This window comes from Mesorhizobium sp. ES1-3 (assembly GCF_020164795.1).
GTDB lineage: Bacteria > Pseudomonadota > Alphaproteobacteria > Rhizobiales > Rhizobiaceae > Mesorhizobium.
Genome location: NZ_JAIUGW010000014.1, coordinates 111,054 through 159,407, shown reverse-complemented (window position 1 = coordinate 159,407; position 48,354 = coordinate 111,054). Strand labels below are relative to the sequence as shown.

Annotated in this window: 45 protein-coding genes and 1 pseudogene (1 of these 46 cut by a window edge); 10 read left to right on the top strand and 36 right to left on the bottom strand. The window is 61.8% G+C overall.

The genetic code is table 11. The features are described 5' to 3' along the window. The 11 genes from LB536_RS19925 to LB536_RS31140 form a co-directional block, all read right to left on the bottom strand. A partial coding sequence (locus LB536_RS19925) for a biotin/lipoyl-containing protein (protein ID WP_224595608.1) occupies positions 1-695 on the bottom strand: 695 nt, incomplete at its 3' end. Positions 696-713: 18 nt separating this feature from the next. Further along, positions 714-2,111 (bottom strand): pyruvate dehydrogenase complex E1 component subunit beta, encoded by a 1,398-nt coding sequence (locus tag LB536_RS19920; protein ID WP_224595605.1) that lies wholly within the window; start codon positions 2,109-2,111, stop codon positions 714-716. Positions 2,112-2,126: 15 nt separating this feature from the next. Then, entirely contained in the window at positions 2,127-3,164 is a 1,038-nt protein-coding gene (gene pdhA / locus LB536_RS19915; protein WP_127869335.1) for a pyruvate dehydrogenase (acetyl-transferring) E1 component subunit alpha, read from the bottom strand. A 191-nt stretch (positions 3,165-3,355) separates the two neighbouring features. Beyond that, positions 3,356-3,679: an FtsB family cell division protein gene (locus LB536_RS19910; protein ID WP_140758634.1), complete on the bottom strand. Its 324-nt coding sequence runs from the start codon at positions 3,677-3,679 to the stop codon at positions 3,356-3,358. 153 nt (positions 3,680-3,832) lie between these two features. Then, complete coding sequence (gene eno / locus LB536_RS19905) at positions 3,833-5,107, bottom strand: phosphopyruvate hydratase (RefSeq protein ID WP_224595602.1); 1,275 nt, start codon at positions 5,105-5,107, stop codon at positions 3,833-3,835. A 384-nt stretch (positions 5,108-5,491) separates the two neighbouring features. Continuing rightward, positions 5,492-5,857 carry a PRC-barrel domain-containing protein gene (locus tag LB536_RS19900; RefSeq protein WP_140811869.1) on the bottom strand — a complete coding sequence of 122 codons (366 nt, stop codon included), beginning with the start codon at positions 5,855-5,857 and terminating at the stop codon, positions 5,492-5,494. 84 nt (positions 5,858-5,941) lie between these two features. Further along, positions 5,942-6,145: a dodecin family protein gene (locus LB536_RS19895; RefSeq protein ID WP_140758630.1), complete on the bottom strand. Its 204-nt coding sequence runs from the start codon at positions 6,143-6,145 to the stop codon at positions 5,942-5,944. 75 nt (positions 6,146-6,220) lie between these two features. Then, a complete protein-coding gene (kdsA, locus tag LB536_RS19890) occupies positions 6,221-7,063 on the bottom strand; it encodes a 3-deoxy-8-phosphooctulonate synthase (RefSeq protein ID WP_224595600.1) in 843 nt (280 codons plus the stop codon). After that, on the bottom strand, positions 7,060-7,941 hold the full coding sequence (locus tag LB536_RS19885) for a VOC family protein (RefSeq protein WP_224595598.1): 882 nt from the start codon (positions 7,939-7,941) through the stop codon (positions 7,060-7,062). Before LB536_RS19885 ends, kdsA begins: the two co-directional genes overlap by 4 nt. A 199-nt stretch (positions 7,942-8,140) precedes the next feature. Continuing rightward, a complete protein-coding gene (locus tag LB536_RS19880) occupies positions 8,141-8,431 on the bottom strand; it encodes a Dabb family protein (RefSeq protein WP_023812050.1) in 291 nt (96 codons plus the stop codon). A gap of 135 nt (positions 8,432-8,566) precedes the next feature. After that, a complete protein-coding gene (locus tag LB536_RS31140; RefSeq protein WP_263489212.1) occupies positions 8,567-8,701 on the bottom strand; it encodes a hypothetical protein in 135 nt (44 codons plus the stop codon). 334 nt (positions 8,702-9,035) lie between these two features. Here LB536_RS31140 and LB536_RS19875 point away from each other — a divergent pair, with 334 nt between their 5' ends. Next, entirely contained in the window at positions 9,036-10,292 is a 1,257-nt protein-coding gene (locus LB536_RS19875; RefSeq protein ID WP_224595596.1) for an SAM-dependent methyltransferase, read from the top strand. A gap of 136 nt (positions 10,293-10,428) precedes the next feature. On the opposite strand, the gene LB536_RS19870 is transcribed toward LB536_RS19875, so the two are convergent. Both LB536_RS19870 and LB536_RS19865 read right to left on the bottom strand, forming a co-directional pair. Next, positions 10,429-12,408, bottom strand: coding sequence for a bifunctional 2',3'-cyclic-nucleotide 2'-phosphodiesterase/3'-nucleotidase (locus tag LB536_RS19870; protein WP_224595594.1), 1,980 nt, complete (start codon positions 12,406-12,408; stop codon positions 10,429-10,431). A gap of 150 nt (positions 12,409-12,558) precedes the next feature. After that, on the bottom strand, positions 12,559-13,824 hold the full coding sequence (locus LB536_RS19865) for an NAD(P)/FAD-dependent oxidoreductase (RefSeq protein WP_224595592.1): 1,266 nt from the start codon (positions 13,822-13,824) through the stop codon (positions 12,559-12,561). A gap of 164 nt (positions 13,825-13,988) precedes the next feature. On the opposite strand from LB536_RS19865, the gene LB536_RS19860 reads away from it, so the two are divergent. Further along, positions 13,989-14,648, top strand: a complete 660-nt coding sequence (locus tag LB536_RS19860; protein ID WP_224595590.1) for a 5-formyltetrahydrofolate cyclo-ligase — start codon at positions 13,989-13,991, stop codon at positions 14,646-14,648. Between the two features lie 145 nt (positions 14,649-14,793). Here the strand turns inward: LB536_RS19860 and LB536_RS19855 are convergent, their stop codons facing one another. Next, positions 14,794-15,267 (bottom strand): Lrp/AsnC family transcriptional regulator, encoded by a 474-nt coding sequence (locus LB536_RS19855; RefSeq protein WP_140758622.1) that lies wholly within the window; start codon positions 15,265-15,267, stop codon positions 14,794-14,796. Positions 15,268-15,424: 157 nt separating this feature from the next. On the opposite strand from LB536_RS19855, the gene ald reads away from it, so the two are divergent. Both ald and LB536_RS19845 read left to right on the top strand, forming a co-directional pair. Next, positions 15,425-16,540, top strand: coding sequence for an alanine dehydrogenase (gene ald, locus LB536_RS19850; protein WP_140758621.1), 1,116 nt, complete (start codon positions 15,425-15,427; stop codon positions 16,538-16,540). Positions 16,541-16,814: 274 nt separating this feature from the next. Next, positions 16,815-18,047 carry an outer membrane beta-barrel protein gene (locus LB536_RS19845; protein WP_263489211.1) on the top strand — a complete coding sequence of 411 codons (1,233 nt, stop codon included), beginning with the start codon at positions 16,815-16,817 and terminating at the stop codon, positions 18,045-18,047. Positions 18,048-18,276: 229 nt separating this feature from the next. On the opposite strand, the gene LB536_RS19840 is transcribed toward LB536_RS19845, so the two are convergent. The 5 genes from LB536_RS19840 to LB536_RS19820 form a co-directional block, all read right to left on the bottom strand. Then, a complete protein-coding gene (locus LB536_RS19840) occupies positions 18,277-18,744 on the bottom strand; it encodes a DUF1203 domain-containing protein (protein ID WP_224595588.1) in 468 nt (155 codons plus the stop codon). A 195-nt stretch (positions 18,745-18,939) separates the two neighbouring features. Then, a complete protein-coding gene (locus LB536_RS19835) occupies positions 18,940-19,503 on the bottom strand; it encodes a GNAT family N-acetyltransferase (RefSeq protein WP_140811879.1) in 564 nt (187 codons plus the stop codon). 4 nt (positions 19,504-19,507) lie between these two features. Beyond that, complete coding sequence (sseA, locus tag LB536_RS19830) at positions 19,508-20,368, bottom strand: 3-mercaptopyruvate sulfurtransferase (protein WP_140758617.1); 861 nt, start codon at positions 20,366-20,368, stop codon at positions 19,508-19,510. A gap of 40 nt (positions 20,369-20,408) precedes the next feature. After that, complete coding sequence (locus tag LB536_RS19825; RefSeq protein WP_224595586.1) at positions 20,409-21,152, bottom strand: alanyl-tRNA editing protein; 744 nt, start codon at positions 21,150-21,152, stop codon at positions 20,409-20,411. Further along, positions 21,152-22,186, bottom strand: coding sequence for a cysteine synthase A (locus tag LB536_RS19820; RefSeq protein ID WP_224595584.1), 1,035 nt, complete (start codon positions 22,184-22,186; stop codon positions 21,152-21,154). Before LB536_RS19820 ends, LB536_RS19825 begins: the two co-directional genes overlap by 1 nt. Positions 22,187-22,412: 226 nt before the next feature. Here LB536_RS19820 and LB536_RS19815 point away from each other — a divergent pair, with 226 nt between their 5' ends. Further along, positions 22,413-23,234 (top strand): SDR family oxidoreductase, encoded by an 822-nt coding sequence (locus LB536_RS19815; RefSeq protein WP_224595583.1) that lies wholly within the window; start codon positions 22,413-22,415, stop codon positions 23,232-23,234. 86 nt (positions 23,235-23,320) lie between these two features. After that, positions 23,321-24,295, top strand: coding sequence for an alpha/beta hydrolase (locus LB536_RS19810; RefSeq protein ID WP_224595581.1), 975 nt, complete (start codon positions 23,321-23,323; stop codon positions 24,293-24,295). Between the two features lie 105 nt (positions 24,296-24,400). Here the strand turns inward: LB536_RS19810 and LB536_RS19805 are convergent, their stop codons facing one another. Beyond that, entirely contained in the window at positions 24,401-25,825 is a 1,425-nt protein-coding gene (locus tag LB536_RS19805) for a DEAD/DEAH box helicase (protein WP_224595579.1), read from the bottom strand. Between the two features lie 410 nt (positions 25,826-26,235). On the opposite strand from LB536_RS19805, the gene LB536_RS19800 reads away from it, so the two are divergent. Next, positions 26,236-27,768, top strand: a complete 1,533-nt coding sequence (locus tag LB536_RS19800; RefSeq protein WP_140811886.1) for an acyl-CoA carboxylase subunit beta — start codon at positions 26,236-26,238, stop codon at positions 27,766-27,768. 26 nt (positions 27,769-27,794) lie between these two features. Here the strand turns inward: LB536_RS19800 and LB536_RS19795 are convergent, their stop codons facing one another. Continuing rightward, positions 27,795-29,324, bottom strand: a complete 1,530-nt coding sequence (locus LB536_RS19795) for an NAD(P)H-hydrate dehydratase (protein ID WP_224595577.1) — start codon at positions 29,322-29,324, stop codon at positions 27,795-27,797. Positions 29,325-29,681: 357 nt separating this feature from the next. Here LB536_RS19795 and LB536_RS19790 point away from each other — a divergent pair, with 357 nt between their 5' ends. Together LB536_RS19790 and glnA are read left to right on the top strand one after the other, a co-directional pair. Next, positions 29,682-30,020: a P-II family nitrogen regulator gene (locus tag LB536_RS19790; protein ID WP_006205430.1), complete on the top strand. Its 339-nt coding sequence runs from the start codon at positions 29,682-29,684 to the stop codon at positions 30,018-30,020. Positions 30,021-30,086: 66 nt separating this feature from the next. Further along, positions 30,087-31,496, top strand: coding sequence for a type I glutamate--ammonia ligase (gene glnA / locus LB536_RS19785; RefSeq protein ID WP_015317961.1), 1,410 nt, complete (start codon positions 30,087-30,089; stop codon positions 31,494-31,496). Between the two features lie 744 nt (positions 31,497-32,240). On the opposite strand, the gene LB536_RS19780 is transcribed toward glnA, so the two are convergent. Then, positions 32,241-33,281 (bottom strand): glutamine synthetase beta-grasp domain-containing protein, encoded by a 1,041-nt coding sequence (locus tag LB536_RS19780; protein WP_140758610.1) that lies wholly within the window; start codon positions 33,279-33,281, stop codon positions 32,241-32,243. A 312-nt stretch (positions 33,282-33,593) separates the two neighbouring features. Between LB536_RS19780 and LB536_RS19775 the strand changes: the two genes are divergently transcribed. Beyond that, positions 33,594-33,788: a DUF2735 domain-containing protein gene (locus tag LB536_RS19775; protein WP_140758609.1), complete on the top strand. Its 195-nt coding sequence runs from the start codon at positions 33,594-33,596 to the stop codon at positions 33,786-33,788. 81 nt (positions 33,789-33,869) lie between these two features. Here the strand turns inward: LB536_RS19775 and LB536_RS19770 are convergent, their stop codons facing one another. From LB536_RS19770 to rpsM, 14 genes and pseudogenes are all read right to left on the bottom strand, one after another. Further along, the gene (locus tag LB536_RS19770) at positions 33,870-35,759 is read right to left on the bottom strand and encodes an MFS transporter (RefSeq protein WP_224595575.1); all 1,890 of its coding nucleotides are present in this window, start codon (positions 35,757-35,759) and stop codon (positions 33,870-33,872) included. A gap of 184 nt (positions 35,760-35,943) precedes the next feature. Continuing rightward, positions 35,944-36,735, bottom strand: a complete 792-nt coding sequence (locus tag LB536_RS19765; RefSeq protein ID WP_224595571.1) for an ATP12 family chaperone protein — start codon at positions 36,733-36,735, stop codon at positions 35,944-35,946. Between the two features lie 12 nt (positions 36,736-36,747). Further along, a complete protein-coding gene (locus LB536_RS19760; RefSeq protein WP_224595616.1) occupies positions 36,748-37,620 on the bottom strand; it encodes a DMT family transporter in 873 nt (290 codons plus the stop codon). A 47-nt stretch (positions 37,621-37,667) separates the two neighbouring features. Then, a complete protein-coding gene (locus LB536_RS19755) occupies positions 37,668-38,648 on the bottom strand; it encodes an RluA family pseudouridine synthase (protein ID WP_140758605.1) in 981 nt (326 codons plus the stop codon). Positions 38,649-38,754: 106 nt separating this feature from the next. Continuing rightward, positions 38,755-39,005 (bottom strand): annotated as a pseudogene (locus LB536_RS19750) (hypothetical protein). Positions 39,006-39,175: 170 nt separating this feature from the next. Beyond that, complete coding sequence (locus LB536_RS19745) at positions 39,176-40,915, bottom strand: hypothetical protein (RefSeq protein WP_224595568.1); 1,740 nt, start codon at positions 40,913-40,915, stop codon at positions 39,176-39,178. Between the two features lie 252 nt (positions 40,916-41,167). After that, positions 41,168-41,998: an aspartyl/asparaginyl beta-hydroxylase domain-containing protein gene (locus LB536_RS19740; protein ID WP_140758603.1), complete on the bottom strand. Its 831-nt coding sequence runs from the start codon at positions 41,996-41,998 to the stop codon at positions 41,168-41,170. Positions 41,999-42,155: 157 nt separating this feature from the next. After that, positions 42,156-42,731: a DUF930 domain-containing protein gene (locus tag LB536_RS19735; protein ID WP_224595565.1), complete on the bottom strand. Its 576-nt coding sequence runs from the start codon at positions 42,729-42,731 to the stop codon at positions 42,156-42,158. A gap of 107 nt (positions 42,732-42,838) precedes the next feature. Beyond that, positions 42,839-44,146, bottom strand: a complete 1,308-nt coding sequence (locus LB536_RS19730) for a replication-associated recombination protein A (protein ID WP_140811892.1) — start codon at positions 44,144-44,146, stop codon at positions 42,839-42,841. Between the two features lie 44 nt (positions 44,147-44,190). Further along, the gene (locus tag LB536_RS19725; RefSeq protein WP_140758601.1) at positions 44,191-45,684 is read right to left on the bottom strand and encodes a DegQ family serine endoprotease; all 1,494 of its coding nucleotides are present in this window, start codon (positions 45,682-45,684) and stop codon (positions 44,191-44,193) included. Positions 45,685-45,863: 179 nt separating this feature from the next. Then, the gene (gene rplQ / locus LB536_RS19720) at positions 45,864-46,292 is read right to left on the bottom strand and encodes a 50S ribosomal protein L17 (protein WP_127279754.1); all 429 of its coding nucleotides are present in this window, start codon (positions 46,290-46,292) and stop codon (positions 45,864-45,866) included. A 103-nt stretch (positions 46,293-46,395) separates the two neighbouring features. Beyond that, positions 46,396-47,406: a DNA-directed RNA polymerase subunit alpha gene (locus LB536_RS19715; RefSeq protein ID WP_006205443.1), complete on the bottom strand. Its 1,011-nt coding sequence runs from the start codon at positions 47,404-47,406 to the stop codon at positions 46,396-46,398. 102 nt (positions 47,407-47,508) lie between these two features. Then, positions 47,509-47,898, bottom strand: a complete 390-nt coding sequence (rpsK, locus tag LB536_RS19710; protein ID WP_006205444.1) for a 30S ribosomal protein S11 — start codon at positions 47,896-47,898, stop codon at positions 47,509-47,511. A 137-nt stretch (positions 47,899-48,035) separates the two neighbouring features. Further along, positions 48,036-48,354, bottom strand: the 3' portion of a protein-coding gene (gene rpsM, locus LB536_RS19705; RefSeq protein WP_006205445.1) for a 30S ribosomal protein S13. 50 nt of this gene lie beyond the right edge of the window; 319 of the gene's 369 nt are visible here — the last part of the coding sequence; its start codon lies beyond the right edge, outside the window; its stop codon occupies positions 48,036-48,038.

The window sequence follows — 48,354 nt, the reverse complement described above, 5'->3', positions numbered from 1 at the left end:
GTCTTGCGCATGGCGTCATGCGGGACGAGGTCATAAGAGCCCTGCTCGAACAGCTTCAGCACCTGGTCGTCCGACATTGCCTTTACTGCCGGCGCGACGGCTGGTGCGCCAGCCGGAGCCTTGGCGGCGGGCGCTGCCTTGATACCACTGCCGGCGATAGCGGCATCGACGTCTGCTTTCACCACCCGGCCATGCGGGCCGGTGCCGGTCACGGCCGACACATCGACCCCCGCCTCCTTGGCGATGCGGCGCGCGAGCGGCGATGCAAAGGTGCGGTCGCCAGCCGCATGACCGTTGGCGGCCGGAGCTGCCGAGGCGGGCCCGGGCTTCGATGTCTCGGTCTTTGGCGCCTCGGGCTGCGGCGCTTCAGCCTTGGCAGCTTCAGCCTTCGGTGCCTCGGCTTTCGCCGGCGCGGCATCGCCACCGCTCTTGGCGGCGGCGCCCGCATCCTCGCCTTCGGCGGCAAGCACGGCGATCAGCGCGTTGACCTTGACCCCTTCGGTTCCGGCCGGCACGACCAGCTTGGCAACCGTACCCTCATCGACGGCCTCGACCTCCATCGTCGCCTTGTCGGTCTCGATCTCGGCGATCACATCGCCCGGCGAAACCTTGTCGCCTTCCTTGACCAGCCACTTGGAGAGATTGCCCTCTTCCATCGTGGGCGAGAGCGCCGGCATGGTGATGTTGATTGGCATTTTGTCCTCCCGCCCGGTTCAGCGATATGCGACGGCTTTTACGGCCTCGATGACCTCGCCGACGTTCGGCAATGCCAGCTTTTCGAGGTTGGCCGCATAGGGCATCGGCACGTCCTTGCCGGCAATGGTGATGACCGGCGCGTCGAGAAAATCGAAGGCGCGCTGCGAGACCTGGTTGGCGATATGGTCGCCGACCGAATTCTGCGGGTAGCCTTCTTCGACCACGACCAGCCGGTTGGTCTTCTTGACCGAGGCGATGACGGTGTCGAGATCGAGCGGACGGATGGTCCTGAGGTCGATGATCTCGGCGTCGATGCCCATGCCGCGCAGCTCGGCTTCAGCCTTGACGGCATAGGTCATGCCGATGCCGAAGGAGACGATGGTGACGTCCTTGCCTGCCTTGTGGATGCGCGCCTTGCCGATCGGCAGCACGAAGTCGTCCAGCTTCGGCACGTCGAAGGACTGGCCGTAGAGGATCTCGTTCTCGAGGAAGATGATCGGGTTCGGATCGCGGATCGCCGCCTTGAGCAAACCCTTGGCGTCGGCGGCCGTATACGGCATCACGACCTTCAGGCCCGGAATGTGGCTGTACCAGGCGGCATAGCACTGCGAGTGCTGGGCGGCGACGCGGGCCGCAGCGCCGTTCGGCCCACGGAACACGATCGGCGCGCCCATCTGGCCGCCCGACATATAGAGCGTCTTGGCGGCGGAGTTGATGATCTGGTCGATCGCCTGCATGGCGAAGTTGAAGGTCATGAACTCGACGATCGGTTTCAGGCCGGCCATCGCCGCACCGACGCCAACGCCGGCAAAACCATGTTCGGTGATCGGCGTGTCGACGACGCGGCGCGGTCCGAATTCCTGCAGCAGGCCTTGCGTGATCTTGTAGGCGCCCTGGTATTCGGCGACTTCCTCGCCCATGACGAAGACATCGCCGTCGCGGCGCATTTCCTCGGCCATGGCATCGCGCAGCGCTTCACGCACGGTGGTCGAGACCATCTCGGTACCGGCCGGAATGTCCGGATCGGCGGCAATTTCCGTTTTCGGGGCAGCCGCGACGGGTGCGGCGGCTGGCTTTGCCACCTCCGCCTTGTCCTGGGCCGGCGCTTCCGCCTTTGCCGGCGCTTCCGCCTTGGCAGGAGCCGCGGACTTGGCGACATCGGCGGCGCTCTCGCCGTCCTGCAGCAGAACGGCGATCACCGCGTTGACCTTGACGCCTTCGGTGCCGGCGGGAACCACGATCTTGCCCAGCGTACCTTCGTCGACGGCTTCGACCTCCATCGTCGCCTTGTCGGTTTCGATCTCGGCGAGTACGTCACCGGCGACGACCTTGTCGCCCTCGTTCTTCAACCATTTGGAAAGATTGCCCTCTTCCATGGTCGGCGAGAGAGCGGGCATGAGAATTTCGATCGGCATGTCCTGGCCCTCCCCTTACAATACGATATCGGTCCAGAGCTCGGACGGATCCGGCTCTGCATCGTTCTGGGCAAATTCGGCGGCATCGGCGACGATGTCGCGAACCTCCTTGTCGATGGTCTTGAGCTCGTCCTCGGTCGCCCACTTCTTCTCGATCAGCCGCGCCTTGACCTGCTCGATCGGGTCGTGCTCGGAGCGCATCTTCTGCACTTCTTCCTTCGACCGGTATTTTGCGGGATCGGACATCGAGTGGCCGCGATAACGGTAGGTCTGCATTTCGAGGATCAGCGGGCCATTGCCGGCGCGGCACCATTCGGTGGCGAGATCGCCGGCGGCCTTGACCGCGCGTACGTCCATGCCGTCGACCTGAATGCCGGGAATCTTGAAGGAAGCGCCGCGATGCGAGAAGTCTGTCTCCGCTGAAGAGCGCGAAACCGAGGTGCCCATGGCGTAGCGGTTGTTCTCGATGATGTAGATCACCGGCAGCTTCCACAGCGAGGCCATGTTGAAGCTTTCGTAGACCTGGCCCTGGTTGGCGGCGCCGTCGCCGAAATAGGTCAGCGAGACATTGTTGTTGTCGCGGTAGCGGTTGGCGAAGGCCAGACCCGTGCCGAGCGACACCTGCGCACCGACAATGCCGTGACCGCCATAAAAATGCTTCTCCTTGGAGAACATGTGCATGGAGCCGCCCTTGCCCCTGGACAAGCCGCCGCGGCGTCCGGTCAACTCGGCCATCACGCCACGCGGCGACAACTCCATCGCCAGCATGTGACCGTGGTCGCGATAGGCCGTGATCATCTGGTCGCCGTCGATCAGCGCCATCTTCATGCCGGTGACGACGGCTTCCTGGCCGATATAGAGGTGGCAGAAGCCACCGATGAAGCCCATGCCGTAGAGCTGGCCGGCCTTTTCCTCGAAGCGGCGGATGAGCAGCATGTGCCGGTAGGCGGCAAGCTCTTCGTCCTTGGTGAAGTCAGCAGGCTTGGGTGCCGACAGACCGGATTTGCCGTCGGATTTCGATTTGGCAGGCGCTTTTCTGGCTGCGGTGGCCATGCATCACTCCCTGTTGGCGTCTCTTTACGGACACTGGAGCAAGATGAACCTGCTCCGGGGAGATCGCCCTCCCCTTCGATTTATGGGAGGCTAACACGTAGAAAGGCGTTCCGCCATGTCGAAATTGCATAGCTGGCATGCACCTAAGCAATTAAAATCATTGAAAATATTGGTGATTAACCTGATATCGGTTATTTTGTCGGAGCCGGCAGCATGATGGTGATCTCATCGGCCTGGGACAGATTGAGCGCCTTACGCGCCTGCTCGTCGAGCATGTCCTTCTCCAGCGTGCCATCGTGCATGAGCTTGACGCGCCGCTCAAGCTCCATCCTGCGCGCCTTGATCGCATCGAGCTGACCCTGCAGCGCGGCCGTCTCGGCCTCCAGCTTGTATTTCGAATTGATGCCGAATTCGCCGTGATAGGCGTGGAAGCCGAAATAGGCCAGGAACACCACGCACAGCGAGGGAATGATCAGGCGCCCGGTGTTTCTCTGCTTGTGCTGACGCGTCCACATGACCGATTCCCCGTGGCCGCGAACTCAAACGGCTCGAAGCCTTTTTCACCTGATTGTGCTTAACGGACGGTTACGGGGGCCGCCCCAGGCCGGGCCTGAAATAAAAAAGGGCGGGATGTCCCGCCCTCTTCGTATCGACGATGTCCGGCCGGATCAGCTCTTGATCACCGATCTGCCGGCGTAACGCGCCTGCTTGCCGAGTTCTTCCTCGATGCGGATCAGCTGGTTGTATTTGGCCATGCGGTCCGACCGCGACAGCGAGCCGGTCTTGATCTGTCCGCAATTGGTGGCGACGGCGAGATCGGCGATGGTCGAATCCTCGGTCTCGCCCGAACGGTGCGACATGACGGCGGTGTAGGCAGCCTTGTGCGCGGTCTCGACCGCGTCGAGCGTCTCGGTCAGCGAGCCGATCTGGTTGACCTTGACCAGGATCGAATTGGCGACGCCCATGCGAATGCCGTCGCGCAGGCGCGCCGTGTTGGTGACGAAGAGATCGTCGCCGACAAGCTGCGTCTTCTTGCCGATCAGGTCGGTCAGATATTTCCAGCCTTCCCAGTCATCCTCGGCAAGGCCGTCCTCGATCGAGATGATCGGGTAGTCGGCGGCGAGCTTGGCGAGGTACTTGGCCTGCGCCTTGGGGTCACGCGTCTTCTTCTCGCCCTCATAGACATAGTTGCCGTCCTTGAAGAACTCGGTCGCGGCGCAATCGAGGCCGAGCGCGATCTCTTCGCCCGGCTTGAATCCGGCCTTCTCGATCGATTCCATGATGAAGTCGAGCGCCACCGGCGCGCTCTTCAGGTTCGGCGCGAAGCCACCCTCGTCGCCGACATTGGTGTTGTGGCCGGCATCCTTCAGCTTCTTTCGCAGCGTGTGGAAGATCTCCGAACCCCAGCGCACGCCTTCGCGCAGCGTCGACGCGCCGACCGGCAGGATCATGAATTCCTGGAAGTCGATCGGATTGTCGGCATGCGCGCCGCCATTGATGATGTTCATCATCGGCACGGGCAGGACATGCGCCTTGGTGCCGCCGACATAGCGATAGAGCGGCAGACCGGCGGCATCGGCCGCGGCCTTCGCCACCGCCAGCGAAACGCCCAGGATGGCGTTGGCGCCGAGCCGGCTCTTGTTGGGCGTGCCGTCAAGCTCGATCATGGTCTGATCGATGTGGATCTGGTTTTCGGCCTCCATGCCGCCGATCGCCTCGAACAGTTCGCCGTTGACAGCTTCGACGGCCTTGAGCACGCCCTTGCCAAGATAGCGGGCGCCGCCGTCGCGAAGCTCGACGGCTTCGTGGGCGCCGGTCGAGGCACCCGACGGCACAGCGGCGCGGCCCATCGAACCGTCTTCGAGAACGACATCGACCTCGACGGTCGGGTTTCCACGGCTGTCCAGGATTTCACGCCCGACAATATCGATGATGGCGGTCATTGCGATGTCCTCGATTGATCTGGAGAAAGGGTCGCGCCCGTCTTAGCCAAAGCGACGCAAAAGGCAATCGGGCCCTGGCCGAATATTGCCGTTCGCTCGATTCACGAAGCGCAAGTTTCCGTCATCATAAGTCATGCCACCAGACGCGCATTCCGGGTTATGGATGTTGTCGCGCGGGGCGAAACAGGAGGAGTTTCGCCATGTTTGAGTTGAGCGGTATCGTCAGTCTGTTCCTGATCGCCGCGGCGTTCCTGACGTCGTGCGACAATCAACAGTCACCGCCAAAGGCCACTGCGCCTTTGCCGGCCTTGCACACTAGCGAGTAGCGTTGCGTTGAATCGAAAAGGGGGGCCGTCGAAACGACCCCCTTTTTCAATTGTGGCGTCAATGCCAATAGGGCCTGACTTTGTAATACTGATAGGATTCGTCGCGCGCGCTCTCGCCATCCGCGCCGGCCAGTTCGTTGATCGAATGGGCAGGCGCTGCCTTCAGCTGTTCCTTGGTGAAGGGCACGACATAGCCGCCCTTATCCTCGTCGTAGTCGAGGCTCGCCCATGGAATGGCATGGTACTTTTCGCTGATGCCGAGAAAGCCGCCAAACCCGATCACAGCGAACATGATGCCGTTCGACGTCTTGTCGAGCATGACGTCCTCGATGCTGCCGATGCTGTCGCCTTGGGTGTTGTAGACGCTGGTGCCGATCACCCGCGAAGCGGCAATGGCTTCGGTGTGGCCTGTCTGGGTTGTCATAATCATACTCCTCGTTGTCGTTGAACTCTGCCTGACAATGAGGGGCGTCGGCGAAAGTTCCCGACTTTTTTGGCGGCTGCCTGATCACTCCGCGAGGATGAAAGTCACCTTCATGTTGACGCGATAGGCCGCGATCTTGCCGTCCTCGACAACGATCTTCTGGTCCTGAATCCAAGCGCCCTCGACGTTCTTCAGGGTCTTCGAGGCGCGCGCAATTCCCTGCTCGATGGCGTCCTGAAAGCTCTTGCTGGACGACGAGGTGATTTCGGTGACGCGGGCTACGGACATGGCTTCCTCCTGCCAAACGCTTATTTGCCGGACAAGCGTACAACTGGGGCTTGTTTGCTACAAGACGTTGGCTTTTCAGCCCTTTGCAATCCTGTCGAAGGCCATCAGCCGTTCCAGAAGTGCCGGCATGTCTTTCAGCGGCAGCATATTCGGGCCGTCGGACGAGGTCGAATTGTCAGGGTCCTGGTGGGTCTCGATAAAGACGCCGGCAACGCCTACGGCAACGGCCGCGCGGGCCAGCGTCTCGACAAAGCGGCGCTCGCCGCCAGACGACCCGCCCTGGCCGCCCGGCTGCTGCACCGAATGGGTGGCGTCGAAGATCACCGGGGCGCCGATCTCGGCCATGACAGGCAGAGCGCGCATATCCGACACCAGCGTGTTGTAGCCGAAAGAAGCGCCGCGCTCGGTGGTCAGCACATTGGCATTGCCCGAACCGGTGATCTTGGCGACCACGTTCTTCATGTCCCAGGGGGCAAGGAACTGCCCCTTCTTGACATTGATGACCTTGCCCGTCCTTGCGGCGGCGACCAGCATATCTGTCTGGCGCGACAGGAAAGCCGGTATCTGCAGCACATCGACATGCGGCGCAACGATCGCGCACTGTTCCTCGGTGTGAACATCGGTCAGCACGGGAAGCGAGAATTCCTTGCGCAATTCGTCGAAGACCGGAAGTGCGGCGTCCATCCCGGCGCCTCGCGTCGCCGACAGCGAAGTGCGGTTGGCCTTGTCGTAGCTCGTCTTGTAGACGAGGCCGATGCCGAGCCTGCCGGTCAGTTCCTTCAGCGTACCGGCCATGTCGAAGGCGTGCTGGCGCGATTCGAACTGGCATGGACCGGCGATCAGCGCCAGGGGTGCCGCATTGTCGAAGACGACATTGCCGACGGTTACCGACGGATTGGGCGCCAGGGGGTTGTTCATTGGATCTCCCGAAAGATGAAAGCCGCGCCCTGCCCGGATGCCGGCCGCACGATGATGTCATTGCCCGACATATCGTGCTGGATGGCATTGGCCGCAAGCAGGCTTGCGGCGGCGCCAATGTCACGGATCGAAAATATCACGGCCGCGAAGCGCAATTCCGATGGCACCCCGGCCGGTATTCCAAAGCGCGCCGTGAAAGAGGCGGCGTCCAGCACGGTCAAGACCACATTCGGCAGATGAAAAGCGCCGCCTTGCGCATCGGCGGACGGGTCGTTGACCGCCACTGAAATCAGCCGGTGCTGCTCGGCGGGAGCGCCGCTGATTGCAATCACCTCGACAATTCCGTCGACGCCATTGGGGTGAGCCTGCAATGCTGCACGGTCCACTTTCGGCGCATTGATGCGCTGGCAGGCAAAAAGAAATGCGTCCGTTTGGCCATAAGCCGCAACAAAGGCGAGTTTGAACGACGCCGTATCGCTTTTCCCCGCCGTGTCGGTGAAGGTTCGCGAGAAGCTCAGCGTGTCTCCCGCCGACAGGCCGGCTTCGACATAGCGTTCATGGTCGCCGTCGGCATTGTCCGTGCCAAGAACCACCGCGGAAAATCCCTCATCGCCACGACTTTCGCGATAAAGGCAGTCGCGCGCGACAAAGACATTGCCCTCGGCGCAGGCCCTCGCCGCCGCTTGCCGATCACCGATCGCGAGCGGCTCCAGATAGGTGCCGTCGGCGAAGAAGACACAGCAATTTTCCGTACCGAACGGATGGATGCCTGCCGGCGCAACGACGAAGCCAAGTGCGTTGAGCCGGGCGCGCGCCGCATCGAGGCTCTGCGTCGGCAGAACCAGATGATCGAGCGGATGAATGCCTGATGAGGTCATGGAAGCGCGATGTGCATCATTCGGAAGATCGGTTCAAGACTTGATCGCCGGCGGCGGCATCGCGTGGACTTTGCCTTTGGCGTCGCGCTAACCGAATTGAGGGCCTGGCGGAAGGCCAATAACCTTCCCGGCGGCCTTCACGTGCTGCCCGGCTACTTCATGGGCGCCGCGAACGGCACCTTCTGGAGCAAGCGCTGGATCAGCTTCCGGCCACGACATCGGCGGAATAGCGCAGTTCGCGCATTGGTTTGACCTTGCTGGTGGTCTGCGCATAGAGCGGGTGCGCCTTGTAGGCGGCCAGCGCCGCATCATCGGCGAATTCCGCGTAGACGACGACATCGACTTCATCCGACAGCGGGTCGACCTTGGTGTTCAACGTGACCTCGAAGAGGCTGGAATGAGGAATATCGCCAAGCGCCAGCAGGCCGGTGCGAACTGCTTCCACATCTTCCTTGCGCCGTGCGCTGAAGAAAACGATATGCCGGATCAATCCCGCCTCCTCGATCTGAATGTCGGGGTCTTTTGTGACGGCGGTCTCTTCGCGTCAACCGGCCATGGCGCCACGCGTCCTTGCGACGCGCCTCGATCGAGGCTGGACCTCAGCTGCCCAATTTGAAGGGGATGTCTAGGTCTTGCCGGTGACGTAGCGGACCGCATGGGAAACCTCCCTGACCGTGACGTCGAGATACCGGCCCTGATTGTAGAGGCCGTCCCAGATCAGGAAGAACGCGATGGCGGCAATGACAATTACATAACGCATGGCTAAAGCTATCGCACCAGCGCTGCTGCTGCCATAGGGGTTTTTGATTTCGGGCTGCGGCAACCTTACACGAGGCGTCGGATGCCGGCGCCGCGTGGCACAGTTCAGCTCTCGGCATGCCTCTTGAAGTTCCCCCTCATGACGTGGAAGATTGTGGCAGGCATTCACTGGAAGCGCTGAAGCTCTGGCTAAAGGGGTGTGCGCTTTGTTCGAGCCCGCCTGTAGCCGGATCCGCAAGCTGCCGGTCGAGGCAAGGCGTTCGAACCCGGCGGATGATCCAAGAGAACCGTGGCTCGGCAATTGCACCGACACCACGGAGATCCAGGGGCATGGAATGGGACACGGGGAACATCACGGCATAGCGCCGGGCGACGCGGTCAGGCTCGATGAATTCAACTTCGCCGAGATCGTCAAGGGACTGCCGGCCAAGGCGCGCATGGTACTGTCGGCGGCCATGAACCTGCCGCGCGGTTCGCTGAAGGTCAGAATGCCGGACGGCCGCGCCGTTCTCGTCGGCGGCAAGGCGCCGGGTCCCGACGCCGAACTCGTGCTCAAGAACTGGCGCCTGCCGGGCCGCGCCTTTTCCGGTGGCACGATCGGCGTTGCCGAATCCTATATGGACGGCGATTGGGAAAGCCCTGACGTCACCAGCTTCCTCGAACTGTTCGTGGTCAATTCGGCGATTGGCGAACGCGTCGCGGGCGGCGCCAGCTGGCTCATCAACACGGTCCAGCGCATCCGCCACTGGTTCAACGAGAACACACGCACGGGGTCGAAGCGCAATATTTCGGCGCATTACGATCTCGGCAACGCCTTCTACAATGAATGGCTCGACCCGAGCATGACCTATTCCTCGGCGCTTTATGCCAATGGCGCCGATGATCTCGAGAGCGCCCAGGCCGCCAAGTACCGGGCGCTGGCCAGGGATACGGGCATCGGCGGAAAGGATCATGTGCTGGAGATAGGCTGCGGCTGGGGCGGCTTTGCCGAATTCGCGGCACGCGAAATCGGCTGCCGGGTTACCGGATTGACCATCAGCCGCGAGCAGCACGACTTCGCCAAGGCGCGCATCGCCAGGGCCGGGCTCACCGACAAGGTCGACATCAAGTTGCAGGATTACCGCGACGAAACCGACACTTACGATCGCATCGCCTCGATCGAGATGTTCGAAGCGGTCGGCGAGAAATACTGGCCGGTATTCTTCTCCAAGATGAAGACCTGCCTGAAGCCCGGCGGCACCGCGGGTCTCCAGATCATCACCATCAACGAAGCCGCCTACGACACCTATCGCGCCAGGCCGGATTTCATCCAGCGCTACGTCTTCCCGGGCGGCATGCTGCCAACGCCGTCCATCTTGAAGTCGCTTGGCGCCGCGCATGGCCTTGCCCATCTACGCGAGCACGTTTTCCCCGAGGACTATGCCCGCACGCTTGCAGAATGGCGCCAGCGCTTCCGGGAGTCGTGGGAGAAGATCGTGCCGCTCGGCTTCGACGATCGTTTCAAGAAGCTATGGGAATTCTACCTGCATTACTGCGAGGCCGGTTTCCGCACCAGCTATATCGACGTGCGCCAGGTGGTCTACAAGGCGTAGGCTGGGCACGCACGTCGACTTCCTTGCCAGCGGCATCGGCATGATCTCGGCATCACCCTGTGAAGCATTGGCCGCGTGGCCGACTGGGGCTTGGGGATGCGACCAAATCTGACCGCCTCCGGCTTTGACGACCGGATCAGAGAAGGATGCGGTATCTGGCAAAACCCGCTTCACCCTCGCCGGCCGGCTCGATCTTCAGCGACTTCACATCGGCAATGAAGTCCTTTGCCTTGACACCCGTTTCGAAGACGACACTGGTTCCCGGCAACGGCGCGAACGACCAGTTGCCATCCGCCGAGGGGTTGATGGTGCCTTGGCTGACGACGTAGCGGACGATGACGTCGCGGTTGGTGTCCGGCGCCTCGTAGATGATCTTCGAGGCATTGATGTCGGGAAAATTGCCGCCGCCGCCGGCACGGTAGTTGTTGGTCGCAACGACGAATTTCGCGGCTGGATCAATTGGCTTGCCGTCGAATTTCAGGTCGACAATGCGATTGGAACCGGCATTGGCGACGCCGCCCTTGGCATCGTATTTCGGCGGCTGCGACAGGTCGATCCTGTAGCTGACGCCGTCGATCACGTCGAAATTGTAGGATGGGAATTCGGTGTCGATCAGCGGCTGGTCGGCCTTCCCTGGCTCGATCTTCTTGAAGATGCCGGCCGACATCTCCAGCCATTCCTTCACTTGCGCACCCGTGATCTCAACCGCGCGAACCGTGTTCGGATAGAGATAGAGGTCGGCGACGTTCTTGATTGCGATATCGCCCACCGGCACGTCGGTGTAGTAGTCGGCGCCGCTGCGCCCGCCGGCCTTGAAGGGCGCCGCCGCCGACAACATCGGCACGTCCTTCCACTGGGTGCTCTTCAGGATATCCTTGAGATACCAGCTCTGCGCCTGGTTGACGATTTGCACCGACGGATCATCGGCGACCAGCGCGAAATAGGAATAGAGTGGAGCCGAGGTCTTGCCGACAGGGCGGCGCACATAGGCGAGCGTCGCCTCGTGGTCCTGCTCGAGAGCGGCAATGATGCGCTTGTCGTCCGGGACAGTCGGCTTGTTCTTGTTGTCGACCCGCTCGAAGATCGGCCGTGCCTCCGACGTCGCCGAGACCACTTTCCACTTCGACCCGTCGCGTTCCAGCATCAGGTCGATCAGGCCCATATGCGAGCCCCAGAAACCGCCCATGACGGCGGGCTTGCCCTGCAGCGTCCCCTTCTGTGCGTCAACGCCCTCGAGCGCCTGGAAATCCTTCTTGCCGGGGAAGACCAGGTGCTGGTGGCCGGTGAAGACCGCGTCGATGCCTTCGACACCGGCGACGAAGAACGAGGCGTTCTCCATCATGTCGCCCTGCTTGACGTCGATGCCGGAATGCGAGAGCGCGATGACGATATCGGCGCCCTCCTCCTTCATCTGCGGCACCCAGGCCTTCGCCGCCTCGACGATGTCGCGCGTCTTGACGTTGCCTTCGAGATTCTTGAGGTCCCAGACCATGATCTGCGGCGGTACGAAGCCGATGATGCCGATCCTGATCGGCTGCTCCGCGCCTGACCCGTCCTTGATCTTCTTGTCCAGGATTATGTAGGGCTTGAGGTAGAGCTTGTCGTCGCGTGGGTTGGCGGCAAGCACGGTGCCTCGGATCAGATTGGCGCAGACAAACGGGAAATTGGCGCCGGCCAGCACCTTGTCCAGAAAGGACAGACCGTAGTTGAACTCGTGGTTGCCAAGTGTCGAGCACTCGTAGCCAAGCAGGTTCATGCCTTTCATGATCGGATGGAGATCGCCCTCCTTCAGGCCCTTCTCATAGGCGATGTAGTCGCCCATCGGGTTGCCCTGCAAAAGGTCGCCATTGTCGATCAGCATCGAATTGGCGGCTTCCTTGCGCACCGCATCGATCAGCGACGCCGTGCGCGACAGGCCCATCGTGTCATTGGCTTTGTCGGCGTAGTAATCATAGGGCAGCACGTTCACATGGATATCGGTGGTTTCCATGATTCTCAGATGCGCCTGGTTGGCCTGCGCACGGGCGGAGAAGGGATGAAGCATGATCAGCGCCCCTGTGGCGGCGGCCCCGGCAAGGAGACCACGGCGAGAGACGGGATGGAGCAGTTGCGACATGTTTTCTCCTTCTTCGACGACCTGACAAGCCCTGCCCCGAAGCGAACTTCGCGCTGAAATGGGCTCAAGTCCACTCAAGAAGTCGCGCGCATCGGCACACCAATCCATCAGCTACAGATGACGGCCGGATGAAAAGCGCGGTGAAGAAAGTCAGCTCTTGTCGTCGTCGCCCTGGGTGATCAGCCGGGCGCTGCGCTGGCCTGTGACGTATATCCATAGCCAGCTCAGCGAAACGGCGAGCCGGTTGCGGAAACCGATCAGGAAATAGATATGGGCGATGCCCCACAGGCACCAGGCGAGCCAGCCGGTCAGCTTGATCCAGCCGAAATCGATCGCGGCGGCGCGCTTGCCAATCGTCGCCAGATCACCGGTATGCTTGTAGTGGAAAGGCCGCGGGCTCGTATCGCCGGCAAGCCTGGCCTTGATGGTCGCGGCAACATGCCGTCCCTCCTGCTTGGCGGAAGGCGCCACGCCGGGCACCGGCCGTCCGTCGGGCCGCAGCACAAGTGCTGCGTCGCCGATGACAAAAATTTCCGGGCTTCCGGGCACGCTGAGATCAGGCTCGACCAATACCCTGCCGGCCCGGTCCGCCTTCGCTCGCAGCCATTCGGCGGCTGGCGAAGCGGCAACCCCGGCTGCCCACAGGATCGTGCGGGCCGGCAGAACCGTGTCGCCAAAAACCACGCCTTCGGCATCGCAGCGCGTAACGGCCCGGCCGAGCTCGACCACAACACCAAGCCGTTCCAGCGCCTTCCCGGCATAATCGGAGAGCTTCGGCGCGAAATTGGCCAGAATGCGGTCGCCGGCCTCGATCAGCACCACGCGCGTCTGGCGCGTATCGATGTTGCGGAATTCGCCGCGCAGCGTGTCATGCGCCAGTTCGGCAATGGTTCCGGCGAGTTCGACGCCGGTCGGCCCGCCGCCGACGATGGCAATGGTCAGCAGCGCCTGGCGCCTTGCGGGGTCGGGTTCCCGCTCCGCCTGCTCGAAGGCCAGCAGGATGCGGCGCCGAATGGTGGTGGCGTCCTCCAACGTCTTCAGGCCCGGCGCGAAAGGCTCCCATTCGTCATGGCCGAAATAGGCATGGCGTGCCCCGGTGGCGAGCACCAGCGTATCGTAAGTGACGGCGCTGCCGTCCTCCAGCAAAACACGTCTGCCGGTCCGGTCGACCCCCGTGACATTGGCCAGCAGCGTGGTCGCATCCTTGCGCTTGCGCAGGAGATGGCGGATCGGCCAGGCCACCTCCGAGGTCGCCAGCGCCGTGGTTGCCACCTGATAGAGCAGCGGCTGGAATAGATGATGGTTGCGCTTGTCGATCATGGTGATGCGCACCGGCGCGCCAGCCAGAGCGCGGGTGAATTCGAGGCCGCCGAACCCGGCACCGACGACGACGACATGATGTCTCGCATCGCTCATTTCATTCACCCTTGATGGGCAAGATTGCCTGCCTAGATGTAAGTGGTTTTGTGCAATGCAACAATGGCAGGACAGCGCGCGAGACTCGTCGTTTCATGTCGTGAATGCACATGTTGTATCGTATCGCGAGGTATAGCGTCATCGAACACGAGATGAGGTGAAGCATGGCTAAAGATCATGACGAACAGGGTCCGGCACATTATGCCTCGCCGCCCTGCTTCATGCATGAACTCGATCCCGCGTTCCAAGCACCGCTCAGCGACTGGACCGACGTCAGACGCTGGCGCAAGGCCGAGCGTGAACGCCTGATCGCGGCACGCCTTGCCGTTTCCGCCGATGCGCGAACGGCAATGTCGCAACGCATCGCGGAAGGCCTCGACGCCGTGATCGGTGGCATGGCAGGCCTGATAATCAGCCTCTACTGGCCGTTTCGCGGCGAGCCGGATTTGCGGCCATGGATGGCGTCGATCAACGCGCACGGCGGCCGCACCGCGTTGCCCGTCGTCGTCGAAAAGGGTCAGCCGTTGATCTTTCGCGCCTACAAACCGGGCGACCGCCTGGAAAAAGGTGTCTGGAACATCCCGATCCCGGCCGAAGGCGATCCGGTGCTGCCGGACATCGTCATCTCACCCATTGTCGGCATTGATCCCGCAAGCTATCGGCTGGGCTATGGCGGCGGCTTCTACGACCGCACGCTGGCCGCCATGTCGTTCAAGCCATTGGTCATCGGCGTCGGCTACGAATTGCAGCGCATCGCCACCATCTATCCGCAGTGGCACGACATCCCCATGGACCGGATCGTGACGGAGGCTGCCACGGCGTAAGTTGGAGCCCGTTTCGAAGCTCGTTCATGTGAGTCATATCGAGGTGTTTTCGAGAACCGGAGCGCAGCGGACATTTGGGTCCATGAGCACCGGAAGCGCAGAAAACGCCTTCAGATGGCCATAGGAACGAGGTATCGGTGGGGCTCTAGGCCATTTCCGGCTTCAGCCCCATGGCCGTCCGGTCGACGATTTCGCGCAAGGCGAAGGACGAATTGATCTTCGTTACATGCGGCATCGCCGACAGCCATTCCTTGTGAATGCGCTCGTAGTCGACGAGATCCTTGGCCGCGACCCTCAGGATATAGTCGTACTCGCCCGACATCAGGTGGCACGACAGCACATTCGGACAGCGTTTGATCGCCGCCTCGAAATCCGACAGCGTCTTCTCGAACTGGCCGGACAGGGATATGTGGACGATTGCCGTCATCTGGTGGCCAAGGGCTGCGTTGGAAAGCCGGGCGTGATAACCGCGGATGGTTCCGGATTTCTCCAGATTGTCGAGCCGACGCGAGCAGGCCGACTGCGACAGGCCGACCTTTTCGGCAAGGGCCGCGTTCGGCATCCGGCCATCCTTCTGCAATGTCTCCAGAATGGCGATATCAATCCTGTCGAGCGGCATTCTTCGTTATTCCTGCGAATGTCGATGCATTTTGCGCAACGATTATCGAAGGACGCGCTCTCCTGCAAGCGCATTCGCAAACACCTGCGCGCCGATTCATGGTTCACTGAAGCAATACAGGGAGTGAGCCCCAGAGGGCCCGGATCAGGAGAAGAAAATGCGCGTCGGATGCCCCAAGGAAATCAAGAATCACGAATACCGTGTCGGCCTCACGCCGGGCTCGGTCCGCGAATATGTCGCCCATGGCCATGAAGTATTGGTCGAAGCCGGCGCAGGCGCCGGCATCGGCGCCGATGACAACGCCTATCGCGCCGCCGGCGCCACCATTGCCAAGACGGCAGCCGACGTGTTCGCCAAGTCGGACATGATCGTCAAGGTCAAGGAGCCGCAGCCCAATGAATGGGCGCAGCTGCGCGAAGGCCAGATCCTGTACACCTATCTCCACCTGGCCCCGGATCCGGAGCAGACCAAGGGCCTGCTCGCTTCGGGCGTGACGGCAATCGCTTACGAAACCGTGACCGACGATCGTGGCGGGCTGCCGCTGCTGGCGCCGATGTCGGAAGTCGCCGGCCGCCTGTCGATCCAGGCCGGCGCCACGGCGTTGCAGAAGGCCAATGGCGGCCGCGGCGTGCTGCTTGGCGGCGTACCCGGCGTGCTGCCAGGCAAGGTCACCGTGCTCGGCGGTGGCGTCGTTGGCCTCCACGCGGCCCGCATGGCCGCCGGCCTTGGCGCCGACGTGACCATCATCGACCGCTCGATCCCGCGGCTGCGCCAGCTCGACGACCTCTTCGCCGGCCGGGTCCACACCCGTTACTCGACCGTCGAGGCGCTCGAGGAAGAATGCTTCTCGGCCGACATCGTCGTCGGCGCCGTGCTCATCCCGGGCGCTGCCGCACCGAAGCTCGTCACCCGCGAAATGCTGTCCGGCATGAAGAAGGGCTCGGTATTGGTCGATGTCGCCATCGACCAGGGCGGATGCTTCGAGACCTCGCACGCGACCACCCATGCCGAGCCGACCTACGAAGTCGACGGCGTCATCCACTACTGCGTCGCCAACATGCCAGGTGCCGTGCCGGTCACTTCGGCCCATGCGCTGAACAACGCGACGCTGCATTACGGCCTACAGCTCGCCGACAAGGGCCTGAAGGCCCTGGTCGACGACCATCACCTGCGCAACGGTCTCAACGTCCACAAGGGCAAGATCACCAACCGCGCGGTCGCCGAAGCGCTCGGCTATGAACTGGTCGAGCCGAAAGCAGTGCTGGCGGCCTAATACACCCAGAAAAAGTCAACTTATACTCTTGCGCGCCGGTTTGCTCCGGCGGGCTTTTTCTTTGGCGATGATGCGCCAAATCTGCTTCCCAGAAGATCCATTGAAGCACGTGCCGTGAGGGCACTTCGCCCCCCATTGTTGCATTTTTGTCATACCTGTATTGGCCATCTCCCTGCTAGAAACATCTTGGGCTTATTGATTAGGGGTACGGGCTATGTTTGTTCGCGTTTCAGCGAAATCTATTCTTCTCGGTGCGGTTTCGGCGGCTGCACTTATGTCAGCCGCGCATGCGGCCGACGTCGTGCAGCCGGTGGAAGCATCCGGTTTTAACTGGAGCGGAGCTTATGTCGGCATCGGTGGCGGGTTCGGCGCAAACGTGCACAAGTTCAGTGTCGCTCCAGTGTTCGACCTCAACGGCGTCGGTGGGAATGGCGTATTCGGTGAGCTGACCGCTGGCTACGACTATATGGTCAACGAACGCTTCCTCCTCGGCGGCTTTATCGATGCCAATTTCGGGAATATCGGCCCGTCGATCAGCGTCCCAGGCGCCGACATCGACCTGACCAATTCTTACGGTTTCGACGTCGGCCTGCGCGCTGGCTATCTGCTCAACCCCAGCACGCTCGGCTACGTGCTCGGCGGTTACAGCTGGCAGCATTTCAAGCTTGATGGATCGGGCGGTGCTGATGGGTTGAACTTTACAGAAAACCGCAGCGGCTACGTGCTCGGCGTCGGCGTGGAAACCGTGCTGCGCGGCAACTGGACGCTGAAGACCGAATACCGGTACGCGAACTTTGGCGACAAGTCGCTGATCGATCTGGGTGGCGCTTCGTTGAACGGGGAACCGTCCTCCCACACCTTCCATATCGCCGCGAACTATCGCTTCGGTGCGCAGAACGGTGGCGGCGCTTCATTTGCTGCCCCGGCCTACAACTGGACCGGTTTCTATGCGGGTGGCGCGCTCGGAGCCGGCACGGCGGTCCACGACTTGGGCGTCGACCTTGGTGGCGGCACTCTCGATGTCAACGGCTTTGGCAGCGAAGGCGTGTTTGGCGAGTTGAGCGCGGGCTACGACTACGATTTCGGCACTTGGGTCGCCGGCGTGCAAATCGACGGTCGCTATTCTGGAATTCGATCGAAACTCGACATTTTCGGCACTTCCGTCAAACTCGATTCCGACTACGGCTTCGATGCTTTGGCCCGCGTCGGCGCCAAGGTCAACGAGTCGACCTTGGCCTACGTAATCGGCGGCTACAGCTACCAGCATTTCGACCTCAAGGCATCAGATCCGATCGGCGACATCATCGATTGGGGCAAGAGCGGCTTCACGATCGGTGGCGGCCTGGAAACCGCAGTCACCAGCAACATGACCGTCGGTCTCGAATACCGTTACTCGCAGTTTGGCAAGAAGGATTTCTCGTCCGAATTCGGTGCACCGGATGGCACGCTGACCGACAAGGCCTCGTTCCAGACCGTTCGCATCGGCGCGAAGTACAAGTTCAACTAAGCCCCTCCAGGCAAACAGTCGAAGCCCGTCGGCATGCCGGCGGGCTTTTCTTTGCGGCGATGACTTGGGCTGAACGCAGGCAACAAAAAAGCGGAGCCAAGGCCCCGCTTCCTCGATATCGAGATTGCCGCCGGTTCATCCGCGGTCGGCCAATCGATCGAAAATCTCTTTCTAGCGCGTCCATGCGACAGCAGTGCGACAGAAGCTTTCTGCCGCCAATCCCTGGACCTCATGCGCGCTCTATGCGGCACTGGTAACAATTGTTGCGCGCCGAGCGGACATGCACATAGGCAATGTCTTCACGCTCGAACAAGGTTTCTGCCCGCGTCACAATAGCGTCGGTTGGAATGATGCCGCCGCTGCCGTAGACGATACGATCATCGCTGCCATAGCCGCGCACGATATAGTCCGGGCTGTCGAGAATCTCCGGCGGTAGCCTAGCCCCGACGGCACGCTCGCATTCCTGGGCATGCAGGAAGATCGGCCCCGTTTCGGCATAGGGCTGAGGGTTCGGAAACGGCCGGTAGGCGAGGATGAGGTAGACATCGCCGGCGGCGATATTCCTGAGGCAATGCCGACAAGGCATGCCGTCACCGTCAGAGATTTTCCGCTCGGGCGTCCGGCCATAGGCATCGGGGCCGCCACGCTGCAGGGCCCTTACATTTTCTGTGGGCAGTGCTGTGAACTGGATGGTCATGGCAAGATCTCCGGTGCTGTCGACCGGAAATTACGCGCTCGCGACAGGGCTTCCCACCCGATTCCCGCCAAGTGTCCGGGAGCCGATCCGACGTGGGGATCGGTCCCCGTCGACCCTCGATAGGGATCACCAGCATCGTCAAACTTAAGCCGCCTTGACGAAATCGTCGAAGCAGCGGTCAGATTCCAGCTGGAGTTACGGCCGCATCACGCTGGCCGAGCGCTCGGCAAAAGGCAAGGGATGCACGACTTCCTTCTTCTGTGCGACCGGCTTGAAACCGAGCTTCTGGTAGAGCGGCAGGGCTGCGGGGTGGTCGAGCGTGCAGGTCTGCACCGTCACCCTTTTCGGCCCATACGACCATGCTGCCGCGATCGCCGAGCCAAGGAACCAGCGGCCGATGCCTTGCCCGGTGGCGTGTTCCATCATGCCAAAATAAGCGAGTTCGACTTCCTCCGGCAGATGCGGCTTGAGGTCGAAGAAGCCTGCCGGCGAACCGTCGAGGTAGAGCACCCTGATGTCGCGATCCTCGCGGTGGATTCCGGCCGACAGCTCATCATCATTCAGCCTCAGAACATTCACCCAGTGCCATTTGCGCCCCACCCGGTCCATCAGGTAGCGGTAGAAATGCAAGGGTATGTCCCTGGTCTTCAGCAATGCGACCTGGCGGTTGTAGGGCACTGGTGGCGAGGCGGCGGGTGGAGCATGCATTTCGAGAAAAGTCACCGTGACTTCAATATCCTGCAGCACGCCGTTTTCCATCAATTCATTCCTTGCCGGCTGGGCCGGTCACGACCGGCGTATCGGACAGCCCGCCCCACTCGGTCCATGAGCCGTCATAAAGCCTGTTGTCGGTATGGCCAAGCGTCTCCAGCGCCAGCGTGACCACCGCGGCGGTGACGCCGGAACCGCAGGATGTAACGACGGGTTTGGACAGGTCGATACCGGCGTCCTCCATCACCTTGCGCAAACGGTCCTTCGGCAGCAGCGTGCCGTTTTCGGAAAGCGCCGAATAGGGGATATTGCGTGCGCCTGGCATGTGACCGGAGCGAATGCCGGCACGGGGCTCGGGCTCGGCGCCGGTAAAGCGGCCGGGCCCGCGGGCGTCGGCAATCTGGCTTGCCTTCCTATCGACGACCCGGCGCATGTCGGCCAGACCGATGACGCGACCGGCGTCGAAATCGGCATGAAAGACGCTTGGCGCGATCTTGGTCGGCTCGGCCGTTACCGGCCGGCCGGACGCCTTCCAGCCGTCGAAGCCGCCGTCCAGAATATAGGTCTGGAAAACGCCCATGATGCGGAACATCCACCATGCCCGGGGTGCGGAGAAGAAACCCGGGCCATCATAGACGACGATGGTGTCATCGGCCGAAACGCCCATCGCGCCGACATACTGGGCAAAATGCCGCGGCGACGCGAGCGTATGCGGCAAGGCGGCGTCTGGATCCGAAACGGCATCCTGGTCCAGGAAACGGGCGCCTGGAATATGGGCTGCATCATACTCGGCGCGCGCGTCACGTTTTTGTGCCGGCAGGTACCAGGAGGCGTCTATGATCGTCAGGCCCGGCTGACCCAGGCGCTCCTGCAGCCAGTCCGCATCGACGGTGAAAGGACTGTCTTCGGCCATTTTGTTTCTCTCTATTCCGGTTCAGGCAAAGTTTGTCGTATCAGGCCGCCGGCATCGGACCAAAGCGGATGCGGAAGCGCCTGTTCTCCCGACCTTTCTTCTCGATCTTGCCGATGTGGATTTCGCCGATTTCGCCGGTGCTCTTCACATGGGTGCCGCCGCACGGTTGGCTGTCCACCGAGGCGCTTTCGCCGATGCAGACCAGGCGGATCTTGCCCGTGCCAACAGGCGGTCGGACATTCTTGGATTTCACCAGGCCGGGATTGGCGGCCAATTCGTCGTCGCTGATCAGCCTGGTGAAGATGGGATGATCAGCCCGCACAAGGTCCATCATGCCGGCAGTCACATCTTCCTTGGTGAAGGTGGCGTCCGGAATGTCGAAATCGACACGGCTGTCATCCTCGGAAACCGCCGCACCGGTGATCGGGAACGGACAGACGACGGTGAGCAGATGGCAGGCAGCGTGCATGCGCATCAGGAGGTGTCGGCGCTCCCAGTCGATGGCAAGTTTCACCCGCTCGCCAACCCCCGGCATTGCCTGCTCCGGCCCCGGTACGTGGATGATCTCATCCTTGGTCTCACCCGTGATGGTGGCGGCAACTGTGATGCGGCTACCATCGGCGCGTTCGAGATAACCGGAATCGCCCGGTTGACCGCCCGAGGTGGCATAAAAGATGGTCCGGTCGAGGATGATGCCGCCGCGCTCATTGATGGCGACGACCGTGGCGTCAGCCGTCCTGAGATAGGCGTCGTCGCGAAACAGCGCTTCCGTCCTGTGCGCCATCACGCGACCTTTTCGAACGGCACCGAAATCTTGCTCTGCAGTTCCATCCAGCCCGGCACCGGCAGCTTCTTGTCGCGCAGGAATTCGGGATTGAACAGCTTCGACTGGTAGCGCGTGCCGTAGTCACAGAGGATCGTCACGATGGTGTGGCCCGGGCCCAAATCCCTGGCCAGCCGCATCGCACCGGCAATGTTGATGCCGGTCGAGCCGCCGACGCACAAGCCTTCCTCCTGGATTAGGTCGAAGACGATCGGCAGCGCATCCTCATCCTTGATCTGGTAGGAGAAGTCAGGCGCGAAGCCTTCGAGATTGGCGGTGATGCGCCCCTGCCCGATGCCTTCGGTGATCGAACTGCCTTCGGACTTTAATTCGCCGCTGGTGTAGAAACTGTAGAGGGCGGCGCCGAGAGGGTCGGCGAGCGCAATCTTGACGGTCTTGTTCTTGGCCCTCAGTCCGAGCCCGACACCGGCCAGCGTACCGCCCGACCCCACCGCCGAGACAAAACCGTCGACCTTGCCGCCGGTCTGGGCCCAGATTTCCTCGGCCGTGGTGCGGATATGGCCATCGCGGTTGGCGACATTGTCGAACTGGTTGGCCCAAATGGCGCCGTTCGGCTCGCTCCTCGCCATCTGCTCGGCCAGCCGCCCCGACAGCTTCACGTAGTTGTTGGGGTTCTTGTAAGGCACGGCGGGCACTTCGATCAGTTCGGCGCCGAGCAGCCTGATCGTGTCCTTCTTTTCCTGGCTCTGCGTATCGGGAATGACGATGACGGTGCGATAGCCGAGCGCCTTGGCGACGAGCGTCAACCCGATACCGGTGTTGCCGGCCGTTCCCTCGACGATGACACCGCCCGGCTTCAAGAGGCCGCGTTGTTCGGCGTCGCGGATGATGAACAGGCCGGCGCGATCCTTGACCGACTGGCCCGGATTCATGAACTCGGCCTTGCCCAGGATCTCGCAGCCGGTCTCTTCGGAAGCTTTGTTGAGGCGGATCAGAGGCGTGTTGCCGATCGCGTCGATCACAGAACGGGGCATTCAGGATTCCTTGTGTACGTGCGCCGAAACCCTAGAAACCCAACGCTGCGGTTTCAAGGCAAGAATTCGTCTGGTCCAGTCGCATTTCCGGCGCTGCGGTGTATGGATGTCGCTGGGGACCGGATGGACACAGGACAGTTCATTTGCACCCGGCGTCGAGAAGCACTCTTTTCATTCGATTTCCTCGCCGCTAGAGCAAGGCACCAACAACTCGGCAGGGCGCAGCATGACACTCTATCGGGCCGATCCGAAACACGGCGTCGCCTGGGTCACGGGCGGCAGCAGCGGTATCGGCCGCTCGCTGGCCAGGGATCTGGCGTCACAAGGCTATGCCGTGGCGGTGACAGCACTGGACGACGATCCGATCGACACGCTCATCGTCGAGACCGCGCAGATGCCGGGCAAGGTCGTGTCCTTTCCCTGCGACGTCACCGACGAGTTGCGCATGGCAAGAACGGTCGCCGCGATCGAGAAGGACCTCGGGCCGATTGTGCTCGCCATATTCAATGCTGGAAATTACATCGCGACACCCGGAGAGTCCCTCGTTGTCCGCGACTTCCGCCGCTCCTTCGAGGTCAACTATTTCGGTATCATCAATGGGCTGGTGCCTGTCGTCGAGTATATGCGGGTGCGCGCGCGTGGCCATGTCGTCCTGGTCGGCTCGGTGACCGCCTATTTCGGCTGGCCGACCACGGCCGCCTATGGCGGCACCAAGGCGGCGATCAACATCCTGGCCGAGTCGCTGAAATATGATTTCGACAAGATGAACATCCGCGTCCAGGTGATAAACCCCGGTTTCGTCGACACGCCATTGACCGAAAAGAACATGCTGCCGATGCCGGGCCTGATGCCGGTCGGCCGCGCGACGCGCCGCATGGTGAAGGGAATCAAGTCCGGCCGCTTCGAAGTCACCTTCCCGTACCGGACGAGCTGGCCGCTGAAATTTCTCGGCATGCTGCCAAGGCCGCTATGCAGATGGGTGATCACCCTGACGACCAGTTGGAAGGCACGGCCGCTGCATTACGAGCGCAAACCGCCCAACCAATAGATGCCCACAGGATTGGTGGCATGGCTGCCTGAACGGCCGTTGCCTGTTCATGGCCATAGTTTGAATATTGTTGCGTGGAGTCTGCGATGGGGCGACGGATCGTGCTTGCTGTGCTGGGCCTGATCGCCGTCCTTGCACTGGCCTTCCTATTGGGTCCACGCGTACCCGTCGACACCACGATCCGTTTCGATCCTTCCGTCATCGGTGACGACCCACAGGCTTATGTGGCAAAGGTGGAAGCCGCCGTGCCCGGTATCCGCGACGGGCTGGAAAAGGAGATCGTCTGGGCGAACCGGATGGTGCACGCCAAGACGCCGCTGTCGATCGTCTACATCCACGGCTTTTCCGCATCGAAGGGCGAGGTCCGGCCCTTGCCCGACGACGTTGCCGACCAGCTCGACGCCAACCTGTTCTACACCCGCCTCACCGGTCACGGGCAGGACGGCGATGCGATGACGCAAGGCAGCGTCAATGCCTGGATCAACGACTATGAAGAGGCGCTCGCCATCGGCCGGGCGATCGGCGACAAGGTGGTCGTCATCTCGACATCGACCGGCGGCTCGCTGGCGGCCTGGGCCGCAACGCAGCCCGGAGCTTCGGACGGAGTAGCGGCCATTGCATTCATTTCGCCCAATTTCGGCGTGAAGGCATCCGGCGCCGAAATCCTGACCATGCCATGGGGCAAGCAGATCGCCGAACTCGTCGCCGGTAAGGAACGCAGCTTCGTGCCGCGCAACGCGCTGCACGAGAAGTTCTGGACCAGCCGATATCCGATCGCCGCGACAATGCCGATGCAGGCCCTGACCGAGCTTGCCTATGGCGCGCCCGTGGAGAAGGCGACCATCCCGGCTTTGTTCATCTTCTCGGATTTGGACAGAGTGGTGCGGCCCGGCCGGACCCGCGAAATCGCCTCACGCTGGGGTGGAGCGCATGAACTGGTCCCCATCGAAAGCACTGGCGATCCCGACAATCATGTCATCGCCGGCGACGCGTTGTCGCCATCCACCACGGCATTCCTGGCGCAACGGATTGCCGTCTGGATCGCAGCGGTGGCGAAGTAGACTTCAAGACGAAAAGGGCTGATGAAGCATTGCTTCATCAGCCCTTTTCTTCGCTTAGTCAGTCACCAGCCAACCGCCCGGATTGGCCGACCGCCATGAGACGTATCAAGCAGCCCGTGCCGCCGGACGCTTGCCGCCGAAGCGGCGTTTGTTGTTGCCCTTGAAGGGTTTTGCACCTTCCGGCTTACGCTCACCGGCAAACGCCGGCTTGTCGCCGAAGCGCTTCTTGCCGAAGCTGTGGTTCTGCTTCTTTTCGCCGCCCGGCCGCCGGCCGTCGCGACGACCATTACGGTCGCTGCGATCGTTGGCGGGTTCGAAGCGCTCGTTCTTTTCCGCCGGATTGCGTGCCGGATCGGGGCTGCCGAGGTGGTCGGCAACGATTGGCAGCTTGGTGCGGATGATCCGCTCGACCTGACGCAGCTTGCTGTTCTCCGAAGGATCGCAAAGCGTGATCGCGATGCCATCCATGCCGTTGCGGCCGGTGCGGCCGATGCGATGGACGTAGCTTTCGGCCTCGTCCGGCAGATCGAAATTCACGACATGGCTGATGCCGGGCACGTCGATACCGCGCGCCGCGATGTCGGTTGCGACCAGGATGCGTACCGAGCCGTCGCGGAAATCATTCAATGCCTTCTGACGGGCATTCTGCGACTTGTTGCCGTGGATGACGGCGGCCTTGAAGCCGTCGCGCTCTAGGTCCTTGGTCACCCGGTCCGCACCATGCTTGGTGCGCGAAAAGATGATGACGGACTTCATCGCCGCGTCGGCGAGCATCGTCGACAACACCTGGCGCTTCTGCTTGGTGCGGGCGAAGACGACGCCCTGGACGATTTCGGCGGCCGCGGTGCTTTGCGGCGAGACTTCGACACGCACAGGGTTCTTCAAGAGGCCCTTGGCCAGTTCAGCGATCTCGTCCGGCATGGTGGCCGAGAACAGCGCCGTCTGGCGATCGGGTGCGGTCGCCTTGGCAATGCGCTTGACGTCGTTGATGAAGCCCATGTCGAGCATGCGATCGCCCTCGTCGAGCACCAGCCATTTGGTGTCGGAGAGGATGAGGTCGCCCTCACGCACCAGATCGGTCAACCGGCCGGGCGTGGCGATGAGGATATCAACGCCGGGAGCAACCTTCTTCACCTGGCTGAAGCGCGAGACGCCGCCCAGCACGAGCGCCGTCGAAACATGCGCGCCCTTGGCGAGGATCTTGATGGTGTCCTCGATCTGCACGGCGAGTTCGCGGGTCGGCGCCAGGATCAGCGCCCGGGTCGTCTTGGCGCGCCGCTTGGTGCCGAGCGCGATGATCTTCGACAGGATCGGCAGCGCGAAGGCCGCGGTCTTGCCGGAGCCGGTCTGCGCGATGCCGAAAATATCACGGCCTTCCAGCTGCGGCGGGATCGCCTGCATCTGGATCGGCTTCGGCTCGGTGAAGCCGGCATTGTGGGTGGCCTTGAGCAGCGCACCGGTAATTCCCAGCGCCGCGAAACCGGAGAGTTCCGCGGTGTCGTTGCCGGGCAAAGTGTTTTCGTTGGTCAAAATAATCTTCTTTCACGCGGCCTCTGGCCGCAAATATCAATGGCGGCAGGGCGCAACCTGCCGTCGGATAAACTGTCATGGAACGACAAGGCGGCGGACAGGATTGTCCGCGCGGCTGCGCTGTCGTGCCCGCAGGCGTCATGCCACGGGGCTTTTTCGCCGCTTTGTGATGTACCGGAAAGAGGGGCCGATATACCGGAAAGAGGGAAAACAGACGCAACCAGTCTCATTCGTCGAGAAGGCCGGTGAGTCCGGCCCAAGCGCCTATGTCGCTGCATATGGCTGAGTTCGCCCCGAAATGCAAGGGCTCGATGTTGCAGCGCAGCAAAAACGGACCAAAAGCCGACGCTTGCGCTCCCCGACGGGCATCATTACCACAAACGCAGCTTCCGTTTTCTGGGGACCGAGCGATGAAGGACGTGCTGAAGGAACTCGAGCGGCGGCGCGACATCGCCCGCATGGGTGGCGGCCAGGCGCGCATCGACGCCCAGCACAAGAAAGGCAAGCTCACCGCGCGCGAACGCATCGAGGTCTTTCTCGACGAAGGTTCGTTCGAGGAGTTCGACATGTATGTCGAGCACCGCTCGACCGATTTCGGCATGGAGAAGACCAAGATCGCCGGCGATGGCGTCGTCACCGGCTGGGGCACGGTCAACGGCCGTCCCGTCTATCTCTTCGCCAAGGATTTCACCGTGTTCGGCGGCTCGCTGTCGGAAGCCCATGCCGAAAAGGTCATCAAGGTGCAGGAGATGGCGCTGCGCAACCGGGCGCCGATCATCGGCCTCTACGATGCCGGCGGCGCACGCATCCAGGAGGGCGTCGCTGCCCTTGGCGGTTATGCCGAAATCTTCCAGCGCAACGTGCTCGCTTCCGGCGTCATTCCGCAAATCTCCGTCATCATGGGCCCTTGTGCCGGCGGTGACGTCTATTCGCCCGCCATGACCGACTTCATCTTCATGGTGCGCGACACTTCCTACATGTTCGTCACCGGGCCGGACGTGGTGAAGACCGTGACCAACGAGACGGTGACCGCCGAGAGCCTCGGCGGCGCTTCCGTCCACACGACGAAATCCTCGATCGCCGACGGCGCCTATGACAATGACGTCGAAGCACTCTTGCAGATGCGCCGTCTGATCGACCTGCTGCCAGCTTCCAACACGGCCGAGGTCCCCGAGATCGAATGCTACCAGTCGGTCACCGACCACGACATGTCGCTCGACCGGCTGATCCCCGACAATGCCAACAAGCCCTACGACATCAAGGAATTGATCCTGAAGGTCGCCGACGAGGGTGATTTCTTCGAGATCCAGCAGAGTTTCGCGAAGAACATCGTCACCGGTTTCGGCCGGGTCGAGGGCCGCACGGTCGGCTTCGTCGCCAACCAGCCAATGGTGCTGGCGGGCGTGCTCGATTCCGACGCCAGCCGCAAGGCGGCCCGCTTCGTGCGCTTCTGCGACTGTTTTTCTATTCCCATCGTCACCTTCGTCGATGTTCCCGGCTTTCTGCCGGGCACCGCGCAGGAGTATGGCGGGCTGATCAAGCATGGCGCCAAGCTGCTCTTCGCCTATGCCGAGGCGACCGTGCCGAAGATCACCGTCATCACCCGCAAAGCCTATGGCGGCGCCTATGACGTCATGGCGTCAAAGCATCTGCGCGGCGACATGAACTATGCCTGGCCGACGGCGCAGATCGCCGTCATGGGTGCGAGAGGCGCGGTCGAGATCATCTACCGCAAGGACATCGGCGATGCCGAAAAAATTGCTGCCCATACAAAGGCTTACGAGGACCGCTTCCTGTCGCCTTTCGTCGCTGCCGAACGCGGTTATGTCGACGAGGTGATCATGCCGCACTCGACCCGCCGCCGTATCGCCCGGGCGCTTCGCATGCTGCGCAACAAGGACATGCAGAACCCCTGGAAGAAGCACGACAACATCCCGCTGTGAACTGGTGTCGCGGGCGTTGCGGTTGATCAGCGCCCGCTTTCGGCAGCAACCAGTTCGCGCAGCACCGGCACCAGTGCTAGCGGCAAATCCTCGGCGATCAGTCCCGGCCCGAACCGACTCCCGGCCTCGGCATGGATCCAGACCGCCGCGCAGGCCGCTTCGAAAGCCGGCACGCCCTGGGCAAGCAGTCCGGCCGTGATGCCGGACAACACGTCGCCCGACCCTGCGGTGGCAAGCCACGCCGCGCCATTGGAATTGATTGCTGCCCTGCCGTCCGGAGCGGCGATCACCGTATCGGCGCCCTTGTAGACGAGGACGGCATTGGCAGCCGCTGCAGCCACGCGAGCCTTGTCCAGCTTCGACAAGGCATTGTCATCGGCGATGCCAGGAAACAGCCTGGCGAACTCGCCTTCATGCGGTGTCATCACCAGCGCGGGCGCGTCCGGCCTGCGGGCGGCGTCGAACAAAATATCTGGCGCCTCACGAAACGAAGTGATCGCGTCTGCGTCGAAGACCAGGCCGTCAATTCCGGTGGAGGCGCCCGCCGACTGGCCCGACGCGAGCAGCGCAAGCGCGAACGCCCGGGTTTTTTCACCGATGCCAAAGCCGGGCCCGAGAACAAAGGCCGATGGCCGGCGCTCGCCGACAAATGTCTCAATGTCGGCAGCGTCGTCGGCCCTGCGCAACATGATCGAAGTCAGGTGCGCGGCATTGACCTGCATGGCGTTGCCCGGCGACAGAACCGTCACCGCCCCTGCCCCGCTTCGGGCAGCGCCAAGCGCCGAGAGCCGCGCCGCGCCCGTGGCATCGGTGCCACCGGAAAAGACACCGACATGGCCGCGCTTGTATTTGTGCGCGTCGACGGCCGGCACCGGCAAATCGCGCAACCAAAGTGCCGGTCCGTTCTCGAATGTCCGGGGCTGGAGCCTTGCAATGATCTGCGCGCCGATGCCGATATCGGCGAGCACGATCTCTCCGCATCGTTCCCGGCCCGGCAGGAGCAGATGGCCGGGCTTCTTGCGCGCAAAGGTCACGGTGAGGTCGGCTGAAAACGATGTGCCGAGCACCTTGCCGCTGTCGCCGGAGATGCCGGAAGGCAGGTCTGCCGCGACAACCGGCAGATGCAGGTCGGTGACCAGATCGACCGCCCTGGCGGCCTCGCCCGACAGCGGCTTGGACAGCCCCGCCCCGTAAAGCGCATCGACCACGATCGAGCCGAGACCTGCATCAAAATCCGATAGCGGCCGGGGCTTGATTGGGCATTCCGCGGCGGCGAGTGCCGCGTCGCTATCCGGCCTCGGCGGGCCAGACGCCCAGACCGTGGTGGCGACGCCGCTGCCAGCCAGGATGCGAGCGACGACGTAGCCGTCGCCACCATTGTTGCCCGGGCCGCACAACACGTGGACGTGCGCCGCCGCAGGATAGCGCCTGAGCACTTCGGCCGCGACGGCTTGCCCTGCACGGCGCATCAATCCAATGCCGTCGGTTGGACCCGCTGCAATTGTCCGCCGATCCGCTTCGCCCATCTCGGCGGAAGTAAGAAGTTCGTGGCTCATGGATTGCCGATCCGCATTCGATCAAGCATTGTCCAGTTTTCGATCCGACGCAAACTGGGAGGAGCTGGCACTGTCATGACCACGTCGATCAGCGCGAGGATCGAAGGCACCAAGCTGCCCGCCAGATGAGCAATTTGCCCAGATATTGGGCAGACATGCACGGTGGCGCCGGATAGGCTACGGCCATTCATGCCGCTTCCAATGCAGCGAACGACGCGAATTTGCATCTGGGGGTGACATGGCTTTGAAATCGTATGACACCGCTTCTGTTCCCTCCGACTGGCACAGTTCGTGCTTGATTGAGGCGCAAGCGGGGGCTCACAACCCGTTTTTTTGGCAGTGGAGGCCACTTTTTACATGAAAAAGATCGAAGCGATCATCAAGCCATTCAAGCTGGACGAAGTGAAGGAAGCGCTTCAGGAGGCCGGACTGCAAGGCATCACCGTGACCGAGGCCAAGGGTTTCGGGCGCCAGAAGGGTCACACCGAACTCTACCGCGGCGCCGAATATGTCGTCGACTTCCTGCCCAAGGTGAAGATCGAGGTCGTGCTCGGCGACGATGCCGTGGAAGGCGCGATCGAGGCCATCCGCAAGGCGGCCCAGACCGGCCGCATCGGCGACGGCAAGATCTTCGTCTCCAACATCGAGGAAGTCGTGCGCATCCGCACCGGCGAAACCGGAATGGACGCGGTTTGATCCGACCCGGCCATCCTCTAAGAAACGTCATCCATCAAAAAACGTCAGCACACAGGGATACATGACATGACGACAGCCAAAGACATCATGAAGCAGATCAAGGACAACGACGTGAAATTCGTCGACCTGCGCTTCACCGACCCGAAGGGCAAGCTGCAGCACGTGACCATGGATGTCGTCGAGGTCGAGGAAGACATGTTCGCCGACGGCGTCATGTTCGACGGCTCCTCGATCGCCGGCTGGAAGGCCATCAACGAGTCCGACATGGTGCTGATGCCCGATCCGGACACGGTCCACATGGATCCGTTCTTCGCGCAGTCGACCATGGTCATCCTGTGCGACATCCTCGATCCGGTCTCGGGCGAATCCTACAACCGCGATCCGCGCGGCACGGCCAAGAAGGCCGAGGCTTACATGAAGTCGGAAGGCATCGGCGACACCATCTATGTCGGTCCGGAAGCCGAATTCTTCGTGTTCGATGACGTCAAGTACAAGGCCGATCCCTACAACACCGGCTTCAAGCTCGATTCGACCGAACTGCCGTCGAATGACGACACCGATTACGAGACCGGCAATCTCGGCCACCGCCCGCGCATCAAGGGCGGCTATTTCCCGGTGCCGCCGATCGATTCGGCACAGGACATGCGCTCCGAAATGCTGACGGTGCTGGCCGAAATGGGGGTCCGCGTCGAAAAGCATCACCACGAGGTGGCCGCCGCCCAGCACGAGCTCGGCATCAAGTTCGACACGCTGGTCCGCAACGCCGACAAGATGCTGATCTACAAGTACGTCGTGCACCAGGTCGCCAACGCCTATGGCAAGACGGCGACCTTCATGCCGAAGCCGATCTTCGGCGACAATGGCTCGGGCATGCACGTCCACCAGTCGATCTGGAAGGGCGGCAAGCCGACCTTCGCCGGCAATGAATATGCCGGTCTGTCGGAGAGCTGCCTGTTCTACATCGGCGGCATCATCAAGCATGCCAAGGCGATCAATGCCTTCACCAACCCGCTGACCAACTCCTACAAGCGTCTGGTGCCGGGCTACGAGGCGCCGGTGCTGCTCGCCTATTCGGCGCGCAACCGCTCGGCGTCCTGCCGCATCCCGTTCGGCAGTTCACCGAAAGCCAAGCGCGTCGAGGTCCGCTTTCCCGATCCGGGCGCGAACCCCTATCTCGCTTTCGCCGCCATGCTGATGGCCGGCCTCGATGGCATCAAGAACAAGATCCATCCGGGACAGCCGATGGACAAGGATCTCTACGACCTGCCGCCGAAGGAGTTGAAGAAGATCCCGACCGTCTGCGGTTCGCTGCGCGAAGCGCTGCAGAGCCTCGACAAGGACCGAGGCTTCCTGAAGGCCGGCGGCGTCTTCGATGACGATCAGATCGACAGCTATATCGAGCTCAAGATGGCTGAAGTGATGCGCTTCGAAATGACCCCGCACCCAGTCGAATACGACATGTACTATTCGGTGTAAGGTTTCGTTCGGACGGCGTTTCAAAGCCCTTGAAGGATTTCCCCCTTCAAGGGCTTTTTTGCTGATCCAGCGGGCCCCATCAATGGATGGCGTGCGGCCAGCCCGCAACGATGGTCAACTTGCTTTTTTTGGGGACGCATCACAACTGGAGCAGCCAGGCCTTGTGGCCGCAGGCAGAAGACCCCAGGTCAAGGTGGCAAGACCCAGCCAGCGCCCCGTTCAAGCAATTTGGCGGATGGCCTTTCGGGCGCAATCAAACGCCAGGAGCGAGCGGCACACTGCCTCAGGCTGCAATGCCCGCTCGTCCGGCGCCCCCGCCAATGCCGTCGTTCACGAAACCCCCGCCCCGTTCGAACAGCATCGCTTTGGCGTAACCCCCGAGGCCACGAATACGCATGCGGCGGCGTGGCCTGTCAACGCCGCCGGCCGGAGGCATAAATCGCCGATTTCGATGTATTACCAGCAGCTTATATAAAGATTCGTTGGTGTACTGACGGGCTGAAAAAGGCTGTTTTCCGGGCTTTTTCGACGAAACTCGGAAACGCACGAGACGAGCGGCGGCAAGGGGCGCCGACCAAAGCCTGTTGTTCCGCTAAAATTGCTCGTCCCTTTTCAACCTGACTTTTTTTGGGGGAATTCGCCGATCCGGGCCAATCCGGCAAAAAGGCCCGGGCGTTTCCGCCCGGGCCTTTTCCATAACGAGCATCCGTGCGCGGTGCGGAGCTGCCCGCGCCGCAAAGAGGATCAGGCGGCGGCCGAAACCTCTGCGCTCGCCGGCACCGAAGCGATCGTCTTCAGGATCTGCGAGGCGATCTGGTAGGGGTCGCCCTGCGAGTTCGGGCGGCGGTCTTCCAGATAGCCCTTGTAGTCGTTCTTGACGAACGAATGCGGGACGCGGATCGAGGCGCCGCGATCGGCGATGCCATAGCTGAACCTGTTCCACGGCGCGGTCTCGTGCTTGCCGGTCAAACGCTTGTCGTTGTCCGGGCCGTAGACGGCGATGTGGTCCATCAGGTTCTTGTCGAAGGCCGCCATCAGCGCTTCGAAATAGGCCTTGCCGCCGACTTCACGCATATAGGACGTCGAGAAATTGGCATGCATGCCCGAGCCATTCCAGTCGGTGTCGCCGAGCGGCTTGCAGTGGTATTCGATGTCGATGCCGTACTTTTCGGTCAGGCGCTGCATCAGATAGCGGGCCATCCACATCTGGTCGGCGGCCTTCTTGGAACCCTTGCCGAAAATCTGGAATTCCCACTGGCCCTTGGCCACTTCGGCGTTGATGCCTTCGTGGTTGATGCCGGCCGCAAGGCAGAGATCGAGATGCTCCTCGACGATCTGACGCGCAACGGAGCCGACATTCGAATAGCCGACGCCGGTATAGTACGGACCCTGCGGTGCGGGATAGCCGCTCTCGGGGAAGCCGAGCGGACGGCCGTCCTTGTAGAAGAAATACTCCTGCTCGAAGCCGAACCAGGCGCCTTCGTCGTCGAGGATGGTGGCGCGCTTGTTGGATGCGTGCGGCGTAACGCCATCGGGCATCATGACTTCGCACATGACGAGAACGCCGTTGGTGCGGGCCGGATCCGGATAGACGGCGACCGGCTTCAGCACGCAATCGGAGCTATGCCCCTCGGCCTGCTGCGTCGAGGACCCGTCGAAGCCCCACAGCGGCAGCTGCTCGAGCGTCGGGAACTCGGCGAATTCCTTGATCTGCGTCTTGCCGCGAAGATTGGGGACCGGGGTGTATCCATCGAGCCAGATATACTCGAGCTTGTATTTGGTCATTCTAGAGCCTCTCGTTGCTTGGACACCGCAAGCAGGCGATGTCGATGCATGGCCGAAACAGGCCGGCCTGCCGGTGATTAAAAAGCAATTCGTATGCCACTCGGCTTTCGCGGGGTGCGGCAAAATGGTCATGCCAAGGCTTTGATTTTGCTGAGCCGTCTCAGCAATGCGTCAAGATCGTCCAAACGGCAATATTGCTTAACTGCTAGGCAAATCATGATCTTTTCGTAGGCATATTGCCTAAATGAATCGCAGAACCTATTTTGATGAGAATTGAATCGGCTAGCTTCTGAAAAAGTAGGGAGACCGGCAATGCAAGTCACGCAGTCGCGTCCGTCGGCGAAAATCCTGATGTTCCCACTGGCAGCGCGCAAGTCTGCCTTAACTTTAGGCGCCAAGGCCAAATTCGCGGCAGAGCTTGCCGCGCTTCGCGGCGAGCATACCGATTTCGATGGCTGGTATCACGAGGCCGCCGTCGAGGCAGAAAACCCGCAACGGAAGAGCTGAAGCCCTTCCACGTCGATCTCATATGAAGAACCCGGCGCGATCGCTCGCGCCGGGCTTTTCGTTCGTATCGGCCGACCGGCTCTACTGCTTGGTGTGCAGGTCTGTTCCGAGCGTGTCCTTGACGAAGATCATGCCGATGACCAGCGTGAACGCCGCGATCACCACCGGATACCAAAGGCCGTAGTAGATGTCGCCCTTGTAGGCGCTGAGCGCGAACACCGTCGCCGGCAGCAGGCCGCCGAACCAGCCATTGCCGATGTGATAGGGCAACGACATGCCGGTGTAGCGAATGCGGGTCGGGAACATCTCGACAAGGATCGCCGCGATCGGCCCGTAGACCATGGTCACGAACAGCACCAGGATGAACAGGATGCCGATTGTCATCGGCCAGTTCACCGCTGCCGGATCGGCGAACATGGCAAAGGCACCGCCGCCCGGTATGTTGTAGACGGTGACCTCGGGTGCACCCGCTGCCTCGTCGATGGTCAAGAGCTTGTCCTTGACCGCCTGATCAATCGGCACGGTCGCCTTCTCACCGGCACGGATTGCGGCAGCGTCCAGCTTCAGTTCCGGGTTCGCGGCAACAAACGCATCGAGTTTCTGGTCCGCAACCTTGGTCGCCGCGCGCTTCAGCGGATAACCGTTGTCCTGCAGGGACATGTTGACGGCCTTGACGAAGGCCGCGTCCTTGGACTTGGCCTGATCGCCGGCGGCGACCGCGTCGTAGGACGCCACCGTCTCTGCACCAATCTTGACTGACGCAGCCGTCCCGGGCGCAGCCGTCGACACCACGTCGTACGGAACCGAGTTCTTGGTCAGGAACGAAGTCGCGATGTCGCAGGACGTCGTGAATTTCGCGGTTCCGACCGGATTGAACTGGAACCTGCAGTCGCCGGGGGCCGCCGTCACCGTTGCCCGAGTGCTCTGTTGTGCCTTGGCGAGCGCCGGATTGGCGGCCCAGGTCAACGCCTTGAACAGTGGGAAGGTGCAGACGACGGCGAGCGCAAGGCCAGCCATGATGATCGGCTTGCGACCGATCTTGTCCGAGAGCCAGCCGAACACGACGAAGAAGATCGAGCCGAGCGCCAGCGCGATGGCGATCATGATGTTGACCGACTGGGCATCGACCTTCAGCACGTTCTGCAGGAAGAACAGCGCGTAGAACTGGCCATTGTACCAGACGACGGCTTGACCGGCGGTGAGGCCGAGTAGCGCCAGGAGCGCGATCTTGGCATTCTTCCACTGGCCAAAGGCCTCCGAGAGCGGCGCCTTGGAGCCCTTGCCTTCGTCCTTCATCTTCTGGAAAGTCGGAGACTCCGAGAGGGACAACCGGATCCAGATCGAAACGGCGAGCAGGAGGAAAGAGACGATGAAAGGAATGCGCCAGCCCCAGGCGGCGTACGTCTCCTTGCTCAACGATCCCTGCACGATCAGGATCACGATCAGCGACAGGAACAGGCCGAGTGTCGCTGTCGTCTGGATCCATGAGGTGTAGAAGCCGCGGCGGTCATCGGGCGCGTGCTCGGCGACATAGGTCGCCGCACCACCATATTCACCGCCCAGCGCCAAGCCCTGCAGCATGCGCAGGACGATCAGGATCACAGGAGCCGCGATGCCCAAGGTTGCATAGCCGGGCAGCAGACCGACCAGGAAGGTCGACAGGCCCATGATCGTCATGGTGACCAGGAACGTGTATTTGCGGCCGACGAGGTCGCCGATGCGACCGAACAGCAACGCGCCGAACGGGCGCACGAGGAAGCCGGCGGCAAAGGCCAGCAGCGCGAAGATGTTGCGCGTTGCCTCGGGAATCGTCGGACTGAAAAAGGTCGAGCCGATGAAAGCCGCCAGCGAGCCGTAGAGATAGAAATCGTACCATTCGAAAACGGTGCCGAGCGAGGAAGCGAAGATGACCTTCTTCTCCTCCCGCGTCATGCCGCGGCTCGTTCCGCGGGCGGTCGATGCCATTGCCATTGAGTTATCCTCCCGTGAGACCCAGTCCTCGATGCTGTGCGCCACCGTCCGCGTTCTCCTCCGAACGCGGACTCAAAAAACGCAGCCAGCACAAGAGAAATGGCAGAAAGCGCCGGGGAAAGGCACCGCGACGATGGGATTATGACTTTGGTATTAGGTGCAGTGCGAAGGCGGCGCGAAGCGCTCAGGCCCGCAGCGCTTCGAGCAATTTGACGGCGGCCATCATGTCTCGTTTGCGGGCGGCACGACGCGCGACTGCTTCGGCGTCCTGTCCCCACTGCGCGATCTGCCAGTCCTCGTCGACATGGCCGGCGGCCCAGGCCTGCTCGCCGTCGAGCTCGCCGAAATCGACAGCCAACGCCAGCAATGCCGACCCCGTCAGCGAAGTCATGACATGAATGGCGGCTAGGCGCAGCGGCTCGGTGCGCTGAGCCATATGGCTACCCAGCACGGCAATGGTTTCGCGCGGCTGCTCGACATGGATGATGCCTTCGGCAAGGTTGAAGCGAACCCCAAGTGCGGTGCGTGCCCAGTCGATGACGGGATCCCACTGCTCGTTCTGCCGCTCGACCAGCCCTTGCGGGGCGTCGGCGCGGTAACAGAGCAGATCCGACGAGGCAAAACGCAGAATGTCTTCCAGCACCGCCTGCGGATCGCTGGCCACGCCATCGATGGCGGTATTGACCAGCCGCATCACCGGCATCGTCACCGGATTGATCGTCTCGCCCTGTTCGGCGAACTCGGCGGCAACCAGCGCCGCGGCCGCCTCGGTCGGCAGCGCCAGCAGAGCCTTGCCCGGCGTGCGCACCGGCCTGCCGTCGAGTTGCACGGCAAAGCCGGCTTCCACCGGCGCGACCGAGACATCCTTGTAGAAGCGTTTGGGCAGCGGCGTCTTCATCTGGATCTGGGCGCGACGCACCGGATCCGGATCGGAAAGATACTTGCCCGCTTCGAGGTCGTCGAGGATGTCACGCATGACGAAACTTTCTCACACCGGTGTCAGCTTGCGTGCCGGCCGGTTGACGATGATCAGCCCCGCCGCGATCAAGCCAAGTGCCAGAAAGATGCGGATGGTCAGCGGCTCGTTCAAGATGATCGCACCGCATAAAACACCGAAGACCGGCGACAGGAAGGTGAAGCTCGACAGGCCCGAGGCCGGATAGCGGCGCAGCAGCCAGAACCACAGCACGTAGGTAAAGGCGACGATATAGATCGCCTGGAAAAGCAGCGCCAATGTCGGCACCAAGGCTGGATCGCGAACCGGCGGGCCGGCGAGAGGCATCACCAACACGCCAACGATTGCGGCGCCGGCGAGTTGATAGAGCAGCAGCTTCTCCGCGCTTGCCTCGACCAGTTTCGATCGTTTGATGAGGATATTGGTCAATGCCCAGAAAAACCCGGAAACAAGGCTTAGGAGATCGCCGAACAGCATGTCTCCGCCACCGCCGAGCTTGTCGGAAAAAACGGTGGCAAGACCGGCAAAGGCCAACAGCAGGCCAAGGAACTTGCGCGTGGTGATCTGTTCGCCGAGCAGGAAATGGCCGCTGATCAGCATCCAGAACGGCATCGAGTTGACCAGCAGCGTGTTGCGGGCCACGGTCGTGTGCTCCAGGCCGACATAGAGGCAAAGGAACTCGATGCCGAAAAGCACGCCGACCGCGATGCCGGCCAGCAATGTCCCATCCCTGGTGAACAGCGCAATGCCGCGCCAGCGGCACCAGAGAAAGACGCAGAAACCACCGATGACCGAACGTGCGATCGACAGGAAGACGGGGTCGTAGCCGGCATAGGAGATCTTGGCGGCGACGTAGTTCAGGCCCCAGGAAAAGGTCAGGCCGACCATGATGGCGGCCGCCGCCATGTCGACCGTGTCGCGCCGATCGAGCGCGTCGGTGGCGTCGCTCACGGTCAATCCTCAGCGCTGGCGTCGTCGAAGCCGATCAGGTTCCAGCTCTGGCGCATATGCGGCGGCATCGGCGCGGTGACGTCGATGACGCCCTTGTCCGGGTGCGGAATAATGATGCGGCGCGCGTGCAGGTGCAGGCGGTTTTGAATGCCGCCGGGAAAATCCCAGTTGGTGTCGGCTTCGAAGTATTTCGGATCGCCGATGATCGGGCAGCCGATATAGGCGGCATGGACGCGGAGCTGGTGGGTGCGTCCCGTATAGGGCTCCATCTCCAACCAGGTCATGGTCTGCGCCGCCTGCTCGATGATGCGGTAGTAGGACACGGCATGGTCGGCGCCCTTTTCACCATGGGCGGCGACGCGCACACGGTCGCCGTCCGGCGTAGCCTCCTTGATCAGCCAGGTCGAGATCTTGTCCTCTCGCTTGGGCGGCACGCCCTTGACCAGCGCCCAGTAGGTCTTCTTGGTTTCCCGCGCCCGGAACGCCTCGGAGAGCTTCATGGCGGCCAGCCTGGTGCGGGCGACGACCAGCACGCCCGACGTATCGCGGTCGAGCCGATGCACCAGCCGCGGCTTCTCGCCCTTCTGGTTGCGCCAGGCTTCCAGCATGTCGTCGACATTGCGCGTGACGCCGGAGCCGCCCTGAACGGCGAGGCCCGCCGGCTTGTTGAAGACGAAGACCTTAGGGTCCTCATGGATCAGCATCTTGGCGAGTACATCGGCGTCGCCCTGGTTGCGGATCGAGTGACCCGTCAGCGCGCTCTCGCCCTTCTTGTCCACCTCGAGCGGCGGTACACGCACCATCTGGCCCGGCTCGACACGGGTGTCGGCCTTGACCCGGCCGCCATCGACGCGGATCTGGCCGGAGCGCAGCAGTTTCTGCAGATGGCCGAAGCCAAGACCCGGGAAATGCGTTTTGAACCAGCGATCGAGCCGCATGCCCGCCTCGCCGGCCTCCACCGTGATCTGTTCAACGCCTGCCATGTTTTTTCGCTTGTCCGTTTCCCGAGCAGGGCTCTTGGCCCGCGCTTGGCGCGGCAATAGCACTAATGCATGCCGCCCAAAACCACAAAGCACGCCAAGGCGTGCTTTATGGCAGGCTTCTTACAAACCAAAGACCCAAAAACAGGGCGACAATGGCGACAATGACACTGGCCAGTGCGTAACCGAACGCGGGCAGCGTGCCCCCCCGCTCCCACAACAGCCCCATCGCGAAGGAGCGATGATGTTGATCGCCATCATGCCCCAGGGGTAGTTGCGGCCGACGAGGCGCAGCGCGCCCATACTGGTCAAATGGCGGATGCCGGCACCAATGCCGCCGCCGACAACAACAAGAAGCAGATTGAACGTAGCCGTTACTGCCGGTGCGAGGGTGCCGCGTCAATCCCCTGAATCCGGTGCCCTTGCAGCCGGTGACGCTGCTTCGGGATACCACGGACAGTCGACCGCGTCAGGAAACGCGCTTCCAACCCAGGTTGCGCGATATCGGGCGATCATCGCCAGATCGCGGTTCACCAGACAGGCGTTGTCCAGTCCGGATATTCCTTCCGGAATTCGCCGTACAGCGCGTTGAGTTCCTGCTGCGTGACGGGGCGAATCTGCTCATACAGATAGCCGGTAACGCCGCCGGACAATTGGTACCGCGCAACGCGCTTGTAGGCGGCACCGATGCCTTGCCCGACAAGAATATATTGGTTCGGAAGCGTGACGCAAATCTGCGCACCCGGTTGCAGATGAGTAAGCGGCGGGTCGGTCACAATCACAAATCTGGATTGCAATGCGTCCGGCCGAAACCCATCACGACTGTCCACCTGGCAAATCCAGCCGACATGAGGAACGAGGTCCCGATCCATCCCGAACAACAGCGCATCGCTCATCACAGCTCCCGAGGCAAAAACCGAAAAGCGATCCTCTGGTCCCAATCTGCTGGTCAGATCATCGATCATGCGCCTGTATTCGGGGAGATTGTCGAGATGGAGCGGGAGCGTGGCCTCTCGCGCAAAAACGAAATCGACCGGAGACAGGAGTTGACGACCCGTCGGGAAAAATGTGCCCAAGAAAGCGAGTCCAGCGACGACCGCCATGCCGGCGGTCCACCATCGCGATTTCAAGGCGGGTACGGAAACGATCGCGACGATGGCCTGGGCGTATGCGGGAAAAAGCCAAAGAAACATCGGCAGTGAATGATGGCGGTCCGGATCCTGCGTCCGGGTGAAAATCAAAAATGTGAGCATCGAGACGATGGCGCAGAATAGGGAGAACCTGTTGCGGCGGACAATGGAGATGTAAAGCCCGGCAATGATCAGCAGCCAATTTACATAGCTGAGCCGGCTCCCCATTTCACCGAGCTGGGTGACAAAGGTCGTCTTGTATCCGCTGTAGAGGTCGCCGTAGCTCGTTCCCACAATTCTGGCGATCAGCGGCAGTTGAAAGCTCAATGCGGTTGCGGCGATAACGAAGGTCGCGCACAGGCCACCCCCTACCGCCGCACGGAACGCCGGAAGGTCTCGATCCCTTGCGATCCGCAGCAAACCCAGGAACGCCGCGGAAAGGGCAACCCCGATAGCGGCGTAGGCGTACCAGCGACGCAGCGTGAACGCCAACCATAGGCTCGCGCCGACGGATATTCCGCTCACCACCGGTTCGCGGGTCAGGAATTTGGACTTCCACAGGAAATAGGTTGCCGCGGTGAGAGCGAGGCAACCGGCAACATCAGGCATTCCACGAAGTGTCGGCGCCCAGAACGGCGTGTAGAGCAAGGCCGCGATCCAGACGGCTGGCCAGCTTCGAGAAGGTGCTTCGGAAACCGCCTCGAGATAACTTATCCTGCCTATGAAGAGAGCCGCTGGAGCCAGGTAGACCGACACTATTCCAGCAACGAAGGAAAGCCTCGAACCACCGAAGACGATGTGAAAGGGCATCAACGGCACCAGGATCGCCACACCATAATCTTCCGTGGCGATGGAGGTGGCCAACTGGCTCAGCCAGTCCAAGGGGTTCTCGACCAGGAGCGCTCCCTGCCGGTTGAACACATTGAAATAAGCAGCGTTGTCCCAATAATAGACTGGTTCTTCAAGCTTTATGTACGCGGCGCTGATGGCAATGCCTAGCATCACGGTGCATATGTAGGCTCCCGTCCAGAATCCGAAGACTTTGTTCTTTGACACTTGGATCCGCCAAGGAAGGAAGAGGGACAGAACTGCCGACGGCAGAATCGAGACGCCCTGACGCAGCCGTAGCCATTCGGGCAAATGCGAATCCTGCTACACAGTTCATATAATGAATTGTCGGTAGCCCAAAGAGGTCGAGGTCTGAACCAACGTAACGCTAAAGCTGCCCGTCTTGGAGGAGCATAGCCTGGCGGCCCTCAATACACCTGCGCCGGCAGCGACTCTTGTCTTGACGCAATACCCTGCGGAAAGTCGTCTGCATTTCATGGAATTGCGCCAAATTCCATGGTGGGATGCTGCCGGCTTCGCCGACAGCACCGATAGATATTCAACTCAGGTGGTTTCGACCTTCTTTGGCTTTGTGGAGCCAATCATTTTCCAGTTCTTGTAGAACATCGAATTTATGCGCTCGACGCTCACCGAGACGACCGCGAGCATGCCAGCGATCAGGCGAGGCACCGGGGACGGCCTGATAATATCCATGAACACGCAGTAGCGGCGGCCATCATACTCGTTGACCGAGCGATGCAGCAGCGTGTCGTCGAAAATGAACTGCGGATTGTCGTACCAGTAGTTCTTGACGTTGCCGCATTCGACGAAAATCTCAGCTTTCACCGGGATCAGATTGTAGAGGATGCGTAGGCTGAGCCGCAACGGCCCGAAATGCCAGGAGGTCGATTCGCGCTTGCTGAAGACGGAAACGGCAATCGTCTTGATATATTTGAAATCCTTATTGAATTCCTCGACGTTGTCTATCCTGTGCTTGCCATACCACTGGTAGACATACATGCCGCGCCGGCCGGCGCCGAAATTGGCGTCGATATCGGCGATGATCTCGTCCTTGCGCGCCTTGAAGACATCAAGGACCTCGTTGACCTCACGCTGATAGTCGGCGGGAAACTGCTCCAGCTTCCACACGCCCGGATTTCTGTAGCACAGAAGATCGACCAACAGGTTGAAGGGTGAAAGCAACCAGGTGAAGAGCCCGTTGCCAAGGAAGTAGCCGCTGAACAGCGCCAGATCCTTCCTGTCGTTGCGCAGCACGTCGATCAGGCCACAGACGATGAAGATCGTCGTCAGGATCGGGATGAAATAGAAGCCAAGGGCAAGAAGCGGGATGGCAATGGCGAACTTGCGAAGGGATTTGCGAAGGTTTTTTGTCATTTTTCCACGCGCGAAGCGCGATCCTGTTGCGAATGAGGTGCCCAAATCATGGCAACGGCCACCGCCCGACCGTGCGCCTTGATAAGGTTTTTTGGGTCACCGCACAACGGCCATGGTAGCTGGCCGGGCTGGCTGCCTGGTGGAGCCTGCCGGGCCGTCAGTGCACTTCCGGCAAGCCAAGCTCGTCCCATTTATCCCTGGACACGGGATTGCCGACCAGGAATTCAAAGCCAATCACGCTTTCGCCGTCCTGCGCGAGCAGGCATTTGAACTTCAAACTGTACCAGTTTCTACGGCTGCGAAAAGCCGCACCGTCAGCGGCGATCGTCGTGCCGGTGATCTTTTCCTCGGCGGTTGCGTAGGGCACCACCTGCTCCGGCCGGAAATCCGCGCGCCATTGGCGGATCTGATCCATGGCCTCCAGATTGCAAAGCTGCACCATGCGCTCGTCGGATGCGAAGGTCTCGAGATCGGCGCGCGCCTGCTTGCTACGCGGATCGGCCAGGGTCTTGGCCGACAGCATCCGCGTCGGACGAATCATGGCAGGCGCGACGGGCGGTTGAGTTTTGGGCGGGTTCGAAGCAGGTGGTGGCTCTGCCGCCCGCGCCTCCGGTACCGCTGGAGCCGCAGGGGCCGGCGGCGGTTTCGTCGATGCCTCGAACTGTTCAGGCGTCAGGATGTCGACCGACACCCGCTCGTCCTCCAGCCGGGTCGGCCGCTTCGGCAACGGCATCAATGCCAGTGTCGCGGCGAACAGTATATGGAGGACGACCGAAGCTGAAATGCCCCAGGGCGAAGCCTCGTCCCGAAGCGTGACGACCACCGGGCCACGCAAACCGGTTATTCCCGCTCTTTGCGTAGCTTTGCCCAGTAGTCGAGCCGCTTTCTAATATCGCGCTCGAAACCACGCTCGGGCGGATCGTAGAAGGTTTGTCGACCCATCTTCTCGGGAAAATAGTCCTGGCCTGAAAAGGCGTCCGGCTCATCATGGTCGTAACGGTAGCCGGCGCCGTAATCCTCCTCTTTCATCAGCTTGGTCGGCGCGTTGAGGATGTGCTTCGGCGGCAGCAGCGAGCCATGTTCCTTCGCGGCCCGCGTAGCTGCCTTGAAAGCCGTATAGACGGCGTTGGATTTCGGCGCGGTGGCGAGATAGACAGTGGCCTCGGCGAAAGCGAGTTCGCCCTCCGGAGAGCCGAGATAGTCATAGGCATCCTTGGCGGCGTTGGCGACGACCAGTGCCTGCGGATCGGCCAGCCCGATGTCCTCCATCGCCATGCGCACCAGCCGGCGGCCGAGATAGAGCGGATCCTCGCCGGCATCGAACATGCGCGCGAGATAGTAGAGTGCGGCATCCGGATCCGAGCCGCGCACCGACTTGTGCAGCGCCGAGATCAGATTGTAGTGGCCGTCCTGGCCCTTGTCGTAGATCGGCGCGCGGCGCTGCACGATGCGCTGCAGCCCCTCGGGATCGAATATCTCGCCAGGCTTGGCCGCACGCCAGACTTCCTCGGCCAGCGTTAGCGATGCGCGTCCGTCGCCATCGCTCATGCGGATCAGCATCGCCCGCGCCTCGTCATCGAGCGGCAGCGCCCTGCCCTCGGTCTCCTCCGCCCGCGTCATCAGCTTGGCGATGCTGTCTTCGCCGAGCGAATGAAAGACCATGACCCGCGCGCGCGACAACAAGGCCGCGTTGAGTTCGAAGGACGGGTTTTCAGTCGTGGCGCCGACCAGGACAACCGTTCCATCCTCCATGACGGGAAGAAAAGAATCCTGCTGGGCACGGTTGAAGCGGTGAATCTCGTCGACGAAAAGGAGGGTTTGGCGGCCGTTGGCGCGGCGCAGCTTGGCCGCCTCGAACACCTTCTTCAGATCGGCGACGCCGGAAAAGACGGCGGATATCTGCTCGAACGCAAGGCTGGTCTCGCCGGCAAGCAATCGCGCCACCGTGGTCTTGCCGGTGCCGGGCGGCCCCCAGAAGATCATCGAGCCCAGCGAACCGGAGCCGATCAGCCGGGTCAGCGCGCCGTCGGGACCCGTCAGATGCTCCTGGCCGACGACCTCGCCAAGGTTCTTCGGACGCAACCTGTCGGCCAGCGGCCGCCCGGGCGACACCTTTTCCGGTTCGTCAACGCTGAACAGATCGGCCATGCACTTCTTTTAGGTTTGGAGCGCGATCCTTCAGGGGATCGAACTCAGTAACGCAACACCTGGCGTAGTATCTGCCCGCCGCGCTCGACGGTAAAGCGCCACCAGCGCGTATCCTGCTGGGCGACCTGTGCCAAGACAGCTGCCGTATCGATAGTCGTGCCGTTGACCTCGCGCACGATGTCGCCCGGCTGGAAGCCGAAATCGGCGGCCGGCGAATCACGGTTGATGTCGATCACGGTCACGCCCTTGAGATCGGTCCGCAGGCCGAGCTTCTGGGCAAGCCGCGGCGACAGTTCCGAGACCTTGGCGCCCGAGAACGGGCTGCGGCCATGCAATGTCACTTCCGAGGCTTTTGCACCCTCCGGCGCACGCTCCAGCGCGATATCCATCGCCGCCTGCTGGCCCTTGGTCAGGATCGCGAAATTCGCCTTGGTGCCGATCGACAGCGTCGCCATGCGATAGTCCAGCGCCTCGATGCTCTCGACCGGCTTGCCGTTGATCTGCAGCACGACATCGCCGGGCTTCAGCCCTGCCTTGCCGGCGGGACCCGACGCGTCGACCGAGGAGACCAGCGCCCCGGTCGGCTTTTCCATGCCGAGCGATTCGGCGATCTGCGGTGTCACCGCTTCGAACTCGGCGCCGATATAGGGGCGTTCGAAGAAATCGAGACCGGCCTTGGCGGCATCGGCAAAAGCCCGCACCATGTTGGCGGGGATGGCAAAGCCGATACCGATCGAGCCGCCGCTGCGGCTGTAGATGGCGGTGTTGATGCCGACGAGCTGGCCGCCCATGTTGATCAGTGCACCGCCGGAATTGCCGGGATTGATAGCGGCGTCGGTCTGGATGAAATAGCCCGAATCCGAGACGCCGATATGGCTGCGCGCAAGCGCGGAAACGATGCCGCTGGTGGTGGTCTGGCCAACGCCGAAGGGATTGCCGATGGCCAGCACCAGGTCGCCCACCTCGAGCGCGTCGGAATCGCCGATGGCGATCACCGGGAACGGTTTGTCGGACTCGATCTTGAGCACGGCAAGGTCGAGCGTCTCGTCCTTCAGCATCACCTTGCTGGTGAACTCGCGGCCGTCGGCGGTCGCCACCTTGACCTCGTCGGCGTCCTTGATGACATGGAAATTGGTGACGATGACACCGCTCGGATCGACCAGCACGCCCGACCCCAGCGAAGACTGCGCGCGCGGCTGGGCACGGCCGAAAAACTCCTCGAAGAAGGGGTCGCCTTCAAAGGGTGACGTCACCTTGGCCGTCTGCGAGGCATAGACATTGACCACGGCAGGCGCCGTCTGCTTGACCAGCGGTGCGAAGGAAAGCTGGACCTCCTCGCGGCCGAACGGCACGCGCTTGTCCGGGCCGGAAGTGGCATTCTCGCCTTCGACGCCATGCAGCAGGTCGGTCAGCACATCGGAGAGCCCTGGATCGGCTGGCTTGGCGGCGTCCTCAGCCAGCGCCTGCCGGACTGCCGGTGCGGCTGCGAACACCATGAAGGCGCAGAGCAGAACAAGGGACAGTCTTTTGGCGCGCATTGCGAATCCTCCAAGCGAGTTCGGGCGCATTGTCCCGACGAATGTGCAAAATGAAAGGCTAAGCCGCTGAAATCCGATTATTTCGCGCCAATCAATAGTTTGGGTACGCCTTGGCGCGCGCAGAATATGAAAAAGGGGCCTGCGGGCCCCTTTTTCATTCAATCTGAAAAGTCGTAACCTTATGCGGCTGCGGCTTCGTCCGTGCCTTCCGCCTCGAGGCGGGCGCGGTCGCCGGCGCCCTTGGCGTCGGTGTCGCGGTCGACGAACTCGATGACCGCCATCGCGGCATTGTCGCCGTGACGGAAGCCCGCCTTCATGATGCGCAGGTAGCCGCCGTTGCGGGTGGCGTAGCGCGGGGCGATGGTGTCGAACAGGCGCTTGACGACGCCTTCATTGCCGATCTGGGCGATCACCTGGCGGCGGGCGTGCAGGTCGCCGCGCTTGCCGAGCGTCACCAGCTTCTCGACGATCGGACGCAGGTCCTTCGCCTTCGGCAAGGTGGTGACGATCTGCTCGTGCTCGAGCAGCGACACCGCCAGGTTGGCGAACATCGACTTGCGGTGGCTTATGCTGCGGGCGAAGCGGCGGCCTTTGAAACCGTGGCGCATGGCTCTTTTCCTTCTCAGTTGTTCAAGAGGCCACGGCCTCTGATGGTTTTCCGCACGACCGTCGGATCGAGCGGCTCACGCCGCCGATCCTTGGAGTTCATGCTCAATATTGGTCTTCGTAACGCTTTGCGAGGTCTTCGATATTTTCCGGCGGCCAGTCCGGCACTTCCATACCGAGGTGCAGGCCCATCGCCGCCAGCACTTCCTTGATCTCGTTCAGCGACTTGCGGCCGAAGTTCGGGGTGCGCAGCATCTCGGCTTCGGTCTTCTGGATGAGATCGCCGATGTAGACGATGTTGTCGTTCTTCAGGCAGTTGGCCGAACGCACCGAAAGCTCGAGCTCGTCGACCTTCTTGAGCAGCGCCGGATTGAAGGCGAGTTCGGTGACGGCTTCCGCGGCGACTTCCTTCTGCGGCTCGTCGAAGTTGACGAACAGGCCAAGCTGATCCTGCAGGATGCGGGCGGCGAAAGCCACCGCGTCCTCGCCCGAGATCGAACCGTCGGTCTCGATGGTCATGGTCAGCTTGTCATAGTCGAGAACCTGGCCCTCGCGGGTGTTCTCGACCTTGTAGGAGACCTTCTTGACCGGCGAATAGAGGCTGTCGACGGGAATCAGGCCAATCGGCGCGTCCTCGGCGCGGTTGCGCTCGGCCGGCACATAGCCCTTGCCGGTGTCGACGGTGAATTCCATGCGGATTTCAGCGCCTTCGTCCAGCGTGCAGATGACGTGGTCGGGGTTGAGGATCTCGACATCGCCAACCGTCTGGATGTCGCCGGCGAGAACCGCGCCCGGGCCCTGCTTGCGCACGACCATCCGCTTGGGGCCATCGCCTTCCATGCGGATGGCGATTTCCTTGATGTTGAGGACGATGTCGGTCACGTCCTCGCGCACACCGGCGATGGACGAGAATTCATGCAGAACGCCGTCGATCTGCACGGCGGTGACGGCCGCACCGCGCAGCGAAGACAGAAGCACGCGGCGCAGCGCGTTGCCGAGGGTGAGGCCAAAGCCACGCTCGAGCGGCTCGGCGACCAGCGTGGTCAGCGTCTTCTTCTTCGACGAGAACTCGATCTTGTTCGGCTTGATCAGTTCCTGCCAATTTTTCTGGATCATGATGCTTTCCTTCCGTTGACCCGCCACCATCCAATCGTGGCGGGCGACCTGGAATACCGTGGAGGAACGCTCTGGGCGCTCACGCGGCGTTCGATAAATTGCTTAGACGCGGCGCTTCTTGCGCGGGCGGCAGCCATTGTGCGGGATCGGCGTCACATCACGGATCGAGGTGATGGTGAAGCCGGCCGCCTGCAGGGCGCGCAGCGCCGATTCGCGACCGGAGCCTGGTCCACAGACCTCGACTTCGAGCATGCGCATGCCGTGTTCCTGGGCCTTCTTGGCAACGTCCTCGGCAGCCATCTGAGCGGCGAACGGGGTCGACTTGCGCGAACCCTTGAAGCCCTGGGCACCGGCCGACGACCAGGCGATCGAATTGCCCTGCGCGTCGGTGATGGTGATCATCGTGTTGTTGAAGGTCGAATTGACGTGGGCAACGCCCGACGAGATGTTCTTGCGTTCGCGGCGGCGAACACGTGCGGCTTCCTTGGCCATGGTAGTCCTTTCAATTGATCTCTACACCGCCGTAATGCCAGCGGCTCCACCTGGAAAAGTGAGCAGTGAATTAGTGAGTAGTGACAGTGCAGGCGTCAACGCCGCAATCCACTACCCACTACCAGCTACTCACTCTCTTACTTCTTCTTGCCGGCGATCGATTTGGCCGGGCCCTTGCGGGTACGAGCATTGGTATGAGTGCGCTGACCGCGAACCGGCAGCGAGCGGCGATGACGCAGGCCGCGGTAGCAGCCGAGATCCATCAGGCGCTTGATGTTCATCGACACTTCGCGGCGCAGGTCGCCTTCGACCTGGTAATCGCGGTCGATGGTCTCGCGGATCTGCAGCACTTCCGCGTCGGTCAACTGGTTGACGCGGCGCTCGGCCGGGATGCCGACCTTGTCGACGATCTCCTGGGCGAACTTCTTGCCAATGCCGTGAATGTACTGAAGCGCG

What these genes read in the sequence shown, in the direction of transcription:
- LB536_RS19920 (WP_224595605.1), bottom strand. Translation starts at nt 2,111, where the DNA reads ATGCCGATCGAAATTCTCATGCCCGCTCTCTCGCCGACCATGGAAGAG.
- pdhA (WP_127869335.1), bottom strand. Translation starts at nt 3,164, where the DNA reads ATGGCCACCGCAGCCAGAAAAGCGCCTGCCAAATCGAAATCCGACGGC.
- LB536_RS19910 (WP_140758634.1), bottom strand. Translation starts at nt 3,679, where the DNA reads ATGTGGACGCGTCAGCACAAGCAGAGAAACACCGGGCGCCTGATCATT.
- eno (WP_224595602.1), bottom strand. Translation starts at nt 5,107, where the DNA reads ATGACCGCCATCATCGATATTGTCGGGCGTGAAATCCTGGACAGCCGT.
- LB536_RS19900 (WP_140811869.1), bottom strand. Translation starts at nt 5,857, where the DNA reads ATGACAACCCAGACAGGCCACACCGAAGCCATTGCCGCTTCGCGGGTG.
- LB536_RS19895 (WP_140758630.1), bottom strand. Translation starts at nt 6,145, where the DNA reads ATGTCCGTAGCCCGCGTCACCGAAATCACCTCGTCGTCCAGCAAGAGC.
- kdsA (WP_224595600.1), bottom strand. Translation starts at nt 7,063, where the DNA reads ATGAACAACCCCCTGGCGCCCAATCCGTCGGTAACCGTCGGCAATGTC.
- LB536_RS19885 (WP_224595598.1), bottom strand. Translation starts at nt 7,941, where the DNA reads ATGACCTCATCAGGCATTCATCCGCTCGATCATCTGGTTCTGCCGACG.
- LB536_RS31140 (WP_263489212.1), bottom strand. Translation starts at nt 8,701, where the DNA reads ATGCGTTATGTAATTGTCATTGCCGCCATCGCGTTCTTCCTGATCTGG.
- LB536_RS19875 (WP_224595596.1), top strand. Translation starts at nt 9,036, where the DNA reads ATGGGACACGGGGAACATCACGGCATAGCGCCGGGCGACGCGGTCAGG.
- LB536_RS19870 (WP_224595594.1), bottom strand. Translation starts at nt 12,408, where the DNA reads ATGTCGCAACTGCTCCATCCCGTCTCTCGCCGTGGTCTCCTTGCCGGG.
- LB536_RS19865 (WP_224595592.1), bottom strand. Translation starts at nt 13,824, where the DNA reads ATGAGCGATGCGAGACATCATGTCGTCGTCGTCGGTGCCGGGTTCGGC.
- LB536_RS19860 (WP_224595590.1), top strand. Translation starts at nt 13,989, where the DNA reads ATGGCTAAAGATCATGACGAACAGGGTCCGGCACATTATGCCTCGCCG.
- LB536_RS19855 (WP_140758622.1), bottom strand. Translation starts at nt 15,267, where the DNA reads ATGCCGCTCGACAGGATTGATATCGCCATTCTGGAGACATTGCAGAAG.
- ald (WP_140758621.1), top strand. Translation starts at nt 15,425, where the DNA reads ATGCGCGTCGGATGCCCCAAGGAAATCAAGAATCACGAATACCGTGTC.
- LB536_RS19845 (WP_263489211.1), top strand. Translation starts at nt 16,815, where the DNA reads ATGTCAGCCGCGCATGCGGCCGACGTCGTGCAGCCGGTGGAAGCATCC.
- LB536_RS19840 (WP_224595588.1), bottom strand. Translation starts at nt 18,744, where the DNA reads ATGACCATCCAGTTCACAGCACTGCCCACAGAAAATGTAAGGGCCCTG.
- LB536_RS19835 (WP_140811879.1), bottom strand. Translation starts at nt 19,503, where the DNA reads ATGGAAAACGGCGTGCTGCAGGATATTGAAGTCACGGTGACTTTTCTC.
- sseA (WP_140758617.1), bottom strand. Translation starts at nt 20,368, where the DNA reads ATGGCCGAAGACAGTCCTTTCACCGTCGATGCGGACTGGCTGCAGGAG.
- LB536_RS19825 (WP_224595586.1), bottom strand. Translation starts at nt 21,152, where the DNA reads ATGGCGCACAGGACGGAAGCGCTGTTTCGCGACGACGCCTATCTCAGG.
- LB536_RS19820 (WP_224595584.1), bottom strand. Translation starts at nt 22,186, where the DNA reads ATGCCCCGTTCTGTGATCGACGCGATCGGCAACACGCCTCTGATCCGC.
- LB536_RS19815 (WP_224595583.1), top strand. Translation starts at nt 22,413, where the DNA reads ATGACACTCTATCGGGCCGATCCGAAACACGGCGTCGCCTGGGTCACG.
- LB536_RS19810 (WP_224595581.1), top strand. Translation starts at nt 23,321, where the DNA reads ATGGGGCGACGGATCGTGCTTGCTGTGCTGGGCCTGATCGCCGTCCTT.
- LB536_RS19800 (WP_140811886.1), top strand. Translation starts at nt 26,236, where the DNA reads ATGAAGGACGTGCTGAAGGAACTCGAGCGGCGGCGCGACATCGCCCGC.
- LB536_RS19795 (WP_224595577.1), bottom strand. Translation starts at nt 29,324, where the DNA reads ATGAGCCACGAACTTCTTACTTCCGCCGAGATGGGCGAAGCGGATCGG.
- LB536_RS19790 (WP_006205430.1), top strand. Translation starts at nt 29,682, where the DNA reads ATGAAAAAGATCGAAGCGATCATCAAGCCATTCAAGCTGGACGAAGTG.
- glnA (WP_015317961.1), top strand. Translation starts at nt 30,087, where the DNA reads ATGACGACAGCCAAAGACATCATGAAGCAGATCAAGGACAACGACGTG.
- LB536_RS19780 (WP_140758610.1), bottom strand. Translation starts at nt 33,281, where the DNA reads ATGACCAAATACAAGCTCGAGTATATCTGGCTCGATGGATACACCCCG.
- LB536_RS19775 (WP_140758609.1), top strand. Translation starts at nt 33,594, where the DNA reads ATGCAAGTCACGCAGTCGCGTCCGTCGGCGAAAATCCTGATGTTCCCA.
- LB536_RS19770 (WP_224595575.1), bottom strand. Translation starts at nt 35,759, where the DNA reads ATGGCAATGGCATCGACCGCCCGCGGAACGAGCCGCGGCATGACGCGG.
- LB536_RS19765 (WP_224595571.1), bottom strand. Translation starts at nt 36,735, where the DNA reads ATGCGTGACATCCTCGACGACCTCGAAGCGGGCAAGTATCTTTCCGAT.
- LB536_RS19760 (WP_224595616.1), bottom strand. Translation starts at nt 37,620, where the DNA reads ATGGCGGCGGCCGCCATCATGGTCGGCCTGACCTTTTCCTGGGGCCTG.
- LB536_RS19755 (WP_140758605.1), bottom strand. Translation starts at nt 38,648, where the DNA reads ATGGCAGGCGTTGAACAGATCACGGTGGAGGCCGGCGAGGCGGGCATG.
- LB536_RS19740 (WP_140758603.1), bottom strand. Translation starts at nt 41,998, where the DNA reads ATGACAAAAAACCTTCGCAAATCCCTTCGCAAGTTCGCCATTGCCATC.
- LB536_RS19735 (WP_224595565.1), bottom strand. Translation starts at nt 42,731, where the DNA reads ATGCCGTTGCCGAAGCGGCCGACCCGGCTGGAGGACGAGCGGGTGTCG.
- LB536_RS19730 (WP_140811892.1), bottom strand. Translation starts at nt 44,146, where the DNA reads ATGGCCGATCTGTTCAGCGTTGACGAACCGGAAAAGGTGTCGCCCGGG.
- LB536_RS19725 (WP_140758601.1), bottom strand. Translation starts at nt 45,684, where the DNA reads ATGCGCGCCAAAAGACTGTCCCTTGTTCTGCTCTGCGCCTTCATGGTG.
- rplQ (WP_127279754.1), bottom strand. Translation starts at nt 46,292, where the DNA reads ATGCGCCACGGTTTCAAAGGCCGCCGCTTCGCCCGCAGCATAAGCCAC.
- LB536_RS19715 (WP_006205443.1), bottom strand. Translation starts at nt 47,406, where the DNA reads ATGATCCAGAAAAATTGGCAGGAACTGATCAAGCCGAACAAGATCGAG.
- rpsK (WP_006205444.1), bottom strand. Translation starts at nt 47,898, where the DNA reads ATGGCCAAGGAAGCCGCACGTGTTCGCCGCCGCGAACGCAAGAACATC.